We start from the raw sequence: 57,671 nt of genomic DNA, 5'->3' as shown, positions 1-57,671 counted from the left end.
GCCGCTGGTGCCCGGCGTCCACGTGCTGGCCGTCGCCGAACCGGAGACGCCCAGGTAGACGTAGCTGCCCTGGACCCAGGCCGAGAGCTTGTACGCCGTGTTCGCCGAGACGGTGAGCGTCTGGGCGCACTGGCCGTTGTCCGACGACGTCGGCGTCACGTTCAGGGCGCTGCTCCCGCTGTGCACCGGGGTGCTGACCACGGCCGGCGCGGAGGTGCACGTCCAGCCCGTGGTGCCGGCTTCGAAGCCGGGGTTGGCCAGGATGTTGGCCGCCGAAGCGTTGCCGGCGAGCACGAACGTCACGCCGAGACACAGCGTGACCACGGAAAGTAAGGAAAACAGGGCGAAGCGAACCTTGGGGACCACGGGCGACCTCCACGACGCAGGTGAGGCAGGTCACCACAAAATGGACTAGACCAATCTCGTTGTCAAGGCGTCGATGGCAGCCCCATCCGAAAGTCGGGGCGGCGGAAACGGCAGAATGCAGGGAACGGATCCAGGCGAAGCAGGAGCGTGTTGCAGTGAGCGTGTCGGTCGAGCAGAAGATCGCCGAAGAACTGGGCGTGCGCGAAGGACAGGTCAAGGCCGCCGTCGAGCTGCTCGACGGCGGGTCGACCGTGCCGTTCATCGCGCGCTACCGCAAGGAAGTCACCGGCATGCTCGACGACGCGCAGCTGCGCACGCTCGAAGAGCGCCTGCGTTACCTGCGGGAACTCGACGAGCGCCGGCTCGCCGTGCTCGAGTCGATCCGGAGCCAGGGCAAGCTCGACGACGAGCTCGAGGCCTCGATCCTGGCGGCGGACACGAAGTCGCGCCTGGAAGACATCTACCTCCCGTACAAGCCGAAGCGCCGCACCAAGGCCATGATCGCGCGCGAAGCGGGTCTCGAGCCGCTGGCCGACGGCCTCCTGAGCGACCCTTCCACGGATCCGCAGGCCGCGGCGGCGGTGTTCGTCGACGCCGACAAGGGGATCGCGGACGCGCAGGCGGCGCTCGACGGCGCCCGCGCGATCCTCGTCGAGCGCTTCGCCGAAGACGCCGACCTCATCGGCGAGCTGCGCGAGAAGATGTGGGGCCAGGGCCACCTGGTCGCCAAGGTCCGCGCGGGCAAGGAGGAGGAAGGCGCCAAGTTCGCCGACTACTTCGACTTCTCCGAGCCCTACACCAAGCTCCCCTCGCACCGGATCCTCGCGATGCTGCGCGGCGAGAAGGAGGAGGTCCTCGACCTCACCATGTCGCCGGACGAGCCGAGCGACGAGCCGCAGGTCGGGCCGACGGAGTACGAGCAGCGCATCGCGGCGAAGTTCGGCATCGCCCAGCAGGGCCGCCCGGCCGACAAGTGGCTCGGCGACACCGTGCGCTGGGCCTGGCGGACCAAGATCCTCCTGCACCTGGGCATCGACCTGCGGATGCGGCTGCGCCAGGCCGCCGAGGACGACGCCGTCCGCGTGTTCGCGTCGAACCTCCGCGACCTGCTGCTGGCCGCGCCGGCCGGCACCCGCGCCACCATGGGCCTCGACCCGGGCTTCCGGACCGGCGTCAAGGTGGCCGTCGTGGACGCGACCGGCAAGGTCGTCGACACCCACGTCATCTACCCGCACCAGCCGGCGAACAAGTGGGACCAGTCGATCGCCGAGCTCGCGGCCCTGTGCGCGCGGCACAAGGTGGAACTGATCTCGATCGGCAACGGCACGGCGTCGCGCGAGACCGACAAGCTCGCCATCGAACTGATCAAGAAGCACCCGGAACTGAAGCTGACGAAGGCGATCGTGTCCGAGGCGGGCGCGTCAGTGTACTCGGCGTCGGCGTTCGCTTCGGCCGAGCTGCCGAACATGGACGTCTCGCTGCGCGGCGCGGTCTCGATCGCGCGGCGGCTGCAGGACCCGCTGGCCGAGCTGGTGAAGATCGACCCGAAGTCGATCGGCGTCGGGCAGTACCAGCACGACCTGTCCGAAGTTTCGCTGTCGCGCTCGCTCGACGCGGTGGTCGAGGACTGCGTGAACGCGGTCGGCGTGGACGTCAACACGGCGTCGGCGCCGCTGCTGACCCGGGTCTCGGGCATCACGACGGGGCTGGCGGAGAACATCGTGGCGCACCGCGACACGAACGGCCCGTTCCGCTCCCGGACGGCGCTGAAGGAGGTGGCGCGGCTCGGCCCGAAGGCGTTCGAGCAGTGCGCGGGCTTCCTCCGCATCCCGGACGGCGACGACCCGCTCGACTCGTCGGCGGTGCACCCGGAGGCGTACCCGGTGGTCCGCCGGATCCTGACCACGACCGGCACCGACATCCGGGCACTGATCGGCAACACGCGGACGCTGTCGTCGCTGAAGCCGGCCGAGTTCGTGGACGAGCAGTTCGGCCTCCCGACGGTGACGGACATCCTGGCCGAGCTCGACAAGCCGGGCCGCGACCCCCGCCCGGCGTTCAAGACGGCGACGTTCGCCGAGGGCGTGGACAAGATCTCCGACCTCAAGCCGGGCATGCGCCTGGAGGGCGTGGTGACGAACGTGGCGGCGTTCGGCGCGTTCATCGACGTGGGCGTGCACCAGGACGGCCTGGCCCACGTTTCGGCCCTGTCGAAGAACTTCGTGAAGGACCCGCGCGAGGTCGTGAAGCCCGGGGACATCGTGAAGGTGAAGGTGCTGGACGTGGACGTACCACGCAAGCGCATCTCCCTGACCCTGCGCCTGGACGACGAGCCGGGCGCAGCGTCATCGCGCGGCGGCGAGCGCCGCGACCGCGGGCAGGGCGGCGGTGGCGGCCAGGGTGGCGGCCAGCGCCGCGGCGGCAGCGGCGGCGGCGACCGGCGTGGCGGTGGCGGCGGCGGTCGTGACCGGGGCGGCAACGCGAGCGGGTCGATGGCCGACGCGCTCCGGCGGGCCGGCTTCGGCAACAAGTAGGTTTCGACTGAAGGCGGGCCACCTCCGGGTGGCCCGCCTCACCGCAGCGCGAACAACCCCACCGCGAACAGCACCACCGGCACCACGGCGGCCGCCGTGCTGATCAGCCACATCCCGCCGCGCCACCCCAGTGGGGACGCCGCCAAGACCATCCGCCGCACCAAGGCCGCCTCCACCACCGCGGCCAGCAGGAACCCGAGCCCGACACTGAAGATCGCGGCCGCGCCGATGACGAACAGGCCCGACGTCGACGCGGCGGCCAGCGGTACCGCGACTTCCCAGCGCACCACCCCGGCGGCCGCCGCGAGCAGGCCGAGCAGCAGCACGAAGGCGACGAGGAAGCCGACCCGCGCCGTCGTCTGGTGGTGGCCGCGGGTGAACCACCAGAAGCCCGCGTCGAGCGCCGCGACGACCACCGCCAGCACGACGAACCCCGCACGGAAAGTCAGCACCCGATCACCTTAATGGAGGTCGCGTAAGTTCCTTCGGTTGTCCTGTTGCACGCGACTTGACTCCAGCGACTCAGGAAGACGTCCTGTCCCGATGCAAGGTAGGCGCTTCCCATGCCGATATCGAAACAACGGCGCCGGTTGCTGCTCCGGCTGACCATCGCCAGCGCCATCGTGATCGCCGGTGTCGTGGCGTTCGTCCTGTTCACCAGCTCGCTCGACGAAAACGACGCCTACAGCAGCATCGTCGGAGTGCTGTGCAGCATCATCACGTCGTTCACTGGCATCGTGATCTTCCTCCGCCGTCCCGAGCCGGAGCTGCAGGTCGACGCGGCGGCGAAAGACCTCGCCGACAAGCTGCTCCAGCAGTGGGACCGTGAAATCCGACACCGGCGCGAACAGTTCGGTGACGGGCGGGCCATTCCGTTGACCTGGAAAGAAGCGCCCGGACTCGCCGCCGACCCAGCCGCGGTGTTCGGGATCACGACGCCGGTCGGCACTGTCCGGCCGAAGCTGGATGGCCGGCTCGACGACAACCCGGACGAAGCCGCAAGGAAGCTCGCGGAGGCGTTCGAACAGATTCCCAGCCAGCGGCTCGTCGTCATCGGCGACCCCGGGTCCGGCAAGACGTACCTGGGGATCACTCTCACCACCGGGTTGTTGCGGCGGTGGTCCCCCGGCAAACCGGTACCTGTCTTTCTCTCGCTGTCGTCCTGGGACCCGGTCACGGAATCCCTCGATACCTGGCTGGTCCGCGAGTTGGCGATTACGCACTACGGCGGTCAGGAACAGATTCCCGGAGCGCTCCTGGTCCAGCCACGGCTCCTCCCGGTACTCGACGGGCTCGACGAGCTGCCCGAGCACCTTCGCCGCAGCGCCATCGCAGAGATCAACAAGCTGCTGGAGGGCAATTTTCCCCTGGTTCTGACTTGCCGGTCGGTGGAGTACACGGACGAAATCAGAGGAGGCGCCCCGAAGCTCCTGCGGGCACCGGTGGTCGAGATCAGGCCGATCGACATCAACGACATCGTGACACAACTCGAGCCGGACGCTGCGTGGGCAGAAACGACAAGTTACATCAAGAAGGAACCCACTAGCCCGTTCGCGGTCACTCTGGGCACACCGCTGATGCTGTCGCTGTTCAAGTCGGCTTACGCAGGCCACGACCCTGCGGAGCTGCGCGACCAAACCAAATTCGATACCCGGCACGCGGTGGAAGACCACCTGATCGACACCATGATCAGAACAGCGTATTCCGGCGATGCCTCGAACACGCCGAGATGGCGGCGCTGGTCCGGTGAGCAAGCTTGGCGATGGCTCAGCTACCTGGCGAACTACCTGCACAAGCACAACGATCGCGATCTGAAGTGGTGGCAATTGGCCCCGCGGACGCTCTCGCCGTGGGTCGCCGTGGCCGTCGCGCTCCCTGTCGGATTCGCCGCGGTCTTGGCCACCGCCATTCTCGATAGAACCGCTTTGGAGGACGGCTCCACAACCGGGCTCGTCTCCATTGTGCTGGGGTCACCGTCCATCCCGGGGGTGGTCTTCGGAACGTTAGCCGCCGCGCTCTGGCTGGTCGGCGCACGCCAGACAGCCGAACGACGCCACCATGCGCAGGTGCACGGCTGGAAACAGACCGGCCGGGCAGCCGTCACGGGGGCAGCGCTGGCCTTTTTGCCGTGTGTTCTGCTCTGGCTGACTTCGGCGGATGACGGAACCGCCGAGTCAATCGTCGAATCGACCACCCTGTTCGGCGCCATCCTCGCCATCTCCTTGATCGCCGGCGCGGCAGTCGGCACACCGGAACTTCTGCACCGGCGCAGGACCCGGACCAAGCCGCCGGATCCGTTCAGCCTGCTTCGTCAAGAGCGGTTTTCCGCCTTGCTCTCGGCGATGACAGCGATGGTGATCGTCGCAACCACGGTCGTGTTGGCGACAACGTTGACCGCGGCGCTCGCTGGACACCTCGGAGAACGGATCGCCCTGCTCTTCGACCGCCCGTCGGTCGTCGACCTCCACCTTCCGCCCGTCGAGGACCACGTCCCTTGGGAACTCGGCTGGCTCGGCCTACCCTCCCTGATCGCGATCAGCGTACTGCTGGGGGTGTTGTTCGCGATGGCGATCCTCACGACCCGCCCCTGGCCTCGTTTCGCTGTGGCACGACTGCGGCTCGCTTTCCGGCGTGAACTGCCCTGGCAACTGATGAGGTTTTTGGCCGACGCGCGACGCCGGGGCCTTCTTCGCGTAGCCGGCGGCTCCTACCAGTTTTGGCACGTACGGCTGCAGGAGCGACTGGTCGCGGCTCCGCACCCCCCGGCCAGACGGTGGTCGCGGCTGTTGACCTACTCAGCCGTCGGCCTCGTGGCGCTCGCGGCAGGGTCTTTTGTGGTCTCTGTGGTCTCTGTGGAGCCGGCCGGATGCCGCCGGGTGCATATCGGCAGTCTCGACGACCGCATGCAGCGAACTGTCAATGAGGACGTGTCGGGCTGCTTCGCCACGTTGACAGAAGAGGACTGGCCGCACCTTGCCCTCAGCCCGGCGGATCGAAAAGAACTCGCCGACATCGGGATAAACACTTCAAAACAATACAAGCCAGCCACTCTGCTACCCATACTGGGTGAACTGGATCGAATTTCAACGTCCGAATGGAGCCAGATCGTGTCCGGCTTGACGAAAGCACGGAAGGCAATCGACGCACCCATCTCAGTCACCCTCATTGAAAAAGACACCGGAGACCTGAAGGACGTTGATTCCAACATGTTGTCCGCGGAATACATCAAAAAGAAGATCGCGAACCCCAGCTACTTGAGCACCATCGACCTGGACAACACCCAATCCGACGTCAGTTCGTCGACCATCAATTACCCGATCATCGCCACGTCCAACCTGGACTTTCACGCAATCGTCGATAGCTACCGCGATGGTCTCATCGCAGCCTTCCTCACCTGGACGATCGAGTATCCATCGCCGCCGATCATAACGGACGGAATCAGCGACGAAGAATGCTCCACGCTGCACGCATCAACGGCCGGGTACCCGCTGACCTTCGACCTCCGACAGATGGAAGTAACCGCGGAGCTGGTACATCGGCTCGACGAATGCGGCGGCGCGTCGGCGATCGTCGCGAACGACCAGGTGGCGGCACTTCGCGAGATGATCGCAGACCTGCCGACCGTAGGTTTCTTTCAAATCGACGACAAATCACAGGGAATTCTTGAAGACTGCGGAGTTTCGGTGGAGCCGAAGAGCACGGCAGCTCGCGTCTGCGTGGCCGCGGTGGCCGGAGTGGCCCAATTTCGGACAACCATCAGGTCGATCAGCGAAAACTCGTCCGCGGGGCACTGAACCGCACTTCCACGCTCCCGAGCTCACCGAAGTCCGCGACCACGTGGCCGCCCGCGTGGATCGGGCACGGTGGGGTCGCCGTTCCCGTCGTCACGATGTCGCCCGGGCGCAACGCGCGGCCGTGGCGGGGCAGCTCCATCGCCAGCCAGTGCAGGGCCAGCCGCGGGTCGCCCAGGACCAGGCTTCCGCTGCCGCGGGAGAACTCCTCGCCGTCCGCGTGCAGGACCACCGCTTGGCGCGGCAGGTCGAGGTCGCGCCAGCCCGGCACCGGGCGGCCTTCGACGAACCGGCCCGCGCACGCCGCGTCGGCCAGCAGCTGCGGGCCGCCCGCGTGGCGGTGGTCCGTGTAGCGGCTGTCCGGCAGCTCGATGGCCAGGAACATCGTGTCGACCGCGTCGAGCACCGCCGACAGCGACGGCGACAGCCCCGGATCCGCCTTGAGCCGGAACGCGAACTCGGGTTCGGCGACGCCCATCGTCATCGTGTCCGCCGGTACCGGGGCCCCCTCGACGTGGTGGAACCGCTCGAACATCGCGCCGGGCAGCGGCCCGGGGACGTCGAGGTACTGCCGGGCGTACACGGTCGTCGCGGCGATCTTCCAGCCGGACACCGGCCCGGCCAGCCCGGCCAGCGCCGCCTGCACCGCCATGCCGTCGGCGAGGTCGCCCGGGCGGACGTCCTCCGGGAGGCCGTCCAGCCGCTTGCCGGTCAGCCACGCGTCCCAGATCAGCTCCGCCGCCCGCGCTCGGTTCACCCGCGTGATCTTGCCAACCGGAACACCGGGTGTCGATCGGCTTCCGCGGCGAACGCCTCGGCCGGGTCGCTCACCTTCGCGTCGAAGAACGGCGCCGTCACCGGGAGTTTGCGGACGTACGCGCGCAGCACCGGACCGGCAGTCGCGGCGTCGGCCTCCTCGACCTCCCACGTCTCCCGCGTGTCGCCGCGCCACAGCCGGGCGGTCGGGTCGGCGCGCAGGTTGTGCACCCAGCCGACCCGCCCGTACGGCGACACGAGCCAGCGCTCGCCGCCGACCTCGACGACGTTGACCGGCGTGGTCCGGTCGGCGCCGCTCTTGCGGCCCCGCGTGGTCAGCAGGAACCCGGTGCTCCCCGCGGCCGGGATCCCGCGCGCCAGCAATGCCTTCACGAGGACGTTCACAGTCCTGCGGGCCACGCCCAGCCGGTACTTCCGCGCCATCACGGGTGCATAGCGTAGACCCCGGAGAGCGCCCGCACGCGGGCCCAGACGTTCTCGAAGCGCCCGGCGTCGACCACCGGCTTGCGCAGCGCGGCCAGGGCGATCGCCTGCTGAGCGTCGGTCGAGCTCGCCTTGCCGTTGAGGTCCACCGCCGCAGCACTGAAGTCCTGCACCAGCACCGCGAAGATCTGGTCGACGACCTCGGCGTCCAGGCCGGTGATCCGCGCCTGCTCCAGGATCAGCTGGCCGTAGACGATCAGCGTGAACAGCTCGGTCAGCGCGAGGCCGAAGTCGAGGTCGGCCTGCTGTGCCTCGTCCGGTGCCGCCTCGGTGAGCAGCTTGACCAGGTAACCGGCCTGCTCGGTGAACAGCGCGACGTTCGGGATGTGCGCGGCTTCGGCGTAGGCGGTCTTCCAGTCGTGGAAGCGGACCTTCGACAGGCCGCGCGCCGGGCCCTGGCGGAAGAGGAACTCGTCGTCCGCGGCGTCGGTGCGGGTGCCGACCGGGGCGTACTCCTGCGGCGCGAACAGGTAGTTCGGCATGAACTTCGCGATCAGCGCCAGGTTGACGGCCACCGTGCCTTCGAGCTTCGGCAGGCCGTCGATGTCGTTCTTCGACATCGCCAGGTAGGTGTCGGCCTCGAAGCCCTTGGCCGCCAAGACGTCGGCGACCAGGCCGATCACCTTCTGCGCCTCCGTCGTCACCTTCATCTTGGTGATCGGGTTGAACAGCAGGTAGCGGCGGTCGTCCGGGCCGGCGCTGCGGAAGTAGTCGACGGCGCGGTCGGAGAACAGCTTCATCCCGGTCAGCCGCGCGTACGCCTCGACGAACTCGCGCCGGACGTGCGGGAAGTCCGTCACCGGCTTGCCGTACAGGACGCGGTTGTGCGCGTGCGTGATGGCTTCGTACAGCGAGTGCGTCGCCATGCCGATGCCGCCGAAGCAGAGGTTGAACTTGCCGATGTTGACCGTGTTCAGCGCGGCGCTGAAGGCCTCGGCGCCGACGTGCAGGATGTCCTCGGCGTGCACCGGGTAGTCCTCGAGCCGGAACTCCGCGACGTACATCTGCGACGGCACGACGTTCTTGACGACGTGGTAGTTCGGGTGCTCGGAGTCGGCGTAGAAGAAGACGTACTGGTCGTGGCCCTCGACGCCGTCGATGCGGCCGAAGACCGACACCGTGCGCGCGCAGTTGCCGTTGCCGATGTAGTACTTGGAGCCGGTCGCGCGGTAGCCGTCGCCGTCCTTCGTCAGCACCATGTCGGAGGAGTAGATGTCGGCGCCGTGGTCCTTTTCGGACAGTCCGAACGCCGCGACGCCGCCGGCGTCCAGCGCGTCCGCGGCGCGCTTGCGTGCCTCCGCGTTGGCGCTCTGCCACACCGGGCCGAGGCCGAGGACGGTGACCTGGAACGGGTACCAGTAATTCAGGCCGTAGAACCCGAGGATTTCCGCCAGCGCCGCGATGCGGCTGGTGTCCCAGCGCTTGTCCGGGTGGCCGTCGGCGGCCGCGGACGGCGTCAGGAAGGTCGAGAACAGGCCTTCCTTGCCCGCGAACTCGATGAAGTCCGCGTAGAAGGTGCGGTTGTGGTAGTCCTCGGTCAGCTTCGCCTTGCCACGCTGTTCGAACCAGTCGATGGTGGCGCGCAGCAGGCGCCGCGTCTCGGCGTCGAAGTGCGCCGGGTCGTACTCGCGCGGGTTCAGCAGCATGGGTGGTCCTCCTCGATTACCGACCAGTAACTTAGCAAGGCCGCGCGAGTGCGGGCAATCTCACTGGGAGTACGTCACTCGCGTTGGGTACACTGATCATGCGGGCCGCTCAGTTCTGCCTCGGCCCGCTGCTGTTGTCGACTACCACGCGCCGCGGCCGTTGACCGGTCTGCGCCGGGCAGGACAACCCTTCTCAGATTATGGAGACCAGGGCGCTTGTACGCCCGCATGCACTTATGAGCACTTTTGCCGAACTCGGCCTGCCGACCCCGCTCGTGGCCGCACTGGCCACCCAGGGCGTCACCGAGCCCTTCCCGATCCAGGCGGCGACCCTGCCGCACACCCTCGCCGGGCGCGACGTGCTGGGGCGCGGCCGCACCGGCTCCGGCAAGACGTACGGCTTCGTGCTGCCCGTGCTGGCGCGCCTCGCGGCGGGCCCGACGCGGCGCAAGCCGGGCCGTCCCCGCGCGCTGATCCTCGCGCCGACGCGCGAGCTCGCGACGCAGATCGAGGCGTCGATCCTGCCGCTGGCCAAGCCGCTGGGCCTTCGCGTGACGACGATCTTCGGCGGCGTCAGCGCGAACCCGCAGATCACGCGGCTGCGTGACGGCGTCGACATCGTCGTCGCCTGCCCCGGCCGGCTCGCCGACCACATGCGCTCCGGGCACGTGAAGCTCGACGCCATCGAGATCACCGTGCTGGACGAGGCCGACCACATGGCCGACCTCGGCTTCCTGCCCGAGGTCCGGCGGATCATGGACGCGACGCCGTCCCGCGGGCAGCGGATGCTGTTCTCCGCGACCCTGGACAACGGCGTCGACGTGCTGGTCAAGCGCTTCATGAACGACCCGATCACGCACAGCGTCGACTCGGCGCAGTCGCCGGTGTCGACGATGGAGCACCACGTCCTGCACCTGGAGGAGACCCACCGGCTGCCGGTGCTGGTCGACCTGACGGCGGCGCCGGGCCGCACGCTGGTCTTCACGCGGACCAAGAGCCGCGCGAAGGCGTTGACGCGCAAGCTCGTCGCCTCGGGCGTGCCGGCGGTGGAACTGCACGGCAACCTGGGCCAGAACGCGCGGACGCGCAACCTCGAGGCGTTCTCTTCCGGCGCCGCGAAGACGCTGGTGGCGACGGACATCGCGGCGCGGGGCATCCACGTCGACGACGTCCGCCTGGTCATCCACGCGGACCCGCCGGTGGAGCACAAGGCGTACCTGCACCGCTCGGGCCGCACGGCGCGCGCGGGCGCGTCGGGCACGGTGGTGACGCTGATGACGGACGCGCAGGTCCGCGACGTCCGCGACCTGACCCGCAAGGCGGGCATCAAGCCGACGACGACCCAGCTCGGCCCGGGCCACCCGCTGCTGGCGGAACTGGCCCCGGGCGAGCGCACGTTCTCGAAGGCCCCGGCGGTGGACAACCGCCCGAAGAAGGTGTCGGCCACGGGAGCAGCCCCGGGCAGCGGCAGCCGCGGACGTCGCGGTGGACCGGCCACCCCGAAGGAGAACCGGGGCGGCCAGCGTTCGCGGGCGAACGGCCAGGCTCGGCGCGAGGAGCAGCCGCCGCGTTCGGCGGCCTCGGGCCGGGGCGGTTCGGGCGGCAACCGCAGGTCGGGCGGCACGGCCGGCGCGGCCAAGACGGGCGGCACGGGCCGTTCGGGAGCCCCGGCAACGGGCAGCCGCCGCAGCGGCGGCGCAGCAGCGTTCTCTTCCGGCACCCGCGCGGGCGCCCGCCGCCCGCGCTGATCGCCGGCCGATCCGGCCCGGTCCCCGGCGTTCCCTGCCGGGCCCGGGCCGGCGGCCGCCGGCCCGCCAGGCGGGTGATTCGGCGGGCATCGCGTGTGATTGGAAGGACACCACGCGTGATTGAGCAGCCATCACGCGTGATTGGAAAGTCATCACGCGTGATTGAGCAGCCATCATTGCGATGCCTCTCCGGACACTTGTGATGCCTTTTCTACAGCGACGACGTGAGGCCGCGCGCACGCAGGACTGCGCGTTCCAGGGGGCGGAAGACCAGCAGCTCGATGCCCACTCCCACCAGCAAGATCAGGAAGATCGCCGCGATCACCTTTTCGATGCTGTTGAGCGATGAACCCTGGTTCAGGTACGCACCCAGGCCGACGCCCAGCTGCGGGGACAGCGCGATCAGCTCCGCCGCCATCAGGGAACGCCACGAAAAGGCCCAGCCCTGTTTCAGCCCGGCCAGGAAGCCCGGCAGGGCGGCGGGCAGGAGGATGTGCCGGGCCGCGGCGAACCGGTTCGCACCCATCACCTGGCCGACGCGCGGCAGTATCGGCGGGATCTGGTCGATGCCGGACACCAGCCCGTTCGCGATCGACGGCACCGAGCCGAGCAGCACCACGAAGTAGATGGCGCCGTCGTTGATCCCGAACCACAGGATCGCGGCCGGCACCCACGCCACCGACGGGAGGCTCTGCAGCCCCGACAGCAACGGCCCGATCGCGGCGCGCACGATCCGGACCTTCGCCACGACGAGGCCGAGCGGGGTGCCGATGAGCACCCCGGCGACGAAGCCGAGCGCGGCGCGGTGCACCGACGTCCAGACGAACTCGAACACGTCACCGCTGACGACGCGCTCCCAGAACTCGTCCCACACCGCCAGGGGCGCCGGCAGTTGCGTCTCCGGCCAGAGGGCCGCCGCCCAGAGGACCTGCCAGACGACGACCAGCAGGACCAGTGCGCCCACCGGAGGCAGGAACCCCCAGGCGAACCGCTTCCAGAAACCGGGGCGGCGGTCGCCCACCGGTGCGTCGAGCGAATCCAGTCCGGCGCCGACCCGGTCCAGGTCGGCCCCGGGCTCGGAGCCCCCCGGCACCGGGGTCCCGGGGTCGGCCGCCCAGGCAGCCGGGTCAAGCTGCGGCATGGGTGCTGATCACCTCGCGCAGGTGTCCGGTGATCTCCTCGGTCAGCTCCTCCGCGTCGGCCAGCGGCACGTCCGTCCACTCGCGCACGACCCGGCCCGGCCGCGACGACAGCAGCACCACGCGCTGACCCAGCCGGACCGCTTCGCGCACGTCGTGCGTCACGAACAGCACCGACGTGCCGGTGCTGCGGTAGACGCGCAGCAGCTCGCCCTGCAGGACGTCGCGGGTGATCGCGTCGAGCGCGGCGAACGGCTCGTCCATCAGCAGCAGCGACTGCTCCGGGTCACCGCCGACGCGCAGGGTCGCCGCCAGCGCGCGGGCCAGCGCGACCCGCTGCCGCATCCCGCCGGACAGCTCGTGCGGGCGCTTGGCGCCCGCGCCGTTCAGGCGGACCAGGTCCAGCAGCTCGGCGGCCTTTTCGCGGCGCTCGGCGCGGCCGAACCCGGCCAGCCGCAGCGGCAGCTCGACGTTGCGGGCCGCGGTCAGCCACGGCATCAGCGCGGCCTCCTGGAACATCACCGCCGGCCGGGAGGTGTTCAGCGTGATCTCGCCCGCCGACGGCGCGTCCAGGCCGGCGACCAGGTTCAGCAGCGTGCTCTTGCCGCAGCCGGACGCGCCGAGCAGGCAGACGAACTCGCCGGGCGCGACCGTCAGGTCGACGCCGTCGAGCGCGACGACCGCGCGGCCGGCCGTGCCGAACGTCTTGCGCACGCCGTCGAGACGCACCGCGGTCGCGCCGGTGAAACTGCTCCGGCCGGTCGGGAGGGTCGTGGTCATCGCTGGCTGCCTCTCCTGATTACTTGGTCAGTTCGGGAGCGTCGACGGCCGGCAGGTTCTTGGCCTTCAGGACCTCGTTCAGCGGGCCGAAGTCCGCGAAGCCCTTCAGCGCGACCGCCGACTTCACCACGCCGGCCGTCACCGAGTCCTGCGCGAGCTGGGGGAACGCCGAGGAGACCGGGTCGGTGGTCAGCTCGATGCCGGAGAAGGCACGGTCCAGGACCGCTGCGCTCAGGGTACTGCCGGCCAGCTCCTTGAGCGCCCCGTTGACCACGGTCTTCGCGTCCGCCGGGTTCGCCTTGGCCCAGTCGATGGCGGCCAGCTCGCCCTTGAGGATCGCGCGGACGGTGTCCGGGTGCTGCTGCAGGAACTCGCTGCGCACGACCACGACCGTGGTCGGGAAGCGGCCGTCCGGCCACAGCGTCTTTTCGTCGACCAGGACCTTCGCGCCGGCGTCGAGGACCAGCCGGGACGCCCACGGCTCGGGCAGCCAGCCGCCGTCGACCTCGCCCTTCTTGAAAGCGTCGAGCGTCTTGGGGTTGTCCATCGTGGTGATCTTGACCTGGCCGGTCAGCTGCTTGCCGGCAAGGAACTTCTTGAGCGCGACGTCCTGGGTGTTGGCCAGCTGGGGCGTCGTGAGGTTCTTGCCCTTGAGCTGGTCGACACCGGTGATGTCCGGCTTGACGACCAGCTGCGCACCGCCCGAGACGGCGCCGGAGACCAGCTGGATGGCGCCCTTGGACTTGGTGAAGGCGTTGATCGCCGGGCCGGAGCCGAGGAAGGCGACGTCAAGGGAGTTGCCGAGCAGGGCGTTGACCTCTTCGGGGCCGGCGTTGAACGTCTGGGTGGTGAGCTTGGTCGAGCCGAGCTCGGTCTTGAAGAAGTCCTTCTTGACGCCGATCAGCGCGGGCGCGTGCGTGACGTTCGGGAAGAACCCGACGCGGACCTCGCCGGCGGCCCCCTGGTTCGCGGCCGGCGCGGTGGTGCTGTCCGCGCGTGAACAGCCGGCGAGCACGCCCACGACCGTCAGGGCGGCCAGCGCCGAGGCCAGGATGCGGGATCTGTGGTGGGTGCGCACGTCAGCGTCGCCTTTCGGGTCGATGTGGGGCGAGGTTCGCACGGTCACCCACTCAGGCGCATAGCCATCCGCATCCCGGGACACCTCGTGAGATTTCTTGACATCACCGCCGGCCGTCGCTATCAACCGGCCTGAAATAAACCAACAATTATTTATGCATGTGAGTCACATCATCACACAACGGCGGCCTGCTCCATTACGTTCGGTGCCGAAGATCATCATCGAACAGGGGAGGACCCATGAACCGACCGGTATCGATCCTGACGGCGACCGCGGCGGCGCTGGTGCTGATGGCGCCGGGAGCGCTGGCCGCCGACAACCCGGACTGGCACGCCAGGTGCAGCACGCGGGTCTCGCCGACCGAGACCAACAACGCCGAAGGCTGGGTGAACGCCCAGGCCGACGGCGGCAACTGGAAGATCGTCAACATCTACGCCAGCCTGCGCAACGTCGGCGGGAAGATCACCGGGGACCACCAGGTGACGGTGACCGTGTTCAACGGCCCGGGCGGTCCGGCCGTCGCGTCGCACAAGTTCGACAACATCGCCAACGGCGACGTGACGCTGACGGCCGACGTGTACCCGGCGGTCTCCGTGCCCAAGAACAAGGTCGCCGTCCAGGTGGCCGCGACCACCAACATCGGCTCGTGGCCGAAGCTCTGCAACGGGACCGGCATCGTCTTCTGAACCGTTACCGGCGTGACGCCCGGTGAAGAAATCATCCGGCCCGGGCAACCGCCGACATCACCCGGACGTGGTATTCGATGACCACGGATTTCGGGAGGAAGACATGGTGCGCAGGGGCCAGGGAGCCGTCGGCGTCCGCGTGGCGCTGGTCGTGCTGTTCATCGGGCTGGGCCAAGCGTCGTTCGAGTGGCTCCGGTCCCTCGGCATGGACGCGGTGACGAGCGCCGTCGTCTGGGCGATCCCGGTCGCCACCGGCGCGGCGGTGACCCTGGTGCTGTGGGTGGCGTCGGACCGGGCGTTCCTGCTGCGCAACTGGCTGCCGGTGGCGATTTCGATCCCGGTGTACCTGGGCGGCGCGTTCGGCTTGGCCACCGGAACCGCGAGCCTGGTGGCGTCGGTCGTCAGCGGGGCCGGGCTGGGGATCGCGGCGGTGGTGAGCGCCGGCCTGGTCCGGTCGCGGCGGCGGGTCGAGGCCGGTCAACAGCGGTGAGGCGGTACCCACAGGCTTGTCACGCTGTGGGTACCGCCTCCTCCGGTCAGTGGCGGAGCAGGAGTGAGACGTCGCCGAACTCGTGCCACAGGTACCGCTGCGCCACGGCCGCGTCGTACGCCCGCTGGACCACCGTCGCGCCCGCGACCGCTTCCAGCAGCAGCAGGTGCGACGCGTCCGGGGCGTGCAGGCCGGTGACGATGCCGTCCACCACCGCGGCCGGGCGGTCCGGGCCCAGGACCAGGTCCGTCCAGCCTTCGGCCGCGTGGACGGCACCGTCCGACACCGCCGACTCCAGCGCGCGGGCGGCCGTCGTGCCCACCGCAATCACCCGGCCCCCGCGGTCGCGGGCCCACGACACGAGCGCCGCCGTCGTCGCCGGGACGCGGAAGCGCTCGGCCTGGGGCGGCTCGCCCGCTTCCGGGGACGACACGCCCGTGTGCAGCAGCAGCGGGGCGAACAGCACGCCTTCCGTCACCAAGCCGGTCACCAGCGCCGGCGTGAACGGGCGCGCCGCCGAGGGCATCTCGGCGCTGCCCGGTTCGCGGGCGAACACCGTCTGGTAGTCCGACAGCGGCCACGCCCGCGGGACGTACCCGTAGCGGATCGGCCGGCCGGCCGCCGCGAGGACGCCGGTGACCTCGGCCGACACCGCCGCCCGCCACAGCCGCGCCGAGCCCTGGGCCGCCGGGGCCAGCAGCGTCAGCGATGCGTCCCCGGGCAGGTCCAGCCGCTCCCCCGGGCGGCCGTCGAGCAGCGGCCCGCCGGGAGCACGCAGCTCGACGACCCACGAACCGTCGTCGAGCGAGGTCGAGAAGTGGACCACGATCGGGCGCCCTCCTCGGAGGGCGTCGACGGCGGCCGGGAGGGTGCCGGACGTGTTCACGACCAGCAAGTCCCCCGGCCGCAGGTGCTCCCCCAGCGCCGAAAACACCGTGTGGTGGACGCTCTCGGGCGAGGCGACCAGCAGGCGGACGCCGTCTCGCGCCAGTCCGCGGGCCTCTGGCGGTGCCGACGCCGACAGATCGGGCGGTAGGTCGAACCGGACGTTCATGCCGTCCCCAGGAGATCGGCGGCGCGGTAGCGGCCGCTCGGCGGGCGCTCGTCGAGCAGCCGCAGGAACGCCGGGACGGCCGTCTCCGGCAGCGGCCGGTCCGAGATGTCCTCTCCCGGGAACGCCCGCTGGTGCATGGCCGTGCGCAGGTCGCCCGGGTCGACCGCGTACACGGACAGGTCCGGGTGTTCCACGCCCAGGACGGCGGTCACCTGGTCGAGCGCGGCCTTCGCGGAGCCGTAGCCGCCCCAGCCTTCGTACGCTTCGACAGCGGCGTCGGAACTGACGTCGATCACGACGCCCCGAGCCGCCGTCAACGCGGGCAGCAGCACCTGCGTCAGCGCCAGTGGTGCGAAGACGTTGACGCGGTAGACGTCTTCCAGTTCCGCCAAGGGGTACTCCGCGAGCGGCGGCAGCGGGCTGATGCCGAGCGAACTGGCGTTGTTGACGAGCAGGTCGAGTGGCCGATCAGTGCCGGCGAGCGCGGCGCGGTGGGCCGGGTCGGTGACGTCGCCGGGGACGGCGGTGAAGCCGGCCTCGCGTGCGGCCGTTTCCAGGGCCGCCGCGTCGCGGCCGGTGCCGATGACCGTCCACTGGCGACCGGCCAGGGCGGCCGCGAGCGCGCGGCCCAGCCCGGCGGAAGCGCCGGTGACGAGTGCGGTGGGCATGGTTCCTCCTTCGCGGGGGTACCACACCATCGTGAAACCTCTACATTACTTGAGGTCAACCGAGCGGCCGCGCAGCAGGAGATACGCTGCCAGCGAAACGACGAGGCCGACGTAGTACGCCAAGTCCGCGCCGTGCAGCGCCGCCGCGACCGGTCCGGTGTAGAGGGTCGTGTTCATGAACGGCACCGCCGCGCCGAACCCCACGAGGAAGGCCGCCACTGCCGCCCACGGGCGGACGGACACCGCAGCCAGCACGTCCACCGAACGTCCTCTGCGGGTGCGCGCGAGCCAGTCCGGGATGACCACGCCGAGGAACGGCGGGATCCAGTAGCTGACGAACAGCAGCACGTTCTGGAACTTCGCCGACAGGTCGCCGCTGTGCATCCACAGGATCAGCGCGAACGCGAGCACCGTGACGACCACCGCCGACACCGGGCGCCGCAGCCGGACGCCGACCGTCTGCAGGGCCAGCGAACCGCTGTAGTCGTTCATCGCGTTCGACGACACCGCCGCCAGCGCGATCACCGCCAGCGCGAGGCCGCCGAGGAACCCGCCGCCGAGCAGGGCAGCGACACCCTTCGCCGTCTGGTCGCCCAGCGACGACCCCAGCGCGAGCCCCAGCCCCTCGCCGATCGCGTACGACACCACGAGGCCGAGCAACGTCGCCCAGAAGACACTGCGGGACGACGTCGAAGCGGGCAGGTAACGGCTGAAGTCGGCGGCGTAGGGCGCCCAGGAGATCGCCAGCGACAACGTGACGGTCGTGAACAGGACGACGCCGCCCGCCAGGTCGGCGCCCGAAGCCGTGTCGGCGGTGGCGATCGGGTGCCCGGCGAGGACCTTCGCGGTGAGCGCGGCGAACGCGAGCACCAGCAGCACGCTCATCACCGCCTGCACGCGGTGGATCAGCGCGTAGCCGAACACGCCGAGCGTGCACTGCAGCACCAGCACGATCAGCACCGCCGCCCAGAACGGCAGCCCGGTCAGCTCCGCGAGGGCGTCGCCGCCGAACAGCCCGACCAGCGCGTCCCAGGCGATCGAGCCGAGCCACTGGACCAGGCCGGGCAGCACGACACCGCCGCCGAAGGGCAGCCGGGCGAGCGGCAGCTGGCCGGTGCCGGTGCGCGGGCCCCAGGTGGACAGGTACGCCACCGGCAGCGACCCGAGCACGGTGCCGGCGAGCATCGCGGCCAGTCCCGTCCAGAACCCGAGGCCGAACGACGCCGCGAGGGTGCCGGTGAACACCGCCGTCATCGTGAGGTTCGGCGCGAACCACACGCTGAACAGCCGCCACGGGCGGCCGAACCGGTTGCCCGGCGGCACCGGTGCGATGCCGTGGGTTTCGATCGCGAGGTCCCCGCCACCGGCGGGCATCCGCCCGCCGAAGACCTCGGCGTCCAGGCTGTGTCCGCTCATTTCCCGCCTCCTGTCGCCGATCACCCTAAGACCTGGTCGCAAAACTCAAGGGTGTGTCCCTGTCACCAGGAGGGAGATCGATCTCCTGGAGGAGGCTGCCGCCGCGTTGCCGACGGCACCATCGACGGGGATGAACGAGCACTCTCGCCGGGAAGTGATCAGCCAGGTGGGGCCGCCTCTTCAGAGGCGTTCGACGCGGTCGGCCTGCGGGCCCCGGTCGCTCTGACGCACCGCGTACCGGACCCGGTCACCCTTCTGCAGCGGCTCCGACCCCATGATCACGGACGCGTGGGCGAAGAGATCGTCGCCGCCGGCGTCCGGGGTGATGAAGCCGAAGCCGCGGTCGGCGTCGTAGCGCGCGACGACGCCCTCGCCGCCTCGTACGGGGACGTCCCGCGCCGCCGGCCCTGCGGCCGCGGCAGGTGCCGGCCGCTGCGGCGCCGTCTGGGGCTCGGCGCCCCGGACCAGGTGCACGTCGCGGGCCTGCGGGCCCTTGTCTCCACTGGCCACCTCGTAGGCGACGCGGTCGCCCTCCGCGAGCCACGTCAGCCCCTCGGCCAGGGCCCGGGCGTGAACGAAGACGTCTCCGGCGCCGGAGTCGGGGTTGATGAAGCCGAAGCCCTTGTCCTCGTCGTACCAGGCCACGGTGCCGTCGGCACCGTCCGCGATACCGGCCGCAGCGGGTGAGCCGGCCCCTGCTCCCAGCGGGATCACGTGCCCGGCCTGCGGGCCGCGCTCGCCTTCGACGATCAGGAAGGCCACCCGCTGCCCCTCGGTGACCACGCCGCCGGTCACGATGGCGGAGCTGTGCACGAAGATGTCGGCGCCGCCGCCGTCCGGCGACGCGAAGCCGTACCCCTTGCCCGGCTCGTACCAGTTGATGGTGCCGAGCATGCCTACGGCGCTACCGGTGGCCGCATCGGCGGTGACGCGAACGCGCAGCGCCTGGGGCCCGCGGTCGTTCTCGCCGGCCTCGAACACGACGGCCTGACCCTCGCGGAGCACTTTCGCGCCGCCGTCCCCGACGATCTCGGAGGCGTGCACGAACACGTCCGGCGAGCCGTCCTCGGGCGCGAGGAAGCCGAAACCCCGTTCGACGTCGAACCAACGGACGGTCCCTTGCGGCATCGAAGACTCCAGGTCGAGAGGGCGGGCAATGGCCCCCAGTCTCTCTGACAGACCTCCGGTCCGTCGGGCCGGGTCCACGGGCGGCCGGTGCGGAGCCACGGGCGGGCCGTGGGTTCACCCGGCGACACGCCGAGTTTGAGACCAGACCTGAAGCGCGGCCGCGTGGTGTAACGCGACGGCCCGAACGGACGAATCACGGTTAGCCGTTACCGGACTGCGTCACCCACGGGCCAAGACCCATCGGGAGGGTCGCCGAGTGCAGCACCCACGGACCGCGGCGATGACCGCCCTGCTGACCGCCGGGTGCGCGCTCGGCGTGGTCGCGCTGACCCTCAAAGCCGGCGAAGGCAGCCACTCCGCGCTCGACACCGGGCTCAGCACCACGACCGGCTTCCTCTTCCTGCTCGCGGGCGCGGTCGCGCACGTGCGGCGCCCGGCCAACCCGATCGGGGTGCTCATCACCCTGGCCGGGGTCGCCCTCTTCCTCGAGGACCTTCAGTTCACGCAGAGCCCGGTGCTGTACACGATCGCCGTGCCGCTGCGGGCCGCGTCCAGCCCGGTGATCGCGCACCTGGTGCTCGCCTTCCCGCACGGCAGGCTCCGCTCGCGGTGGGAACGGCTGCTGGTGGCTGCGGCCTACCTGGTCGTGCTCGGCTCCGGCGTGGTCGGGCTGCTCTTCGGCGACGACCCCCGCGACCTGCTGGCGATCTCTCCGGGCGCGGGCAGCGGCGCCGTCGCCGACCGCGTCCTGGACGTGGGCGCGACGGCGATCAGCGCGGGCGTCATCGTCGTGCTGCTCTACCGGTGGCTGACCGGGCGGCTGCCGCAGCGGCGGCTCCTGTCGCCGGTGGTGGTGATCGCCCTGGCCGGCGCGCTGACGTCGGGGGCAGGCACGGCGCTCGGCGACGCCCACCCGCTGTCCGAGCCGCTGCTGCAGGCGTACCGGATCCTGTTCTGCCTGTGGCCGCTGGCGTTCCTGGCCGGGGTGCTGCGCGCCCGCGTCGGCAACGCCGAGATGGTCCGGCTGCTGCTGGAACGCGACGGCACCGGGCTGGCCGCGCTCGTGCAGGACGACGAGGTGTGGAAGGACAGCCGGTCGATCGACGCGCTCAACGCGGCCGCCGGGCTGGTGCTGGACAACCAGCGGCTCACCGCCGAGCTGGAGCAGCGGCTGGCCGAGGTGCGCGCGTCGCGGGCCCGGCTGGTCGCGGCGGCCGACGACGAACGCCGCCGCCTGGAGCGCGACCTGCACGACGGCGCCCAGCAGCGCCTGGTCAGCGTCGTGCTGCTGCTGCGGATGGCCGGCCGCCGGTCCGGCTCCGAGCAGCTGCCGCCGGAGATCCGGGCGCTGCTCGCCGGCGCGGTCGACGAGCTGCAGACGGCGATCACCGAGCTGCGCGAGCTGGCCCGCGGCATCCGCCCGGCGATCCTCACCGAAGCGGGCCTGGTCGCGGCGGTCCGGTCGCTGGCCGACCGGAGCCCGATGGAGGTGGCGCTGGCGGTCGGGGCGGTCCCGCGCCTCGACGCGGCGGTGGAGGCGACGGCGTACTTCGTGACGTCGGAGGCGCTGACCAACGCCCTGAAGCACGCGCGGACCGAGCGCGCCGACGTCCGGATCGCGGTGACGGGCGCCGGGCTGCGGATCGAGGTGACGGACGCGGGCGTCGGCGGCGCCGACGTCGGCGGTTCGGGCCTGGCCGGGCTGCGCGACCGGGTGCAGGCGCTCGGCGGGGAGCTCTGCGTCACCAGCGGCCCCGGCGGCACCACGGTCGCCGCCGTGATCCCCCTGGACGCCGAAAAGCCGTGAAGGCCCCCTCGCCGACCGGCGAAGGGGCCTCCACGGACTTCCGAACCGGACGAGCTAGACGAGCAGCAGGAACAGCAGCCCGTTCGGGGTGCCGAGGCCGGTCACGTCGTCGTAGCCAGGGGTGGTGTGGATGGTCAGGCCCTGGTAGTCGAGCGTCCGCACCGAGTGGAGCAGGCCGTCCGACGCGTCGACCGAGTTCGCGTAGTCCACGCGAGCCACCGCGGCGCCCACGTGCTTCACGTCGCTGATCGCCGGGGTGCGCGAGGTCAGCTTGTAGATCACGGGGTTGATGAAGCCGTGGTGGAAGTGGTCGAAGCTGTCGGCCACCGCCATGATGCCGGCGAACACCGGCGACGCGAGGCTCGTGCCGCCGATCCGGTACTGGTCGTAGTAGGCGCCGTCCGGGAAGGTCTGCGTCTGGCCGACCAGGAAACCGGTGTTCGGGTCACCGACCGCGGAGATGTCCGGGACGACCCGGCCCTTGGTGTTGCCGGTCTGGTTCTTCTTCGCCAGCGCGTCCGGCACGACACCCTTCTGGTAGAAGGGCTGCGTGAACAGCCGGCTCGTGCCGCCACCGGAACCGCTGGTGTAGTTGGCCGGGCCGTAGACACCGTTGGTCAGGACCGACTTGCTGGTCTCCCAGCCGGTCTCGAAGATCTTCTTGCCGTCCTTGCCGATGGCGATGGACGTGCCGCCGACCGCGGTGATCCACGGCGCCGAGGCGGAGAAGTCCGGCGACGGCGTGCCGAGGCGCGCGACCTCGTCGCCGTTGTCACCCGAGGAGAAGTACACGCCGATGCCCTCGAGCACCGCCTGCAGCGAGATCTGGTTGAACACCTTGACCTCGTCGGCCGGGATGTCCTCGCCGGTGTCGCCGTAGGAGTTCGACACGATGTCGGCCTTGTGGCCGGCGATCACGTAGTTCAGCGCCACGTCGAGGGCGTTGTCCTCGCAGGATTCGCCGCCGACGTAGAGGATGTCGGCGCCCGGCGCGAGACCGTGGGCGGCCTCGACGTCGAGGGTCTCCTCGCCGTACCAGCCCGCCGCGTCGCACTGGTCCGGCGGCTCGAGAACCGGGTTCGCCGGGAAGACGTGCTGCTTGAACTGGCTCTGCTTCAGCGGGTGCTGCGGGTCGTTCTTCTTCGCGTACGTGCTCGCGTCGGAGTAGATGGTCGGCGAGGCGAACGCGTCGACGATGGCGATCGTGGTGCCCTTGCCGTCCGCGCCGACCTTGTCGATGCCGTAGGCCGAGCGCAGCTGCGCCGGGGTGTAGCCGCAGGGGGCGTAGGGCAGCTGCTTGCCGTTGTAGGCGGGATCGGTGGTGTCGATCTTCTCGCCGTAGTAGGCGCTGCACGGCCGGGCGTTGCGGAAGCCGGGGCCGGGCGGGACGTCGGCCGGCGTCCCGGAGCCGGTGGCGTGGTCCGGCTTGAACAGGTTGGTCGCCTGGTCGACGCCGACGACGCCGAGGACGTCGCCGGCCAGGTTCGCCGGCACCGACAGGTTCTTGTCGGCGGCGCGCAGCGTCTGGCCCTTGACCCGGTACTTGCCGAGGTCGACCGCGAACGCGTTCTCGGTCTGGGCGGCGGTGCCGGTGGCCTCGACGTAGGCGCGGTTCGACGGCACCTCGCCGATGCTGAACCCGTTGCCGGCCAGCCACGACTTGACGGCGTTGACGGTCGCGTCACTGGCGGCGAAGCGGTCGCGCACCTGGTCGGGGCTGAGGTACTGCCGGTAGGTGGCGCTGTCCGGGTCGGACACGGCCTGGGCGAGCGCCTCGGCGCCGGCGTTGTCGCGCTGGTTCAGGTAGACCCGGAAGCTCAGCTTCGCGGCGGGCGCCGTGTCGGCGACCTTCGCCTGCGCGTTCGCCCACAACGGGTGCGACTGCGGAATGTCCTGACGGCCCTGCGCGGACGCCGTCGCCGGCAGGGTGCCGGTCAGGCCACCCACCACCGCGAGCGAAAGGAGCAGGGTGGAGCTTCTTCGCACAGAAATCTCCCTCTTCGAAAACGGCCCCCGGAAACGGGCCTGGGAACACCGGCTGAGACTAGATCGGTGTTCCGCTCACGGGAAGTGCCTGCGGAACCGTTATCTGGGCGGGAATTCCCATCCCGTTAACCGTGGTACGGAAATCCGATTTGTCGCGGGAAAAACGCGAGGATTATTAGTCGGTGTACCTTAAGTCCGGTTCGTGGCGGTATCGCGGACCACGCGCAAGAGGGGTCCGCCACCTACTAAAGTCGGTTGCTCCGTCCACTCCGGACAGTCCGGCGCGTGACGGCACTTCGGCCGTCACGCCCGGGCGGCCAGCCGCCGGTCCACCTCGGCCGGGGCGAACACCGCGTCGACCACCATCGCCACCGCGCCGGCGAGAGCTTCGCCGCGGCCGCCGATCTCCACCCGCAGGTTCTGCGTCGCCCGCGGCAGCGCGCGCTGGTAGAGCACTTCGCGGACACTGGCGGCGAAGTGCGGCTCGGCGAGGTCGCCGGCGAGCACCACCACTCCGGGGTTGACCACGCAGACCAGCGTCGCGAGCACCTCCCCCACCTGGCGGCCGGCGACCTCGGCGAGCCGGATCGCGGCCGGCTCGCCCGCCACGATCCGGTCGCGCACGCCGGAGCCCGACACCGTGGGCAGGCCCAGTTCCGTCAGCCGCGCGGCCAGTGCGCCACCGCCCGCGACGGCCGCGAGGCAGCCCCGCGAACCGCAGAGGCACCGCGCCTCGGGGTGCTCCGGCAGGCGGATGTGCCCGATGTCGCCGGCACCGCCGTCGACGCCGCGGTACACCTCGCCGCCGAGCACCAGCCCGGCGCCGATGCCGGTGGACACCTTGACCACGACCAGCGCGGCCGAGTCCGGGTACCGGGCACGGTGCTCGCCCAGCGCCATCAGGTTCGCGTCGTTGTCGACCAGCACCGGGGCGCCGAACCGCGCGCCCAGGAAGGCATCGATCGGGTAGCCGTCCCAGCCGGGCATGATCGGCGGCCGGGTGACCCGGCCGCGGCCGGGTTCCACCGGGCCGGGCACGGAAACGCCGACGCCGCACACCGGCCGGCCCGTCCCGGCCAGCAGCGCGTCGAACCACTCCGCGATCCGGCCGAGCACGGGCTCCGGGCCGTCGGCGACCCGCAGCGCGCCGGCCCGGTGGGCCAGCACCCGGCCCGACAGGTCGGTGACGGCCGCCTCGGCGTGCGTCGTGTCGATGCTCGCGGCGAGGACGACGGCGTGGTGGTCGTCGAACCGCAGGTACCGCGCCGGGCGGCCGCCGGTGGAGTCCTCCTGGCCGCCTTCGGTGAGCAGACCCGCCGACTGGAGATGCTCCAGGCGCACGGTCAGCGTCGAGCGGGACAGCCCGCTGCGTTCCTGAAGCGCCTTGCGCGTGCTCGCTTGACCCGTCCGGACCAGGTGCAACAGCTCTCCGGCGCTGGTCGGCGCGGTCATCCCGGGCCCCCTTCGGACTTTTGTCCATTGACAAGACACAAGTCGGAGATAGATTGGACATATGAACGTAACATGGGACCGGGCGGCGGCTGTCCTGGCGGGCAACTGGCTCGGCGCGTCCACCGTGCCCTCGCGTTCGCTCTACCCGCACCAGTGGAGCTGGGACTCCGCCTTCATCGCTTTCGGCCTGCGCCACCTGGCGCCCGCACGCGCCCGCCGCGAGCTGCTGACGCTGTTCTCCGCGCAGTGGCGCGACGGCCGCGTCCCGCACATCCTCTTCAACCCCGACACCCCACCCGAGGCGTACTTCCCCGGCCCGGCCTTCTGGCAGGCCGGGCGGACGTCGGGGCTGGTCCAGCCGCCGATCCACGCCCGGGCGGTGCTGGCGGTGCACGAAACCGAGCCCGACCCGGTGTTCCTCGCGACCCTGTACCCGAAGCTGCGGGCCTGGCACGAGTACCTGCGGACCGGGCGCGACGCGGGCGGGCGCGGCCTCGCGGCCATCGTGCACCCGTGGGAGTCGGGCATGGACAACAGCCCGGCGTGGGACGGCCCGCTTTCGCACGTCACGCCGTCGACCGGGTTCGTCCGCCGCGACCTGGAGCACGGCGCCGCCGCCGACCGGCCGAGCGACGACGACTACGGCCGGTACGTCCGGCTCGCCACCGACTACCGCGACAGCGGCTACCGGGACTTCGGGGACTTCGTCGTGGAAGACCCCGGCTTCAACGCCCTGCTGGCCGACGCCGAACTGGCCTTGGCCGAGATCGCCGAGATCCTCCGGCTGCCCACGGCCGCCGCCGCCCACCGCGAAGCCGCGGCGCGCATCGAGAAGGCGTTGCAGGAAACGCTGTGGCACGACGGCTTCTTCTTCGCCCGCGACGTCCGCACCGGCTCGCTGTGCCCCGAGTACACCTGCGCGGGCCTGCTGCCGCTGGTGCTGCCGGAGCTGGCGGTCGCGCCGGCCCTGCTGGCGGCCGCGACCGGCCCGCGCTTCCGGCTCGGCCGGGTGCACGGCGTCCCGAGCCACGACTTGACCGCGCCGGGCTTCGACCCGGGCCGCTACTGGCGCGGGCCGTCGTGGTTCAACGTCGGCTGGCTGGTCTGCCGGGGATTGCTCCGCCACGGCGAGCACGCGCTCGCCGCGCGGTTGCGCGACGACCTCGTCGAGAGCGCGGCCCGGACCGGCTTCGCCGAGTACGTCGACCCGCACACCGGCAACGGGCACGGCACCCGATCGTTCGGCTGGACCGCGGCTCTCACCGTGGACCTGCTGACCTGACGGGCGGGCCACCCAGCCGCGTCGGGGGCGGCTGGGCGGTCCGTCCGTTCAGCTCGCCGCGGTCGCGTAGTCCGAGCCGACCCAGGTTTCGTCGATGCGCAGCCGCTTGTAGCGCGTGCTGTCGCTCGATGCCGCGTACGTGCTCGTCACCTGGAGCCGGACGTACCGGGCCGTCACCGCGGAGAGGTCGGCGAACTGGACGCCGCGGTGGCTCGGCAGCGTCCCGGACTTCACCGCGCTCCCCCAGTCCTTGCCGTCACTGGACACGAACACCTTGTACGCCTTGATCCGCGCCGACTGCTCGCTGTCCGAGCGGGCGTAGCTGACCGAGTCCTCCCGCTGGTTGATCCCGAGGTACTGCACCTTCTTCGCCGCGCCGAGGTCGTAGTCGAGGTTGACCGGGAGCGTCTTGTCGTTGTCGAAGTAGGTGAGGTAGTCGCCGTCGCTCGCGGACTGTCCACTGTGCCCACTTGCGGACGCGCTCGCCTTGAGCGTCACGGTCTTCGGGTCGTAGGTGCCGGTGCGGCCCGCCGTCTCGACCTTGAACACCGTGTCGTAGGTGTCCCAGCCGGACAGCCCGGTCAGCGTCAGGCTCCCGCCTCCTTGGCTGAAGGCGATGGCGGCGCCGGTGCGGAGGTTCGTCACGCGGCGGACGCGGTAGCCGTTGTCCCGGATCTTCAGCGTCGACGTCGACGGCTTGGTCAGGACGTGGACGTACTGCGTGTCACCCTTGATGGTGATGACGCCGTGGGCGCCGTCGTTCCAGAAGCCCGGTTGCATGCCGCCGTACATGTACCCGGCACCCTCGGTACCGCCGAGGGATTCCCAGATCGCGCCCAGGTAAGTGTCCGCGAAGTTGTTGAACGCCTCCTGGTTCGACGGGAACCTGCCGTTCACCATCGCCGTCTCGGCCATCAGCGACTTGATCGACGATCCGGAGTTCGTCACGAACCGGCCGATGTTCAGCATCTTGTTGACGGCCGAGTTGGACCCGCCGTACCACCAGGAACCGGTGTCGGGCAGCTTGAAGCACGCCTCGGTGAGCCGCGGCATCGCCGTGTACGTCGCCTGCGGGTAGTCGTAGGACGGCGTCATGCCGGTCTTCTGCTCGTTGCTGATCGTGTCCATGATCGGCGTGTCTTCGTTGTTGTTGCTGAGCAGGTAGTCCGGGCGCTGCTGGTAGATCTGCTTGTAGAGGTCGTGGGACTCCCAGTAGGCGTTGTCGTTGTCGATCCAGAAGCCGCCGAGGTCCGGGTAGTTCTTCATGACCTCGAAGAAGTTGTCGTAGCTGAACTGGCCGAAGCCGTCCTGGCTGTCGAGGTTCACGGTCTTGCCCTTGTACTTCGAGTAGCCGGCCGAGTCGAGCCACTCGTGGCCGCCCTCGTCGTGCCACTGGGCGTCGTTGGTCATGTAGAGGATGACCTTGAGACCCTGGGGCTTCGCCGCGGCGACGAGCTCGCCGAGGAAGTCCCGCTTGGTGCTGCAGCTGCCCGGGATCTTCGACGGCCAGGCCCGTGAGTAGCCGAGGCGACTGTGGAAGGAGGCGAGCACGAGGTAGGACGCGTGCAGCTTCTTGGCTTCGGTGACCCAGTAGGCGGGACTCCACCCGCCGTCGGTGATCGCTTTTTCCCAGGCGCTGCAGCTGGTGTAGCCGGGTGAGGTGCGCATGCCCCAGTGCAGGAACAGCCCCGCCTGACTGTCGCGCAGCCACTGCTGGGAGGGTTTCTGCAGGTCGGCCGAAGCCGGCGCGGCGATGAGCCCGGACATCGCCAGCATCGACGCACAGGCGACGAGCGCCCGGCGGAGGAACCTGTCTGCCATGAACGACCTCCAGTGGTCTGGTCCACTCGGTGGTGTACTCCTCGCCGAGACGGCTGGTCAAGGTTTAGATCCGACCTTTCCGCGGAGTTTCGCTGGCCGGTACATCAGAGTTGCCGCCGTTCGGGTTAAATATCTGATATATGAGGTGAGAGATCCGATCTCTCTTGACTGGGCCTGCCGGAGGCGAGTAGATGTTTTCCCCGGAAGCGCTTTCGCTTCGGACCATCGCTCCGGCGACACGGGCAGCACGCCGCGCCCCCAGAGCTGGTCGGGATGCCGACGGACGGCGGATCGGCATCCCGGCCACCCTTCCACCGCGTCGCGGGGCCAGTGCACGAAAGGGACGACGAATGTCCGAACACCCCCTTCGCCCGACCCGGCGCGCGGTCCTGGCCGGCACCCTCGGCGCCCTGGGCACCCTCGCCGCGGCGGGCCCCCTCGCGCGGGCGGCGGACCGGCTCCCCCCGATCGGCGGCGCGGCGCCCACCGACTGGTCCCGCGCGGTGATCGACTCGACGATGAAGCGCTACACGCCCGACAAGATCGGCGGCTGGGGCTACACCCTGGGCCTGTACCTCTACGGGCAGTACCTGTTCTACAAGCGCACCGGCGAGAAGAAGTACCTCGACTACATCATCGCGTGGTACGACCGGTTCATCACCGACAGCGGCATCTCCAACAGCTTCAACAACCTCGACTCGATGCGCTCGTGCCAGATGCTGCCGCTGCTGTACGCGGAGACGGGCCGCAAGAAGTACCGGACGGCCGCCGACCAGCTGCGCAAACGGTTCCCGTCCTACCCCCGGACGTCCGACGGCGGCATGTTCCACGCCACCAGCAAGGTCGGCCAACTGTGGGGCGACGGCGTCTACATGGCCCAGCCGTTCCTCGCGCTGTACGGCGCGGCGTTCGGCGACGGCGACTACTGCTTCGAAGAGGCGGCCAAGAACATCGTCGTGTACTTCAGCCACCTGCGCGAACCGGCGAAAGGCCTGCTGTACCACGCCTACGACGAGGACGGCTCCGAGTCGTGGGCGTCCGGGGCCGGGCACCACTCGAAGTACCACTGGGCGCGGGCGATCGGCTGGTTCGGCATGGCCACCACCGACATCCTCGAGGTGCTCCCGGCGAACCACCCGCGGCGGCCGGCCCTGATCGACGTCATCCGGTTCCTGGCCGCGGGCTACCAGCGCTACCAGGACGCCTCGACCGGCCGCTGGTACCAGGTCGTCGACCGCGGCGGCGACGCGAAGAACTGGCTGGAGACGTCGGCGTCGTCGATGTACACGTTCACGATGGCCCGCGGCGTCCAGCGCGGCTACCTGCCGGCGTCCTACCAGGCGGTGGCGGACAAGGGCTACGCCGGCGTGCTGAAGAAGGTCTCCGTCGGCTCGGACGGCCTGACGAACATCACCGACATCTGCGAAGGCACCAACGTCGGCGACCTGTCCTACTACTACGGCCGCGCCCGCAAGACCAACGACTTCCACGGCCTCGGCGCGTTCCTGATCATGAACGAGCAGTACTCCCACTGACCCCCGTCACGCCGCAGAAGGGGCCCCGGCCAACCGGCCGGGGCCCCTTCGTCATGCGCGAATAGGTCGACACACGTGATTGAGCAGTCGACACGCGTGATTGGGAGGTCGACTCACGTGATTGAGGGGTCGACACGGCTGCGCTCGCCGGCTCCGCCGTGTCGACCCTCCAATCACGCGAGTTGACCCTCTAATCACGCGTGTCGACGCTTCGATCACAGCCAGAGGCCCCTTCCCGCGTTGGCAGGAAGGGGCCACGGGACGTCAGCAGGTTGCGGTGGAACTCGAGGTGTTGATGCGGAGGGCGGAGCCCGACGTCGTGGCCGAGTCCTTGACGCAGTAGCCCGTCACCGACTGGAAGCCGACGTCGAACGGGCTCTTCGAGCCCTTCTCCGCCGTGAAGTGGTCGAACGTGATGTCCGAGCTGTTGTTGACGATGCTCGCCGGGCGGCCGTCGTCCTTGGCGAACTCCACCGAGCTGTTCACGAACCGGATGCCGTCGGCGTAGTGCACGTACCAGCCGTACGACGGGCGGGTGCCGATGCTCTTCGGGTTGTAGTCGGTCGCGTTGTTGCTCGGCACGCCCGTGCCCATGGTGCCGTTGCCGCCGGGCACGTTCAGCTTGACGCCGGTGAACGTGACGCCGGAGACGCGGTGACCGCTGTCCGCGCCCCAGATCGTCGGGCTGAAGTTCGTGCCGGTGTGCGTGCCGGTGACGTTGTCCAGCGTGATGTTGCTGATCGAGCCGACGCCCGGGTTGTTGCCGCACCGTTTGCGCGTGCCGATCTTCATCATGATCGGCGAGTACGTGCCGGACATCGTGATGTTGCGGTAGTGCACGTCGGAAATCTTCGCGCCGTCCATCGAAACTATCCCGATGCCCGATTTGTGCGCACTGGTGATCGTGATGTCCGAGAACTGGTAGCCGGTGAAGTCACCGCACGTCTCGGACCCGAACATCAGCGCGTTGCAGCACTGCGCCGACAGTTTCGCGTTGTTCACCGTGACGTTCCCGTTCGGCAGTTTCGCGCCGAGCGCGTAGTCGCTCTTGAACACGAGCGCGTCGTCGTTCGCCGCGATGTTCGCGTTCGTGATGGTGACGTTGGTCGTGCTGATGATGTTCCAGCCGTCGCGGTCGCTCGCCGTGTCGATCGTCAGGTGGTCGGAAACCACGTTCGTGCAGCCGTTGATCAGGGCCGCGAAGTGGCCGCCGCGACGCAGTTTGACGCCGGACAGCGTCAGCCCGTCACACCGGGTGAGGGACAGGATCTTGTCGGCCTCGCCGGACTTCGGGTTGCCGGTGATGAGGTTGCCGCCGCCGTCGATCGTGCCGGCGCCGGTGAAACCGATGTTCGTCAGCTTGTCGCCGGAGAACATCGCGTTGTGGAAGTGGCTGTGGCCGTAGTCCTGGTATTCGTCCCACTGGTTCGACTCGGGCTTGTCGTAGGTGTCCGCACCGGACCCGGTGATCGTCGCGCCCGCGTCGAGCTGGATCGTGACGTTGCTCTTGAGGTGGACGGTGTTCGCCGACTTGTAGTTCCCCGAAGTGAACCGGACGGTGCCGCCGCCGGCCGCGTTCGCCGCCGTGATCGCCTTGTCGATGGCGCCGGAATCGTTGGCGGACCCGTTTCCCTTGGCGCCGTAGTCCTTCACGTCGTAAACGCCGCCGGGCGCGGCGGCCGAAATTCCGGCCCCCGCCACCACCAGTCCCGCCACCGCGCAGGAGATCAGCAAGAATCTTTTCACGTGAAACCGCCTTGTCATGGAACGAAAATTCGGCATGACGGCGGAACACCCAGATTACGAGTGGCACCAACGGAATGTCAAGATCGCGGGGCGGGGACCCGCGCCACCCCCAGTCGGGCGCGGGTCCCCGTGCTCGGTGGTTCGGTCCATTCAGGATTCTCGGAGTCTACCTTCGCGGGGCCCGGGTGCCCCGTGCGTTTTTCATGGTCGACGACGTGAATCCGGCACGATCGGCGGCTCAGGGCAGCCCTACTCCGGACGTCAGCAGGGTGAACGCCCGTTCGGCCGCCGCGACGGCCTCCGGAAGACGCCGGTCCGCCGGCGTTCCGGCCGCGACCGCCGCCATGTTGGCGGTGGCCAGCGTCCGGCGGACCGCGGTGATCTGCGCTGCGGCGAGACTCGCGTCGAGTTCACCGGCACCGGCCTCGGTCAGCGCGGCCGCCAGCGCGACCTCCCCCGCACCGGCGAACTCCGCCAGCCGCGCCGCCAGCGCCGGCGTCCCGGTGACCAGCCGGAACACCGCCAGGACGGCCGGGTCGTCGCAGAGGCCCGTCACCGGCTCGCGCGCCTCGAGGCCGCGCAGGAACGCCTCCCGCAACGCGGCGAGGGGCCCTTGGCCGGGCCGCCGGGCGCGGACGACGTCCGCCGCGTCGGTCTCGTGGTCGGCGAACCGGTGCAGCACCAGGTCCTCCTTGGTCGGGAAGTAGGCGAACAGCGTCCGCTTGGACACCTCGGCCACCCGGGCCACCTCGGCGACCCCGACGGCCTCGAACCCGCGCTCCAGGAAGAGCTCGATCGCCGCCGTCGAGATCGCCGCCCGCGTGCGCAGCTTCTTGCGCTCCCGCAGGCCCAGTTCATCGGTCATGTCACGGAGCGTAGCGCCCGGCGCTCAGACCTTCTGCAGGCCAGGTTTGCCCGCTTGCACTACGTAGCTGGCGTCGTTCCTGATGACGACCGACGCCGGGTCGTACACGCTCGTGTCGGACGTCGTCATGAAGTCCGCCCGCATCTGCGACGGCGTGGTCGTGACGCGGACGTAGCCGCGCTCGCCCTTGCAGTACTTCACGTGGGGGTTGTTCGCGTACCAGGCCGCACTGGGGTCGGACGCGGTGTCGCTGTTGCTCGTGACCGACGTGGTGACCAGCTCCGAGCCGATGACCGGGTCGCTGTGGTCGAAGTAGTCGAGCCGCAGGTCGGCGGCCCAGTGCCGGTGGACGTCACCGGTGAGCACGACCGGGTTGGCGACCTTGCGGTCGACCCAGCCCTGCTGGATCCGGTTGCGGGAGGCCTCGTAGCCCTGCCAGGAGTCGTTGCTCTCGCAGGTGGCCTTGTTGCCGTCGCCGTCCCGGGTGGCGAAGAAGACCTGCTGCCCGAGGAAGTCCCAGGTGGCGGGGTGCGACTCGAACTGCTTGAGCAGCCACGCCTCCTCCGTGCTGCCCAGGATGCTGCGCGAGGTGCTGCGCATGTCGGTGCAGGCGGGACCGGCGTCGCCGGCGGGGTCGGCCACCTGGGCGCTGCGGTACTGGCGCGTGTCGAGCATGTGGAACCGGGCCAGGTTGCCCCACGTCAGCTGCCGGTACAGCTGGATCGCCGCGCCGTTGGGCTTGGCCGTCGACCGGATCGGGGTGTGCTCGTAGAACGCCTGGAACCCGGCGGCCTTGCGCGCGGCCGGGGCGGGCGAGGTGGTGCCGTTCCAGTTGTTCATCACTTCGTGGTCGCACCAAGCGTGTCAACTGACTACACTCGATCAAGGCGTCTACCAGCAAGGATACCGACCATGAGCGCACCTGCTCCCCGGAAGAAGCGCCGGTACAAGCTCCAGGCCAGCAAGCGGCCGGAGGTGGTGCCGTTCACCCCTGAGGGCGACGCTGCCCTGTGCTACGTCCGGCAATCGTTCTTCACCGACGAGAGCACGTCCAAAGAGGTGCAGACGGACACGACGCATCGCTGGACGAATGCCTACGGAATCCCGATCGTGGATACCGTCGAGGACTTGCACGTGTCCGGCGATTTGGAACCCTACAAGCGGAGCGGCCTTAAAGCCTGGTTGTCCGATGCGCCGCCGAAGCCGTGGAAGACGCTTGTCGTCTCCAAACTGGATCGCCTGGTCCGCAATGTCATGGACGCTCTGACGTTGCTAGAATGGCTGAGGGCACGCGGAAAGCGACTCATCTGCATTGCCGAGGGAATCGATTCCAGCAACTCCATGTCCGAGTTCCTGATCACACTGATTGCCGCCTTCGCCCGCATGGAACGCGAACGAATGAAAGAGCGTTTCCGTTCTGCCAAGGCGAAGCTTAAGGAAGAAGGTCGCTGGGGCGGCGAGGGACACCATTACGGCACCATGCCGGTAGAGCTTCCCGGCGGTGCCGGCTGGATTCTCGGACTCGACCCGTACGCGGTGAGAATCCTTCATTCACTGTCGAAGCTCGCACGCGAAGGCAAGGGCCTCTCCGAGATGTGCACCTGGCTGAAAGAAAACAAGGTCCTAGCCCCGCGCGATCGACAATTGCAACTCGGAGCAGAGCGACGCGGCGAAGATCTCGCCACTATCGAGTACAAGGGTCACGAGTGGAATCCGTCCGTCTTGCGTCGCCTGCTGACACACCCCGTCCTTGTGGAGTACGGGATCTTCGAACCCGCCGAGCAAGCACAAATAATCGCCCGACTGGACGAGAAGTCCGTCCGTAAGGTACGCGGCAGCAATCAGCCCTATGAGTTCTCCGGCGTCCTGGTGTGTGCGCAATGCTTCGAACCTCTCTGGCACCGGATCGCACACCACGACCGAAAACGTAAAGATGGAACATCGGTCGTCTACGAATACAACTACTGGCGATGCCCGTCACGCAAACATGGACCAGCGATGCGAGCCGAGGAAATCGAGCCGCTCGCCACACAAGCGTTCTACAAAATCTTCGCATTGGTCCCCGTGCGCGAGCGCGTCGTATTGCCGCCAACCAACCACGCGAACGAGATAGCCAAGCTGGAACGCGAGTACGGAAAACTCATGTCGAGCGTGGCCCGAGCCACGTCAGCACAAGAACGGCGCCGGATACAAGACGACGGGGAGAAGATTCTCGCCGACCTGGACGCCCTGAGGGAACAACCTATCGATCCGGGCGGCGTGCAATGGGTCCCGACCGACCGGACGTGGCAGCAAGAGCTAGCAGGAATGACACCGGAAGACCGTCGCCTCAAGTGGCTTGAACTAGGCTTCTCTTTCGCAATCCAGAAACGGCCCGATGGCACATGGAAAGCCGGATGGCAACTGCCGGAAGGGTGGCGGGAGGCTATGCCGGAACTAGCCGAGCAAGTCACCGGCACCGGGGAAACGCTGGAAATCACCGATCTACTAGACCGGAAAGCGGCGGGAATAACCAGGCCGGAACACGACTAAAGACGCAGATGCGGCGGGGTGATATCGGGCCTGTATTGGCCTGATTCCCCGCCGCTCCGCTGTCTAGGGGTGGCGTCGCCGCTGGTCAGGGGGCATCCTGTGATCATGGGTGGAGGATCGTTTTTGGACCGGGTAGCCGCCGCAGGGGAACGGAAAGCAGCCCGAGATCAGGAGCGGAATCGTCGCCGTGCGGCGATTGAGCGTGCTGTACGCGTTCCCGCGCTGATCGGTTCAACAATCCTGGCGCTGGTGGCGTGGTGGCTGTCGGGCTGGGAGATGTGGCCGTGGTTGTTCGGCGGCATCGGTGGCCTTGTGGCGGTGATGATGTTGGCGCGCCGCGTGTCGGCGGTGTGGCGGGTGACGGTGCCGCTGCTGGCGGTCGGGGTATGGCTGCTGACCTACGTGGACCCCTGGTGGTGGGTGCTGCTGGCGGGCGTCGCCGTCACGGGTGCCGGAGCGGTCGCGCTGGTGGTTTTGCGCCTGCGCACGCGGCGTTGGCAGACGGTGGGAGCCGTGGTGCTCGGGGTGGTGATGGTCGCGGCGGGGTCGGTGATGCTGGCGGTGGACGCGGCCCAGCAACAACGCCAGACGCAACAGGAACTCGATCAAGCCCACGATGAGGCGATTGCCCGCACCTTGCCTCACAGCCCGGCCAGCATGGTCAACTTCCTGGCCGAGCACATTGCCCGGCTCAAGCCGGATGACAGGCTGGCCTGTTCGGTGTTCGCCCCCGACGCCCAACGGCAATTCGCCGACGCATGGCACGTACCGGACTGTCCGGCGGCAATCCAAGCGATGGCCGATGAGGTCACGGCACGGGGCGACTACGTGAACAACCTGTCCGTGCCCGGGCAGGCCACGACGTCCAACCCGGACGGCACGTTATCGGTCGACGCGTGCCACTTGGATTTCGGCGGCCTGGCCGACGACGCACCGCACACCAACCCCGGTCCGCAAATCGGTGTGCTGACCTTGAGCCAGCAACAAGGACAGGGGCACTTGATCGTCAGCTATCGGCGGTGCGCCACCCCGTGAGCACACCGGCCCTTCGACGACAGAGAACCCCTCCGCCCATGAGGCGAAGGGGTTCTCTGCTCTGCGGGCCGTCAGCGGGATGAGCGCGTCCGGGATAGCGCGTCGCACGCTGCGGTGATCCTGTCTTCCAACTCCTGGATATTCGCGCCGTCGACCGCAACCCACAGCACGCCGTCCGGGGCCGCTGTCAGCGCCACCGTGGGTTGGTTGTCCGCCGGGGCAGCCGGTCTACCCGGATCGGACGCCTCCGGGGCGTCTCCAGGGCGTTCAGGCCGTCCTACGGCGGCGCCCTGCCGGGTACGTCGGGACCGGTCGCTGTCGGACCGGTCTCCGCCGTCTCCGCCGTCGGCATGGTCACCGTCGGCCGTACTCGTGCCGGCCGATCCGCAGTGGGTGGGAGGGCCGTCCTTCGCGTTGCGGTGGTCGTCATGGTCGCTGCCTTTCGGATGCTGCTGAGTGGTGGTCTGTGGTACGTGGGTGGCGAGGTCGGGCAAAGGGCGTGTTCACCTCCCCTCATCCGGTCGGCGGGGCGGCAGGGAGGGACCTTTGCCGCTGCCCGCGGTACCCGGTTTTCGGCCCGGTTCGCGGTCCCTCCGGCGGGTGCTCCCTGACGTCCCTGAGCCGGGTCCGCGCTGGTCAGAGGAGGGACTTTCGGCCAGGGACGCGTCAGGGAGAAGTCCCTGAGTCCCCGCCGGGTCCCTGCCCGCGTCCCTGCCGTCTCTGTTCCCGGTTCCCTCGTCGTTGTGGTCCCGGCGGGCGAGTGCGGCGGCCACGTCGTCGGCGCGGATGACCTTGTTCCCGTCCGACTTGGCGGGCGCGACCCCGTACGGTGCGAGCGCGGCCGTGAGGTCCCGGAACGTCCACTCCCCGTACTCGCCGGGATCGTGTCGAGCCAACCGGGTCAGGACCACCTGAGTCCGGACCCGCTTCTGTCCGTCCAGCACCGCCGCGACGTCGGCCAGGTGATCCGCGACGACTGGCGCCGCGTCGAGCTGCGGCTGTGCGCTGGACTCGACCGCCCGCCCCGCCTCTTCGATCAGCGCCACGGCCCGCGCGATGACCGGGGTGACGTCGTCGGCCCCGTCCTCGAACGGCACGTAGAAGGTGCGCACCAGCTCGAACGTCTCGTCGGTGATGCCGACCGCGACACAGGTTCCCCGGTCGGTGTTGATCCGCAGTTCGGTCGCGCGGATCCCGGCGGCGTACTTGCCCGACCCGAGTAGCCCGTCGTTGGCCACCTGATCGGCCACGCTGAACGCGACCCCGCAGGAGACGTTGCGGGTGACCTCCCGAGGGATGCTGTCCTTCGTCGGTGACTGGGTGGCCAGCAGCAGCACAATGCCGTACTTGCGTCCTCGCTTGATCAACCGCACGGCCAGTTCGGCGGCTTTCTTGCCGAACTTCGGGTGCTGGAACAACTCGTGGCACTCGTCGATCCCGCACACCAACGGGTGCAGGCCAAGCCCCGGCTTGTCGGCGAGCTTGCGCGAGACCTTCGGCGGGCGGCCCGGCTGCTCTCCGAGGATCTTGCCGCGTCGCTCCATCTCCGCCAGCAGATCGGCCAACGCTTGCGTGGCGGCTTCGGCCACGCTGTCGTCCATCCCCATCCCGTAGCGGGACAGCCGGGGCCGGAACGGTTCGAAGTCCGGGGACTCACCCATCACGAACGCCCACAACTCGGCGGTGGGGTCGAGTGCCGCGCCGAGCAGCAGCGTCCGCAACGCGGCCGACTTGCCCTGTCCGGGACGTCCACCGATCAGCCAGTTCACCCCGATCAACGGCGCGTTGATCACGGTTCCGCGTTGGGACAGTCCGAACGGGACACCCTCGAACACGTCGACCTGTCCATCGGTCACCAGCGGCCAGGCGCCGGCCCCGCCCCGCAGGACGCCCTTGTCAGCGACCCACAGGTCGAGCACTCCGTCTTCGTCTCCCTTGATAGGCCAGGTTTCCAGCGATGCCCGACCGAGGTTGGCGGCCAGCTTCGACCGGCGGGCGGCGACCATGTCGGCGGTGACCCCGAGCGGCAACCGGACTTGCGCGAAGGTGCCGTCACCGTCCTTGCGGGCGGCCACGGTGTAGACCAGCTCTCCACCGTCGCGATAGAACCGGTCCAACGGCGCGATGCCCAGATGCGCCAGCGCCTTGCTGATCATCCGTTCATCGATCCAGGAGTCGACGTCGTCGCGATCCGGGCGGACCAGCCATCCGGCACCCGGGGTGCGGTCGCGTCCCTCGAATGCTGCGGCTACCGCCCACACCACCGGTGCGAGCATCAACGCCACCGGAACCGACACGGCCAGGGCCGACCACACGGTTTCCACTCCCATGTAGACGTCGGCCAGCCACGGCCACATGTCGGCCCGGTCCATCACCGAATCGATCAGCCACAGCACCCCGGCGACCGGTGCCGCGAACCGCACACCGATCACCACCCGGCGCACCACGATGCCCAGCCGTGCCCACCGCGCGGTCGCATCGGAACGGATCAGCTCCTGCGCGGCACGCCGCGCGTCGGCGTCGCCGGCCAGCCGCGCCCGGCGAGCGTCCGCGCGCAGATCGGCGTAGGTGGCCCAGTTCCAGAACTTGACCAACCACCGCCAGTTCCCCCGCAGCACGAACCACACCAGCCGCAGCAGATCCAGCGGAGCCTTCCGCGCCCGGTAGGCAGCCAACGACCGCGCCCGGACTAGCGGTCCGGACCGCCACACCCGCCCGGCCGCGTCGGCGACCCGCTGCCATGCGGACGCCGGGCGCGGGGCCGTCCGGCCGCTGGGTTGGGGCAACGTGTCGTCGATCAACTCGCCGTCGAGCACCGGGCCGACGTGTTCGACGTCCTGCCCGGCGGCGGGAGTCAGCGCGGCGTGGTCGTGGTTCTCCCGGTTCAGTTCAGCCATCGCTACGCACCCCCTTGCCGGTCTCCGCCGACAGCGCAGCGGCGAGCCGGGAAGACAGTCCTCGGGAACATCCCGTGGCCTCCCGCACCCACGCCGGGGTGATCTCCACGCCGGGCGTCCACGCTGTCCGGGCGTCGGTGAGGTAGTCGGCGAACAGCTTCCGCCGCGCCGGTCGCGGAGCCGCCGGTTCCTGCTCCAACAAGCTCGGCCCACGGACCGGTTCGGTCGGTTCGGGAGCCACCGTGTTCGGTTCGTGGACCGGGGCAGCCGGTTCCTGAACCGGGGCCGGTTCCGGCGTGCCCGCCCGGTCGGTGGCGTTCATGAACGCCACCGCCACGGCGTCGGTGAGCTTGTCCCGCAAGTCGGTGACCGCTTCGGCGGCGACGAACACCACCAGCGGCGGAACCGAGTGCAGCACCACTCCGGCCGGCGATCCGGACACCCACGATGACCAGGTGTTCATCACGTAGGTGGCGGCCAGCGTGAGCCACTTCGCTGCCCGCACCCACGCTCCCGTGTGGACCTGGTAGCGGGCGGTGATCTGCTCCGCCCGCAGAATGGCCAGCAGGACCAGGCACACGGTCGGGTCCAGCAGCCATGCCGTCAGCCACGGCAGCGACCCGAACGCGGCCCCGGCGGCGGCGAACCACTGCACGTTCGCCGTGGTGAACGCCAGCCCGAGCACGATCCCGGACCAGCACAACCGGTCCACCTGTGTCCGGACCCGTTCCACCCGCAGTGCCACCACGTCGGGGTGGGTCTGCCAGCGGCGGACGTCCGCCGCTTCGGCGGCATCCTTCGCGAGTCGTCGTGCCCGGTCCGCCACGGTCGCCGGGTTCTCTTCGTGGTTGGTGGTGGTCATCGGCGACCACCCCGGCGACGCGTGTTGGTGGTGTCCATGGACGTGACCGTCAGAAGCCGCGTGAGTACATGGGCCGCAATCAGGTCCGGCACTCCGAGGACCACCAGCACCAACGTGGGGTTGTGCACGTAGGTGATCACCAGCCACTGAAAGCCCATGAACGTTGCGCCCGTGAACAGCACCCGGCCGGCCAGCGACACCACCCGGGAGCTTGCCCGTGCCGCGTCGGCGGCCCGGCGAGCCTTGCGCGCGCTCCACCGCCAGACCACGAACAGCGCCACCAGCACCCCGACCCCGGCGAGGATTTGTGTCGGCGTGAGGTTGAGCGTCATCGCGCCTCACCGCCCCGGCGACACGCCCACACCCGGTACAGGGCACGCCGGTCGGTGTCCGGCAGCGCGCCCCACACCCCGATCGTGGCCGGCCCGGCCGTCCGCAACTCCAGTTCCCGGCACTGGTCGATCACGGGGCACCCGGCGCACAGGTGGGCGGCCAGCTCACGGTCCGGCGAGTCCCCGCCGGACAGTTCCGGCATGCCGGTCCGGTCGAACGCCCAGAAGCACAGACCCTCGCTGGTCACCAATTCGTTCAGCACGTCGTCCGGCACGTCGGCGTACCGGTCAAGCTGGGCAGCCATCTCCTCATAGTCGTAATCAGTCATCGCGCACCGCCGTCCAGCACGCGCCGCAGTTCAGCCGTCGGAACGACCATTCGGGAGCCACGGCGCACCGCGCGAAGCACACCGGTTCGGATCGCCGAGCACACACAGGACTCGGAGACACCGAGTCCCCACGCAGCCTGACGGATCGAAAGGAACGCCGAGGAATCGGCGTTACTAGTAGCGGATTTCATGAGTGTTGAACCCTTACTCTTGGCTTAAGCTCGCGGTTTGCGAGCTCCTGCCATCAAGTAAGCCGCCGACGCCGAGATTCGACTATGCCACACAGCGGATAAGACATTTCCCTTCAGAATATCCGCAGGTTGAGGGCATGTTCGACGCGCAAGACATTCCGAAATAGAATATCTGGCTACCTATATATTCTTGGTCAGAATATAGCGTTACTGACCACGCTTGATCTCGGCGAACAGCTCACGGAAGTCTCCGCCTGCACTCGCGCCGTAGGTCTGAAGCTCCTGCTCCAGCTCAGACGAGACCATCAGCAAGGACGGGCGGCTCTGACGGCCGTTCTGAAGGGCTTGGATGCCCAGGCTGGCCGCCTCGTCCACGTCACCGCGCCTCGCGGCGATCACGCCAAGGGTGAGCTGCGCCTCAGCTATGCGCATCGGCGCCAACGGAACACCCTCCGGACTTACGCTGCGCCGGATGACTTCTTCGGCGTTGCGCTGCGCGAGCCGATCCTCTCCGACGATGCGGTAGGTGTCCATCGCGTAGAAGTCCCACTTGTCGGGATCGACCACAAAATGATTTTCCGGTCGATCCGGGTACGGCAACCGGTCCAAAAGAGCACTGCCGCTGTCAAGCGCCTTGTGCACTTCCTCAACTTTGCCCATCCGCGCGAATGCCTTGGCTTGCTGCCCATAGAGCTGCACGGCAACAGAGTGAGACGGTGCAGCAAGGGCACCGGATTCAGCCACTGGAATAACGGCTCGATAATTCCCCGCCGTGAGATGGAACCAGGCCAGCATCTCATGCGCCCACCCGACGATTCCCGATTCTTCGGCTTCCTTACCGAGTTCCAATGCCATGTGTCGAGTTGCCTCAGCCGATCGGGCGTCACCTAGATCGTACTCAAGGCATCCCACCAGCAAGGCCAACATTCCGGCTTTCGTGAGAATTTCGCGATGCTGGGAAAGCGTCAGCCGATTGTTCAGCAACTCGGTCATTTTGCCGAGCCATTCCTTGCCGGTTGCCATCAACTCGCGGGCGTCCGCGTGCGCGTAGTCGCAGCACAACTGCTCGACAGTGATGTTCAGGGCATCAATCGTCGACGTATCGATCGCCGAGGCTCGAACCCGTCGCAGCAGTTCAAGTGTATCCATGCCGGTGTTGACCACGAGAAGTTCATCCCGGGCCCGAGGCGTAATCAGCCCATTGGAATCTGTGGCTGAGGCAGTTCGCCCCTTCTCCGAGTGCGGCAGCCGTAGACGGCTTTGACCCGGGAAGTCGAACCACAAAAGATGTCGAGGCAGATGCAGGGTTCGAGCGTAATTCCGAAGCGTCTCTAGGTTCTGCTCAGGCTTACCATTTTCCAACTTGCTTACTTGAGCTTGAGTAAGGCCAAGCCAGCGCCCAAGCAACTCTTGATTCAAAGCTTTGCCGAACAACTGGAGGTGACGCGGGTGATTTCGGTATGCCTTGAACACTTTTCCGATGTGCTGACTTTCAAAGGCCGCCCGAAACTCGTCCGTCTCGAAAAACTCGTTCCTCAACTGAGCGGGGGGTGTCCGAAGCTGATCGCGTTGCTCACGGTGACACTTGCTGCACAGACGCGCCGTGTTGTCGGCGGCAAGCGTCGACCCGCACCCTTGGCAGCGGCGGCCGCCAGAAGTGCCGGCCACGCGCTGCTGCGGTCCGCCGGGTGAGCTCATCGGTTCCCCTCGCCTGTTGTTGCCAACCTCCCTCTGACCAGCGTACATAGGGTTTCGGGCTCTCACCAGTGAGTGAACGGCGCCCGGGCGGAACCGTGCCGCGACCTGCTGTTATGCCGACTTCGGCATGCCGCATGCCGACAACGATATAGACCACGACCGCTGCGCACCGTGACGGTTTTGACAGGCAACGCTCCCGCCTCCGGGCGGGGACGGCCACGCCTGCCCTGACCAGCTCTCTCGACGGATCGGCGACGTGAACACATGTTCCTCACGGCATCGCTAACGACTGGCGTGGCCCGCGTCACAGCCGGAAGGCTGGAATCAATTCGGATGATCCAAGAAATTCTTACCTTGGATCATGTCGACTGGGAAACCACGATGGCCGTCGGCGATGCCGAATTTCATCGCACTAAAGACGGGCCGTACCCGAACCATCAGTTCCGAATCAGTGTACGCCCCTCGGCGGGCTTAGCAGCGCTGAACTATATGGATCACGACGACAAGACTATGCCTATCGCGAACTCATACAACCCAAAACGCCCCCTCCCAGAACTAGACCTGATCTTCAATGGATCAACGGGCGCCGTGTTTCCGCGCACCGCGATAATCCCAGTCGACGACGCGAACGAAGCCCTGATTGAATGGCTTGACTCGCGGAAAAGGCCGACTTGTATTGAGTGGCGTCCCTTTGATGCCTACTAGCGAACTCGACCGACGGAAGCGCCATCCATCATGCTGACCCTCAATGAGCCAGGAAGAAATGTCGAGACGGCGGAGCCTTCAACCAATCCGACAGGCGTGCCGCATGCTTACGGATATATGCGAGTTCCTTGCGATGTGGCGGACGAGAAAGTGTTACGACTCGAAAACCAACTTGTCGCATATACTGAGTCCCAGGGCCTTCATTTCGCAGGCTTCTTCTTTGAGTTCAATTGCGGATCACGGGAAGCCTTCGACGAGCTGGTTGACGAACTGGTTCGCACCGATTCGCATCACGTCGTTGTGCCCAGCCTCCGACATCTCGCGCAGAATAGTTTGCTACAAGACATGCTGCTCTCTCATCTCAACGTCCGGGCTGACGCTCAAGTTCACGCAATGCGCTTAAGAACCGAAATCGAGTAGTAGCTATTCCCAACCGATAGATTCAGGAAGCAATAGGGCGCCCACATGGACCAGGAAACAAAAGCGGCGGTTGATTCACTCCGCGCAGTGAGTGCTCACGCTGAAGGAATTGCGAACGCAATCATGGTCAATATGATTCCATCGGATAAAGTGCGCGATTACGCGAGTATGCTGAGGGAACTATCTGATCTTCTCGATGAATACGCTAACATGCAAGAAAAGAAGACTGCGAATGGGTAGTTCACAAGTAACGCTCGCCAATCTAATCGATAGGGTCGGTTCCCTGCTTGGGCAAGTCGCAGGCAGAATCCGGAATGGTGAACCTCACCCCGAGGAACTCCGGGAGTGCCAGGCCCTCCTCCTGGCACTGGCAGAGGTCATCGACCTCTACGCCGAGAAATTGGATCGCCCTAATTCCGGCGGCCATAGCTCGTTTCAACGACCGACCCATCCGAAATGATTAGCGCCTGGGAGTTGTTCTTCATAGCAACAGGGGCCGTCCCCCTAGTCACCATATTGACATGGGTGGCCAGTGAGTACAAATCCGGTCGCCAGCGGCGGAACTTTCTCCGGCGCCACGCCCAGTACTCCGTATCCGGCATCAAGAAACGAGTGAAGAGGGAGCTCAGAGGCAATTACGTCGATGTCACCCTTAGAACCAGAGGCCACCCAACAGCCCATGACACATCCCGATCCGGTCGATTCTCTGGACGTCTTCCACTATAAGACCGCAATCCTCACGACGACAAGAAAAAGAACGGAGTACCCCGAAGGTGATCGACAGGAACAGGCCAGCTGTTATCGTCCTTGCAGGCTGGCTGCGCGAAACTCGCGAAGCACGTGGAATCAGCCTGCGCACACTCGCGAAGCGCGTCGGAATACATCCGTCGACATTGTCTAGTATAGAGCGGGGATACCAGCTGGCAGAAATCGCTGACGTCGCACATATCGTAGGATCATTGGGCGTTCACCGCAAAAATCGACGGCGCCTGGAAGAACTTGTTTCACAGGCGAGCAGCCTTGACCTAGTGGGATACAGTCGACGCGAGGAACAATTCTTGCGTGCCGCGTACGGAGAACGAGCCACGCACATAGTGGAGTGGGCTCCCTCCATAATTCCCGAAGCGTTGCAAACTCCCGACTATGCTCGCAGCCTTGAACGGGTTGGCTTGACCAACGAAGCCGCTAACGTTGAACGTCAGATGATTCGGTCCTCACGCCAGCTTGCGCTGACAAGCGACACGAGAAGGCGGTTCACATTTTACATTGGCGAGACAGCTACCCGACCTGACGTCTGCGACGCGCACACTTTCGACTCTCAGGAAAGCCACATCGATTCCCTTGCACAGCAGGGAAATGTGACCGTGCGCCGCGTTTCGGCCGCCGCCTGCCCTCCCGGCCTGATCGAGCCGTTTACCCTGTACCTTTGTAGATCCAGCGCCATCGCTGTCGCTGTGCCACATCACCAGAACACAGTGTTCGTCACGACCGAGGCAGGACTTGACAACTATCTCAGAACCTTTCGATCACTAGTTCTTCGCGCGTCGGCGACTCCGCCCCTGACTTAGATCTCTGTAGGGGCATCTTGGCTGGTAGAGGGGCTGCTAGACTGTTGTTCGCTGACGCGTTTGGTAGTCGTCGAAGACGACGATCCAGGGCGCGATGGCGTGCGCGGCCTGCAGGTCGGCGTCCGTCTTGTGCTGGCCGTGGCGGGCCCGGTACAGCGCGAGCGTGGTCGCGTCGTCGGGGACGGCCAGGCTGCGCGGGTTGCGCTCCTGCGCCGTGCGGCCCGACTTCTTCTCGTAGATGTAGTCGCCGAGGAACAGCACCAGGTCGGGGTCGTCGGCCACGACGCCCTTGTACGCGTGGTAGTAGCCCTCCTCCCAGTGCTGGCAGGAAGTGAAGCAGTACTTGAGCTGGTTGACCGCGGCACCGGCGGCGGGCGCCGTGCGCGTCCGGCCGACCGGCGAGATGTAGCCGGAAGTCTTGAACCGGTAGAAGTACTCGCGGGCGGGCTGCAGCCCGGCGGGTTCGATGTGGACGCTGTGCGCCGACGCGCGGACCGCGCTCACCGACCCGCTCTGCACGACGGAACTGAACGCGGCGTCGTTCGCGATCTCCCAGTCGACCGCGTACGTGGCGTCCGGCATGCCGCCGAAGCCGTCGGGGTCGAGCGGTGCCGGCGCAAGCCGCGTCCACAGCACGACGCTGTCGGGCAGCGGGTCGCCGGAGGCGACGCCGAGCTGGAAGGGATCGTGGATGGCGGGCGCGGCGGCCGTGGTGCGGGCGTTCGCCCACGACGGCAGCGCCGCCGAAGCCGCGGTGGCGGTGACCGCGGCGAGCCCGCCGAGGAGCACCTTGCGCCGGTTGACCTGACCCATGGGAAAGCCCTTTCTCGTGGTGGACGCGCCTCAGGCCGCGAAGTCGGTGATGCCGTCGCTGCAGGACTGGAGGTCGGGTTTGGCCGTCGTGTAGTTCGCGACGCACACCTTGTAGAAGACCCAGCCGCCGTGCGGGACGGAGACGGCCTTGTCGGCCTTCGTGCCTTCGCCGCCGGAGTTCCAGACGTAGAACGGCCCGGCGCCGCCCTTGAGCCAGTACGCGACCACGGCCGAGTAGCCGTCGGCATTCGTGTCGTAGACCAGGAAGTGGGAGTCGGACGAGCGGTACTGCGCCTCGCCCGCGCAGGTGTCGGAACACTGGCCGCTGCCCGAGCCGACGCCGCAGTCGGGCGCGACCCGACCGTCGGAGTTCGTGAAGACGTAGGTGTCCGAGATGTACCCGCCGAGCGCGGGCACGTAGTCCCACAACGTGCCCGTGCCGTAGGTGCCGGTCACCGACGAACCGGTGGTCTGGCAGTCGATGGTGACGGCGGCGCCGTTCGCGACGGTCTTGACGGCCGTGGCGCTCGCGGTGGGCGCCCGGCGGACGTTGAGCGGGTCACCCGCGGTCTTCACGGTGCCGCTCGCCGCCGCCGACGCTTCGGCGGCACCGCCCGCCACCAGGGCGCCGACCGCGGCCAATATCGTCCCCGCACCGGCGATACGCCGGAGATTCGAACGCTTCATGGCGGCAGCTTGACGCCGGGCCGTACACGTCCCGTACAAAGCGCGCACGTGTGCGCACAGACACTCCGAACGGATCTATCCCCTGCGCCGGACGGGCCTTAGAGTCCGGGACATGGGGGAACTCATCGGGCAGGTTGAGACCACCTCGCTTACCATCCGCGTCCTCGGTCCGCTGGAGGTCACCGCCGCCGGGCGGGTGATCGCCCTCGGCGGCCCGAAGCCCCGGCTGCTGCTGGCCGCGCTGGCCCTGCAGCCCAACGTCGTCGTCTCGACCGACGTGCTGGTGGAAGTGCTGTGGCCACAGGCGGCGCCGCGGTCGGCCGCGGCGAACATCCGCACGTACGTGCATTCCCTGCGGAGACGGTTCGCCGAGATCCACCCCGATCTCGGCGAGCGGATCAGCAGCCGGGCGTCCGGCTACCTGCTGACCGCGGAACCGGCGGAACTGGACCACCTGACCTTCGCCGCGCTGGCCGGTGAAGCGCAGGAAACACTCGACGGCGGTGACGCCGAAGGTGCACTGAAACTGATGGACCGCGCCGACGCGTTGTGGCGCGGCGAAGTCCTCGAAGGACTGCCGCACGACCACAGCTGGGGCGCGACCGTCGCCCGGCTCGCCGAGCTGCGGCTGTCGGTGCAGGAACAGCGCCTCCGGGCGCGGATCGGCCTCGGCCGCTCCGGCGAGGCCATCGCCGAGCTGCGCGGGCTGGTCACCGAGCACCCACTGCGCGAGGAACTGTGGGCGCACCTGATCGTCGCGCTGCGCGCCGCGGGCCGGACCGGGGACGCGATCGAGGCGTACGAGTCGGCCGAGCGGGTCCTGCGCGAGGAACTCGACGCCGAACCGGGCGCCCGGCTGCGCGAGCTGCGCGCGACGCTGGTGCCGGAAGCCGCCGCCGTGCCGCGCCCGGCCGACGTGGCCCCGGTCTGCCAGCTGCCCCTGGACCTGCCGGACTTCACCGGCCGCGACACGCTGATCCACGACGTCGTCACCCTGCTGCAGAAGCGCGCGGACTCCGGCACGCCCGCGGTCGTCGTGCTGTCGGGCGCGCCCGGCGTCGGCAAGTCCGCGGTCGCCGTGCGGGTCGCGCACGCGGTCCGCGACGAGTTCCCCGACGGGCAACTGCACGTCGACCTGGCCGGCACGTCGTCGTCGCCGCGGGCGCCGATGAGCGTGCTCGCCGAACTGCTCCGCACGCTGGGCATCCCCGACGCGGGCTTGCCGCGGGAGCTGGCCGAGCGATCGGCGCTGCTGCGGTCGCGGCTGGCCGGGCGCCGGATGTGCGTGGTGCTCGACGACGCCGGCAGCGCGGCCCAGGTGCGGCCGCTGCTGCCCGGGGCCGGTGCCTGCGCGGTGCTGGTGACCAGCCGGCTCCGGCTGCCCGGGCTCGCCGGGGCCAAGCCGGTGGACGTCGACCTGCTGCCGGAGGCCGAGGCCGCCCGGCTGTTGGAGGGCATCGTCGGCGCCGAGCGGGTGGCGGCCGAGCCGGAGAGCGCCGCGGCGATCCTGCGCCAGTGCGGGCACCTGCCGCTGGCGATCCGGGTGGCCGGCGCGAAGCTGACCCACCGGCCGGGCTGGACGCTGCGGCTGCTGGCCGACCGGCTGGGCGACGAGCGCCGCCGGCTCGACGAGCTGCGCGTCGGCGACCTCGCCGTCCGGGCGAGCGTGACGCTGTCCTACGACCTGCTGCCGATGTCGGCGGCCACCGCCTTCCGCGGGCTGGGCCTGCTCGGGCCGGTCCAGTTCCCGGCGTGGGCGGTGGCGGCAGTGCTGGGCCGCCGGGACGCCGACGACGTGCTCGACGTGCTGGTCGACGGCCACCTCGTCGAGCTCGTCGGGTCCGATTCGGCCGGGCAGCCGCGCTACCGGCTGCACGACCTCCTGCGCGTGTACGCGGTGGAGCTGGCGGAGCGCAGTGATCCGGCGAAGACCCGGGCCGGCCTGCGGCGGGTGCTGGAGGGCTACCTCGGCCTCGCCCTCGAGGCGGCGCGCCGGATGCCACTGCACTTCTTCGGCATGTACTGCGACGACGAGCTGCCGCGCCCCGCGGTGCCCGCGGGCGTGCTGCCCGAGGACCCGGCCGAGTGGTTCGCGGCCGAGCGGCGCACCACGGTCGCCGCGGTTTCGCTGGCCGCCCAGCAGGGCTTCGACGACCTGGCGTGGCAGCTCGCGTCGGCGCTGACGCCGTACTTCGACCTGCGCGGCCCCCAGGACGATTGGCACAGCACCCACCTGATCGCCCTGGCGGCGGCCCGGCGGGCCGGCTCGGTGCGGGCGGAGGCGATCGTCCAGCGCAACCTCGGGCAGTACCTGCTCTACCAGGACGAGTACGCCGAGTCGCGGGTGGCGTTCGAGGAGTCGAAGAAACTGTTCGAGTCAATCGGCGACGCCCAGGGCGTCGGCGTCGCGCTGACCGGGCTGTCGACGATCCTGCGCATCGAAGGCGAAGACGCCCTGGCGCTCGACCACTGCCACGAGGCACTGGAACTGTTCGCGGAGGCCGACGACCCGAACAGCGAAGCGGTGGCCCGCCTCAGCGCGGGCGCGGTCTGGATGGCGCGCGGCTGCTACGCGGCGGCGAAGCGCTGGATCACCGACGCGCTGGAGCTGTCGGCCTCGATCGGCGACCGCCACCGCGAGGCCCACGCGCTCAAGAGATTGGGCCTGCTGTTCCAGCACCAGGGCAACCTGGCGGCGGCCCGCGAGCACGTCGACCGCGCGATCGCGATCTTCACCGACCTCGGCGACGACCACTGCGTGGGGTACGCGAACCAGAACCTGGGCGAGCTGTGCCTCCACAGCGGGGATTTCGCGCACGCGCAGCTGTTGCTGGTGAACTCCCTGGCGGTGCACCGCCGCAACGGCGACCGCCGGTCGGAGGCGGAGGTGTCGCAACTGCTCGGGGAACTGCACCGGGCACTGGCGCAGCCGGAGCGGTCACGGGATTATTCGGAGCGGGCGCTGGCGATCTGGCGGGAGCTTTCGACGCGGCCGAAGGAAGAGGTGCCCGTGGCCGAGGTGCGGCCGCACATCGTTTCCGCCTGACGCACACCCGGCGAAACCACCGTTCCGGAAGCCGCCGGTGGCCTAAGATCCCGCCGTGACTTCGACGTCCCGGCGCGGGCAGACCACCGGACTCCGGTCGATCAGGGGACACATCGTCGCGGTAGTCCTGATCGGTCTCGGCGTCTTCGCGGCCGCGACCGTGCTGCTGTGGCTGGCGCTGGGCCTGCCGTCCGCACCCGGCCCCGACACCCGGCTGAACGTCATCAAGATCGCCTTGTCGGTCGTGGCGGGCGTCGGCGGGGTGGTGGCGCTGGTCGTCGCCTACCGCAAGCAGCGGATCGGCGAGGTGGCCGAAGCACGCGAGCGCGTCAAAGTCCTGAACGACCGCTTCGCGAGCGCGTGCGCCCAGATCGGCCACGACAAGCCGGCCGTCCGGCTCGCCGGGTTGTACGCCATGGCCAGCCTCGCCGACGAGTGGGCCGAGCAGCGCCAGGTGTGCATCGACGTGCTGTGCGCGTACCTGCGCATCCCGTACGAACCCGCGCTGGATTCGCCGTGGTACCACGACGAAGAGTCCGAAGTGCGCTTCTCGGTCACGAGCGTGATCAGCGACCACCTCCGCCCGGGCGCGCCGGTCAGCTGGCAGGGCCACGAGTTCAACCTGTTGCGGGTCATCCTCCGGTCGGCGGACTTCGCGGACATCCAGGTGCCCGCGGGCCGGCTCCTGTTCAGCCTGGCCCGGTTCCCCGCCGGCTGGACGTCGTTCGACGGGATGCACGTCTGCGGCGGCGAGGTCTGGTTCGGCGGCGCGGATTTCCGCGGCGGACGGGTCACCTTCGACAACGCCGAGTTCAGCGGCGGCCGCGTCCAGTTCGACGGCGCCGCCTTCACGGGTGGCGAAGTGACCTTCCGCGGCGCCAGGTTCACCGGCGGCGAAGTCGACCTTTCCCGGGCCAGTCCCGATGACTACACCACTCCCCCCGTGTTCGATCCGTGGGAGACCCCGCCACCAGGACTTCTGTTGCCCGCCACCTGACGCACAATTCTCCTTGTACGGATCATGTACGCCGTCCGGTCAGTCTTCTCACACCTTCGAGTGAACAGGTGTGAGAGGAGAACCGGGGATGATCCGGATCAAGATGACCGGCCGCGTGACCGCGGCGGTTCTGGCCGCCGGGGCGCTGACGGCGCTGGCCGGAGGCCCCGCCCAGGCCGCGACGGCGCCGACGGGAAACACCGGCTGGACCGCCGATTTGTCCAGTGTGGACAACGATGACGTCAACGTCACCGGCGCGGGCGGAACGCTGACGCTGGCCGACGCCGCGTGGCACAGAACCGAGCGGGTGTTCGCCGGCAGCGAGGGCAGCCTGACCACCGCCGTGCACAAGCTCGGCTCGGCGGCGAACCGCGTCAGCGCCGCACTTTCCGCCGACACCCCCCGGGGCAGCTCGGTCGACGTCGACGTCCGCGGCCGGACCGGCGCGAACGACTGGACCGAGTGGACGCCCGCCGGGACCGCGCTGAAGAGCGCCGTCAGCGAGGTGCAGGTGCGGATCAGCCTGCACAGCACCACCGACGGCGTGCGGCCGTCGGTCAAGAGTGTCGCGCTGAGCGCCGACAGCGTCCCGCAGGCGAACGCGCTGGCCGCGACGACCGCGCTCACGTACAAGATCTACGCCACCCGTGAGGGCCTGACCGGCCAGACGACCGCCAACGGCCACGTCATCACCAGCCGCGACCACTTCGTCGCGCTGCCGTCGGGGCGCGCCCTGGCCGGCAAGGGCAGCGGCACCTACACCGTGCGCGTCTGCAAGACCGACGGCAGCCGGTGCGAGTACGCGCCGGTGTGGGACGTGGGCCCGTGGAACACCAAGGACGACTACTGGAGCCCGGCGTCGGTGCGCGCCGAGTACAAGGACCTCCCGCAGGGCCAGCCCGAGGCGTACGCGGCCTACCACAACGGCTACAACGGCGGTAAGGACGACCTCGGCTACAAGGTCGGCAACCCGGCCGGCATCGACCTCGGCGACGGCGTCTTCTACGACGGGCTCGGCATGTCCGACAACGGCAACGTCAACGTCACCTACCTGTGGACCGGCTCCAGCCCGACCGGTGTCGTCAGCACCGCCGGCGACCCGATGAACGTCCGGGCGAGCGCCAGCACCTCGGCCGCCGTCAAGGGCCTCGCGGCGAACTACGCCAAGGTGAACATCGAGTGCTACGTCGAGGGTGACACGGTCGCCGGCAAGTTCGGCACCACGAACATCTGGGACCGGATCGGTCCGGACAACTACGTCTCGGACACCTACCTCCAGACCGGTTCGGACGGCCCCGTCGCCCCGCACTGCTGAGTTCCCGCCCGATCGTCGCGTGGTTGACTGCCCTCACCCCCGCGACCCGCGAAGGCCCGGTGTCCCCCGCCGGGCCTTCGCCCTTTTCCGGAACCATTCCGCTCACCGGCACACAATTCACAACCGTGAACGAGAGTCCGCCGGGTGTACAAGCGCCCGCCGGTCGTGCAAAAATTCCGAGCACTTCCCTTCCCCACGGAAATCACGGAATGGCGGGCACCTGTGAGCGTTTCCCGGAGAACCCTGCTGACCACCGCGGCCGGCGCCGCGGTGGCGGTGGGCGCCAGCACCCCGACGGCCGCTTCCGCGGCCACCCCCGATGCTTCCGACCAGGCATCGGCCACCCGGACGCTCCGCCAAGCGGCCGATTACGCGGTGGCCAAGCTCCGCGCGGTGGCCCCCGGTGTCACCGGGTTTCCGGTCGGCACGAAGTTCGAGAAATGGACCTATTCGCAGAACGGCGACTGGGTCGGCGGATTCTGGCCCGGCCAGTTGTGGCTGGCCTGGCTGTACAGCGGCGAGGAACAATTCAAGACCCTCGCGCTGGCTTCCGCGGAGAAACTCGCGCCGCGCCAGAACGACACGAGCACGCACGACCTCGGCTTCCTCTTCTACCCCTCGTGGGTGACCGCCTGGCGGCTCACCGGCGACGAGAAGTGGCGGGCGGGCGCGGTGCAGGCCGCGTCGTCGCTGAGCAAGCGCTTCAACCCCGCGGGCGGCTTCATCCGCGCCTGGGGTGCGCTCGGCGATCCGAACAACGCGGGCCGCGTCATCATGGACACGATGATGAACCTGGACCTGCTGGCGTTCGCGAGCCGGCAGACCCAGGACCCGAAGTACCTGGAGATCGCGGTCGCGCACGCGAAGACGGCGCAGCGCACCTTCGTCCGCCCCGACGGGTCGACGCCGCACGTGTTCGACTTCGACCCGGTCACCGGCGCGCCGATCGGGCCGAACACGGTGCAGGGCTACAGCCCCGCGTCGTGCTGGGCGCGCGGGCAGGCGTGGGGCGTCTACGGGTTCACGACGATCCACCGGCGCACCGGCGACGCGGAGTTCCTGACCACGGCCCGCCGGCTCGCGGACTTCGCGCTGTCCCGGCTGACCCCTGACAACGTGCCGGTGTGGGACTACCTGGCCCCGCAGGCGCCGAACGACGTCAAGGACGCCTCCGCGGGCGTGATCATGGCGTGCGGCCTGCTGGACCTCGCCGAGCTGACGCACTGCGCCCGCTACCGGGAGAGTGCACTGCGGATCCTCACGGCGGTGTCGCGGACGTGCCTGACCACGAAGTCCACCCGGGCCGAAGCGAGCGTCGCGCGCTGCACCCGCAACCGGCCGGCCGAGGACGGCATCGAGGTATCACTCCCCTATGCGGACTACTACCTGCTGGAAGGCATCCTGCGGGTGCTCGACCGGCGCGGGATGGACCGCGCGATCGACCTTTCGAGCGTCTAGCGGTGCCCGGGGAGGCCGCCACCTCCCCGGACGCTGCTTCAGTGGTGGTGCGCGTGCACCTTGGCGTGGCCGAGGCCGCGCCCGATCATCCACTTGTTGACCGGCACCGTGACGACGAACGCGATCGCCAGCGAGAGCGCCAGCGACAGCCAGAACAGGAAGCTGGCCAGCCCGGCGTCCATCGCCCCGGGAATCGCCACCACCACCGTGTTGTCGATCAGTTCCATGACGGCGATCGACACGGTGTCCGCGGCCAGCGCGACCTTGAACGCCGCCGCCGCGCCGAGCCCCGACTTCAGCACGCCCCGCATGGTCAGGCCGTAGCCGAAGACGAAGGCCAGCACGATCGACAGGACCACGGTCGCCGCGTTGTGCAGGCCGAACGCCGTGCCCAGCACCATGCCGAGCACCTCACCGATGGCACAGCCGGTCAGGCAGTGCAGGGTCGCCTGGATCGCTGTCGCCCACGAAGCTCCGTGCTGTTCGTTCATGCCGGCCACTATACCCCTGGGGGGTACTAAGCGCGAGTTTCGCGCGTCACAAGTGGACGCCCGGCACCAGCGGCCGATGCTCGGACACGGAAGGGCGGTCCGCAGTAGCTCTGCGTGACAAACGCGGCCGACCAGGCGATCTTCCACGGGAAACGCCCGCAGCAGAACTCACTTCCGTAACCCTTTGCGCACATCCCGTTGACCACAGTTACGCGGGGCCCTACGTTCGCCCTTGGTCTTCACCGTGCGCAGACCGATCGAACGCAGTGAGGAATGGGTGGGGATGCGAGGGCCGACGAAGACCTTCCGGCTGGTCGCGATGGTGCCGCTGGTCGCGGCGCTCGCGCTCGGGGGCTGCTCGGACCAGCTGGGCAACGCGCCCGCGGCGTCGCCGACCCGGATCGAGTTCGTGCCCAAGGTGCGCGGGATCCCGTACTTCGAGGCGATGGACACCGGCGGCCTCGAGGCGGCGAAGCAGCTGGGCGTGGTCTGGCACACGACCGGGCCGTCGACCGTCGACCCGGCCGCGCAGGTGACGATCCTGCGTGACCTGATCGCCAAGAAGGTCGACGTCATCGTGGTGGCGCCCAACGACCCGGCCGCGCTCGCGCCGGTGATCGCCGAGGCCCGGGCGAAGGGCATCCACGTGCTCACTTCGGACACCGACGCGCCGGGCACGCAGCGCGAGGTGTTCGTCAACCAGGCCAGCGCGCAGGGCATCGGCACCGCGCTCGTCGACGCGCTGATGGCGAAGACCGGCGGCACCGGCCAGTACGCGATCGTCTCCTGCGGACCGGCCGCGGCGAACCTCAACAGCTGGATCGCCGTCCAGAAGGGATACGCGGCCGAGCGCTACCCGAAGGCGCAGCTCGTCGAGACCGTGTACGCGGGCGAAGACGAAGACACCGCGACAGCGCTGGCCAAGCAGCTCATGGCCGGCCACCCCGCGCTGACCGGGCTGGTCGGCGAGTGCACGACGTCCGCGCCCGGCGTCGCGAAGGCCGTGGGCGACCAGCAGAAGATCGGCCAGGTGTTCACCGTCGGCGTCGGCACGCCGCAGGCCATCAAGCCGTTCCTGCTCGACGGCTCCTGCTCGCAGTCGGTGCTGTGGAACGTCGAGTCGCTGGGCTACCTGACCGCGTGGACGGCGAAGCAGGTCGCCGACGGCAAGCCGCTGAACCCGGTCAACAAGGTGAGCCTCGAGCTGCCGGCGGTGAAGTACGACGCCCCGTCGAAGACCGTCCTGCTGGGCGATCCGCTGCTCATCACCGCCGACAACGTCGACCAGTTCAAGTACTGACCACCGCCGGTCAGCGGTGCCGTCGCCCGTGGGCGGCCGCCGCACCCCCGCCGAGCACGAGGATCAGCGCCGTCAGGCCCCAGCGGCGTTGCTGCTGCGTCCGGTGCCCGGTGTCCGAGGTGACTATCTCGGCCTTCTTCGTCGGAGGCGCGTGAGGTGACGGCGACGGCGGTGGTGGCGGAGGCGGCGGCTCCGGAGTGGACGGCGTCGGCTTGACCACCGGCGTCGGCGTGGGTACCGGCGACGGCGGCAGGACGACCGGCTGCTCCACCGGCGGCGGCTGCGGCGGTGGCGGCGGCTCGGGGGGCGGCGTCGGCGTCGGCGGGGGCGGATTGGGGGACGGCGAAGGCACCGGGGACGTCGAGGGCGGCGTCGACGTCGGCGGGGGCGGCGGCGGTGGAGGGGGAGCCTCGGCGTAGCACCCGGCCGCGTCGCCGCTCACCAGCGGCGGCCCCGACGCGACCTCGGCGGCCTGGTCAGAGCCGTCGCGCGGGAGGCGGAAGGTGACGCTGCGCTGCCCGTACCGGTTGGCCGTGGCGTAGATCGCCCCGGGAGCGAGCACCACCGATCCGTACGCGGTGCCGCCGGGGAACCCGAGCCCGGGCACCACCGCGACCTTCCCGGTCGCCGGGTCGAGCGTGACCACCGGGCTGTCGCCGTGCGAGCTCCCCGAGACGCCGTAGAGCAGGCCGTCCGCCGGGTCGAAGGCGAAGTCGTCGACGCCGACGGCGAGCGACACCGGGCGCAGCGGCGTCCGGTGCACGACCCGCAGGTAGTCCACGCCGGCCGGGTCGATGTCCACTGTGTACAGATCGCTGCCCTGCCGCACGTACCAGCGGTCGCCGTCGATCGCGCCCGCGGTGGCCCCGGTGACCAGGCTCCACACCGGACGCCGGGCGCCCGCGCGGCCGATCACGCCGAGGTCGGTGACCGCGCCGGCGGCGTCGATCCGCACCGCGTGCGCGCCGTGGCCGTACCGGCCGGCGCGGGTGCCGTCGGCGACGCCGTAGACCACGCCCTGCGCGGCGGAGTAGCCCATCGCGTTGATCCAGTACCCCGCCTGGGTCACCCGCCGGGTGGTCCCGCCGGGCAGGGACAGCAGCCGCAGCGTCGTCGGCGCGCCCTCGCGTTCGTTCTCCGCCTGCAGGATCGTGCAGCCGTCCGGTGCCCGGGCCGGGCGCCGGGCCGACGGCGGCGCGAGCCAGCCCGTCGCCGCCAGCAGCGCCGAAACCGCCGCGGCCACCCCGAGCATCGCCGCCCAGCGGACCGGGGCGCCGGTCAAGCCAGCCTGGCCAGCGCCGAGGTGAACGCCTCGGGAGGCACGCTCACGCCGCCGCTGAACGGGTTCTGCAGCTGGTAGATGGCGAACAGCAGCAACGTGATCGTGCCGGCCAGGGTGGACACGATGATGATGTGCGCGGCGAGCCGGGTGCCGCCGAAGAGGTTGGGCAGCAGGATCGCGGTGACCAAGCTGCCGAGGATCAGGGCGAACCAGACGACCGCGCCGACGCCGCCCGCTCCCGAATGGGCGAGCCGCTGCTGGCGGGCCTGGTAGACCGACCAGAGCTGGTTGCTCGCCTCGGTCTTGCGGTCCAGCAGCCAGTCGTCGTCGGCCGGGGCGGCCGCCACCGCCTCGCGCATCCGGTCGAGCTGCGTCGCGCCGGTGGCGGGCACCTCGCCGCCGTCGGCCAGGCGCGGCCACTCCTGCTCCTCGACCGTCCGGGCGTAGGCGGCGGCGAGCTGGTGCATCCGGTCCTTCGTCTCGGCCGGCAGCGCGTCGGCCGCCCAGGTGGCCGCGACGAGGCTGTCGGCCTCGGTCTGCGCGTTCTGGCTCGCTTCGCTGACCGAGTCGTACAGCGAGATGAGGACGAAGGCGACGAGGACCGCGTGCAGGCCGCCGACGATCGTGAACACCTGGCCCGCCGCGTCGTTGTTGTCGGCCCGGCCTTCGTCCCAGCCGAACCGGCGCACCAGGTAGGCGATCACGCCCGCAACCAGGGCCGCGCCGGCCACCCAGAGACTGCCGGCCACGAAGATGTTCATCCGGGTCCTTTCACCCGCGGTGCGCGCGGGAAGTGCCACCCGGCCATTCCGCCGCCGGGGAACGCCCAAGTTAGCACCCATTTCCAGCGAGGCAACCGGCAATTGCCGAATTCATCCTGGTGGCCGCGGAACGACCGCGGAGATCGCCGGTTCGGCCCAGTTCCGGCACTGCGGGCCCGCTTCCGCCACACCCCCCGCTACCACGGATTACGCGCCCGGGGCGCGATCTTCACGACCGGGTGACGACCGGGGACAGCGGGTGACCACGAGGTCCCGGAATGATCAAGCCACGCGTCGGCGGATATCCCGGTGACCCGATCGTGTCATTGTGCGGCCCCGCCCGGTTGCTATGTTGATTTCGCGGCGCCGCGAAACCGCGCGCATATCGAGAAATAGCACGTCATGACCGGCGCGTCCGCGGGGCGGGCGCGTGCCGACGCGATTGAATGGGTGGTTTTCGCTGTGACTGTCACCGACCCGGTGGATGCCGTGGACACCGACGAACGAGCCCCCTCGAGCCTGAGCCGGGCCGCGGCCCGCACCCTGACCACCACCACCAAATCCGTCCCCCAGATGCAAGGCATCTCCAGCCGCTGGCTGCTCAAACTCCTCCCCTGGGTCGAAGTCTCCGGCGGGGCCTACCGCGTCAACCGCCGCCTCTCCTACTCCGTCGG

The 57,671-nt window shown here is 69.1% G+C and carries 45 protein-coding genes and 3 pseudogenes (1 of these 48 running past the window's edge); 20 read left to right on the top strand and 28 right to left on the bottom strand.

The genetic code is table 11. From position 1 onward, the window contains the following. On the bottom strand, positions 1–366 hold the 5' end (the start) of the coding sequence (locus AB0M93_RS14640; RefSeq protein WP_364273063.1) for a glycosyl hydrolase family 18 protein. Its footprint begins 1,119 nt before the window's first position; only the first 366 of its 1,485 coding nucleotides appear in the window; its start codon is at positions 364–366; the stop codon falls past the left edge of the window. A 155-nt stretch (positions 367–521) separates the two neighbouring features. On the opposite strand from AB0M93_RS14640, the gene AB0M93_RS14635 reads away from it, so the two are divergent. Continuing rightward, positions 522–2,900, top strand: coding sequence for a Tex family protein (locus tag AB0M93_RS14635; RefSeq protein WP_364273060.1), 2,379 nt, complete (start codon positions 522–524; stop codon positions 2,898–2,900). Positions 2,901–2,938: 38 nt separating this feature from the next. On the opposite strand, the gene AB0M93_RS14630 is transcribed toward AB0M93_RS14635, so the two are convergent. Continuing rightward, positions 2,939–3,352 carry a hypothetical protein gene (locus tag AB0M93_RS14630; RefSeq protein ID WP_364273057.1) on the bottom strand — a complete coding sequence of 138 codons (414 nt, stop codon included), beginning with the start codon at positions 3,350–3,352 and terminating at the stop codon, positions 2,939–2,941. A 111-nt stretch (positions 3,353–3,463) separates the two neighbouring features. Between AB0M93_RS14630 and AB0M93_RS14625 the strand changes: the two genes are divergently transcribed. Next, complete coding sequence (locus AB0M93_RS14625; protein WP_364273054.1) at positions 3,464–6,694, top strand: NACHT domain-containing protein; 3,231 nt, start codon at positions 3,464–3,466, stop codon at positions 6,692–6,694. Here the strand turns inward: AB0M93_RS14625 and AB0M93_RS14620 are convergent. Genes AB0M93_RS14620 through AB0M93_RS14610 form a run of 3 tightly spaced genes read right to left on the bottom strand, consistent with a single transcriptional unit; the run spans position 6,666 to position 9,597 of the window. Then, positions 6,666–7,448: a fumarylacetoacetate hydrolase family protein gene (locus AB0M93_RS14620; protein ID WP_364273051.1), complete on the bottom strand. Its 783-nt coding sequence runs from the start codon at positions 7,446–7,448 to the stop codon at positions 6,666–6,668. The genes AB0M93_RS14625 and AB0M93_RS14620 overlap by 29 nt on opposite strands. Beyond that, a complete protein-coding gene (locus AB0M93_RS14615; protein ID WP_364273048.1) occupies positions 7,445–7,891 on the bottom strand; it encodes a nitroreductase family deazaflavin-dependent oxidoreductase in 447 nt (148 codons plus the stop codon). The genes AB0M93_RS14620 and AB0M93_RS14615 overlap by 4 nt, the downstream gene beginning before the upstream one ends. Then, positions 7,891–9,597 carry an acyl-CoA dehydrogenase gene (locus AB0M93_RS14610; RefSeq protein WP_364273045.1) on the bottom strand — a complete coding sequence of 569 codons (1,707 nt, stop codon included), beginning with the start codon at positions 9,595–9,597 and terminating at the stop codon, positions 7,891–7,893. The genes AB0M93_RS14615 and AB0M93_RS14610 overlap by 1 nt, the downstream gene beginning before the upstream one ends. A gap of 236 nt (positions 9,598–9,833) precedes the next feature. Between AB0M93_RS14610 and AB0M93_RS14605 the strand changes: the two genes are divergently transcribed. Further along, a complete protein-coding gene (locus AB0M93_RS14605; RefSeq protein ID WP_364273042.1) occupies positions 9,834–11,345 on the top strand; it encodes a DEAD/DEAH box helicase in 1,512 nt (503 codons plus the stop codon). 211 nt (positions 11,346–11,556) lie between these two features. On the opposite strand, the gene AB0M93_RS14600 is transcribed toward AB0M93_RS14605, so the two are convergent. From AB0M93_RS14600 to AB0M93_RS14590, 3 genes are read right to left on the bottom strand one after another with little or no spacing between them, the layout of a single operon-like run. Further along, positions 11,557–12,486, bottom strand: a complete 930-nt coding sequence (locus AB0M93_RS14600; protein ID WP_364273039.1) for an ABC transporter permease — start codon at positions 12,484–12,486, stop codon at positions 11,557–11,559. Beyond that, positions 12,473–13,264: an ABC transporter ATP-binding protein gene (locus AB0M93_RS14595; protein ID WP_364273036.1), complete on the bottom strand. Its 792-nt coding sequence runs from the start codon at positions 13,262–13,264 to the stop codon at positions 12,473–12,475. Before AB0M93_RS14595 ends, AB0M93_RS14600 begins: the two co-directional genes overlap by 14 nt. A 19-nt stretch (positions 13,265–13,283) precedes the next feature. Further along, positions 13,284–14,342: an ABC transporter substrate-binding protein gene (locus tag AB0M93_RS14590; RefSeq protein WP_364273033.1), complete on the bottom strand. Its 1,059-nt coding sequence runs from the start codon at positions 14,340–14,342 to the stop codon at positions 13,284–13,286. Positions 14,343–14,581: 239 nt separating this feature from the next. Here AB0M93_RS14590 and AB0M93_RS14585 point away from each other — a divergent pair, with 239 nt between their 5' ends. Beyond that, positions 14,582–15,028: a hypothetical protein gene (locus AB0M93_RS14585; RefSeq protein WP_364273030.1), complete on the top strand. Its 447-nt coding sequence runs from the start codon at positions 14,582–14,584 to the stop codon at positions 15,026–15,028. Positions 15,029–15,131: 103 nt separating this feature from the next. Continuing rightward, a complete protein-coding gene (locus tag AB0M93_RS14580) occupies positions 15,132–15,518 on the top strand; it encodes a hypothetical protein (RefSeq protein ID WP_364273027.1) in 387 nt (128 codons plus the stop codon). A 46-nt stretch (positions 15,519–15,564) separates the two neighbouring features. On the opposite strand, the gene AB0M93_RS14575 is transcribed toward AB0M93_RS14580, so the two are convergent. The 4 genes from AB0M93_RS14575 to AB0M93_RS14560 form a co-directional block, all read right to left on the bottom strand. Further along, the gene (locus AB0M93_RS14575) at positions 15,565–16,572 is read right to left on the bottom strand and encodes an S-adenosylmethionine:tRNA ribosyltransferase-isomerase (protein ID WP_364273024.1); all 1,008 of its coding nucleotides are present in this window, start codon (positions 16,570–16,572) and stop codon (positions 15,565–15,567) included. After that, entirely contained in the window at positions 16,569–17,240 is a 672-nt protein-coding gene (locus AB0M93_RS14570) for an SDR family NAD(P)-dependent oxidoreductase (protein WP_364273022.1), read from the bottom strand. Before AB0M93_RS14570 ends, AB0M93_RS14575 begins: the two co-directional genes overlap by 4 nt. 45 nt (positions 17,241–17,285) lie before the next feature. Beyond that, the gene (locus tag AB0M93_RS14565) at positions 17,286–18,656 is read right to left on the bottom strand and encodes a cytosine permease (protein ID WP_364273019.1); all 1,371 of its coding nucleotides are present in this window, start codon (positions 18,654–18,656) and stop codon (positions 17,286–17,288) included. A 180-nt stretch (positions 18,657–18,836) separates the two neighbouring features. Beyond that, positions 18,837–19,784: a cold shock domain-containing protein gene (locus AB0M93_RS14560; RefSeq protein ID WP_364273016.1), complete on the bottom strand. Its 948-nt coding sequence runs from the start codon at positions 19,782–19,784 to the stop codon at positions 18,837–18,839. A 280-nt stretch (positions 19,785–20,064) separates the two neighbouring features. Here AB0M93_RS14560 and AB0M93_RS14555 point away from each other — a divergent pair, with 280 nt between their 5' ends. Then, positions 20,065–21,591 carry a histidine kinase gene (locus AB0M93_RS14555; protein WP_364273013.1) on the top strand — a complete coding sequence of 509 codons (1,527 nt, stop codon included), beginning with the start codon at positions 20,065–20,067 and terminating at the stop codon, positions 21,589–21,591. A gap of 54 nt (positions 21,592–21,645) precedes the next feature. Here AB0M93_RS14555 and AB0M93_RS14550 read toward each other — a convergent pair whose 3' ends face one another. Further along, positions 21,646–23,577 (bottom strand): S53 family peptidase, encoded by a 1,932-nt coding sequence (locus AB0M93_RS14550; protein WP_364273011.1) that lies wholly within the window; start codon positions 23,575–23,577, stop codon positions 21,646–21,648. Between the two features lie 303 nt (positions 23,578–23,880). Next, a complete protein-coding gene (locus AB0M93_RS14545; RefSeq protein WP_364273008.1) occupies positions 23,881–25,029 on the bottom strand; it encodes an ROK family protein in 1,149 nt (382 codons plus the stop codon). Between the two features lie 61 nt (positions 25,030–25,090). Between AB0M93_RS14545 and AB0M93_RS14540 the strand changes: the two genes are divergently transcribed. Then, positions 25,091–26,311 carry a trehalase family glycosidase gene (locus AB0M93_RS14540; protein ID WP_364273005.1) on the top strand — a complete coding sequence of 407 codons (1,221 nt, stop codon included), beginning with the start codon at positions 25,091–25,093 and terminating at the stop codon, positions 26,309–26,311. 48 nt (positions 26,312–26,359) lie between these two features. Here the strand turns inward: AB0M93_RS14540 and AB0M93_RS14535 are convergent, their stop codons facing one another. Continuing rightward, positions 26,360–28,132, bottom strand: coding sequence for an alpha-L-fucosidase (locus AB0M93_RS14535; protein WP_364273002.1), 1,773 nt, complete (start codon positions 28,130–28,132; stop codon positions 26,360–26,362). Positions 28,133–28,482: 350 nt separating this feature from the next. On the opposite strand from AB0M93_RS14535, the gene AB0M93_RS14530 reads away from it, so the two are divergent. Continuing rightward, positions 28,483–29,667 (top strand): glycoside hydrolase family 88 protein, encoded by a 1,185-nt coding sequence (locus AB0M93_RS14530; RefSeq protein WP_364272999.1) that lies wholly within the window; start codon positions 28,483–28,485, stop codon positions 29,665–29,667. A 264-nt stretch (positions 29,668–29,931) separates the two neighbouring features. Here AB0M93_RS14530 and AB0M93_RS14525 read toward each other — a convergent pair whose 3' ends face one another. The 3 genes and pseudogenes from AB0M93_RS14525 to AB0M93_RS14515 form a co-directional block, all read right to left on the bottom strand. Then, positions 29,932–31,413 carry a glycosyl hydrolase family 28 protein gene (locus AB0M93_RS14525; RefSeq protein ID WP_364272996.1) on the bottom strand — a complete coding sequence of 494 codons (1,482 nt, stop codon included), beginning with the start codon at positions 31,411–31,413 and terminating at the stop codon, positions 29,932–29,934. A gap of 238 nt (positions 31,414–31,651) precedes the next feature. Beyond that, positions 31,652–32,278: a TetR family transcriptional regulator gene (locus tag AB0M93_RS14520; RefSeq protein ID WP_364272993.1), complete on the bottom strand. Its 627-nt coding sequence runs from the start codon at positions 32,276–32,278 to the stop codon at positions 31,652–31,654. Positions 32,279–32,302: 24 nt separating this feature from the next. Then, positions 32,303–33,130: pseudogene (locus AB0M93_RS14515) on the bottom strand (alkaline phosphatase D family protein); the annotation flags it as partial. Between the two features lie 60 nt (positions 33,131–33,190). Here AB0M93_RS14515 and AB0M93_RS14510 point away from each other — a divergent pair. Continuing rightward, positions 33,191–34,810: a recombinase family protein gene (locus tag AB0M93_RS14510; RefSeq protein ID WP_364272990.1), complete on the top strand. Its 1,620-nt coding sequence runs from the start codon at positions 33,191–33,193 to the stop codon at positions 34,808–34,810. A gap of 105 nt (positions 34,811–34,915) precedes the next feature. Further along, entirely contained in the window at positions 34,916–35,845 is a 930-nt protein-coding gene (locus AB0M93_RS14505; protein ID WP_364272987.1) for a hypothetical protein, read from the top strand. Between the two features lie 503 nt (positions 35,846–36,348). Here the strand turns inward: AB0M93_RS14505 and AB0M93_RS14500 are convergent. From AB0M93_RS14500 to AB0M93_RS14480, 5 genes are all read right to left on the bottom strand, one after another. Then, positions 36,349–38,472: a hypothetical protein gene (locus AB0M93_RS14500; protein ID WP_364272984.1), complete on the bottom strand. Its 2,124-nt coding sequence runs from the start codon at positions 38,470–38,472 to the stop codon at positions 36,349–36,351. A 262-nt stretch (positions 38,473–38,734) separates the two neighbouring features. Then, positions 38,735–39,604, bottom strand: a complete 870-nt coding sequence (locus tag AB0M93_RS14495) for a hypothetical protein (RefSeq protein WP_364272981.1) — start codon at positions 39,602–39,604, stop codon at positions 38,735–38,737. Beyond that, a complete protein-coding gene (locus AB0M93_RS14490; RefSeq protein WP_364272978.1) occupies positions 39,601–39,936 on the bottom strand; it encodes a hypothetical protein in 336 nt (111 codons plus the stop codon). Before AB0M93_RS14490 ends, AB0M93_RS14495 begins: the two co-directional genes overlap by 4 nt. Beyond that, the gene (locus AB0M93_RS14485) at positions 39,933–40,265 is read right to left on the bottom strand and encodes a WhiB family transcriptional regulator (protein WP_364272975.1); all 333 of its coding nucleotides are present in this window, start codon (positions 40,263–40,265) and stop codon (positions 39,933–39,935) included. Before AB0M93_RS14485 ends, AB0M93_RS14490 begins: the two co-directional genes overlap by 4 nt. Positions 40,266–40,663: 398 nt before the next feature. Beyond that, a complete protein-coding gene (locus tag AB0M93_RS14480) occupies positions 40,664–41,620 on the bottom strand; it encodes a hypothetical protein (protein WP_364274391.1) in 957 nt (318 codons plus the stop codon). 207 nt (positions 41,621–41,827) lie between these two features. Between AB0M93_RS14480 and AB0M93_RS14475 the strand changes: the two genes are divergently transcribed. The 4 genes from AB0M93_RS14475 (at position 41,828) to AB0M93_RS14460 (ending at position 44,847) form a co-directional block, all read left to right on the top strand. Next, a complete protein-coding gene (locus AB0M93_RS14475; RefSeq protein WP_364274388.1) occupies positions 41,828–42,148 on the top strand; it encodes a hypothetical protein in 321 nt (106 codons plus the stop codon). A gap of 270 nt (positions 42,149–42,418) precedes the next feature. After that, a complete protein-coding gene (locus AB0M93_RS14470) occupies positions 42,419–42,859 on the top strand; it encodes an Imm1 family immunity protein (RefSeq protein ID WP_364272972.1) in 441 nt (146 codons plus the stop codon). Positions 42,860–42,889: 30 nt separating this feature from the next. Then, the gene (locus AB0M93_RS14465) at positions 42,890–43,279 is read left to right on the top strand and encodes a hypothetical protein (protein WP_364272969.1); all 390 of its coding nucleotides are present in this window, start codon (positions 42,890–42,892) and stop codon (positions 43,277–43,279) included. A gap of 773 nt (positions 43,280–44,052) precedes the next feature. Further along, entirely contained in the window at positions 44,053–44,847 is a 795-nt protein-coding gene (locus AB0M93_RS14460; RefSeq protein ID WP_364272966.1) for a Scr1 family TA system antitoxin-like transcriptional regulator, read from the top strand. Positions 44,848–44,907: 60 nt separating this feature from the next. Here the strand turns inward: AB0M93_RS14460 and AB0M93_RS14455 are convergent. Beyond that, a pseudogene (locus AB0M93_RS14455) lies at positions 44,908–45,660 on the bottom strand (PhoD-like phosphatase N-terminal domain-containing protein); the annotation flags it as partial. A 30-nt stretch (positions 45,661–45,690) separates the two neighbouring features. Next, entirely contained in the window at positions 45,691–46,347 is a 657-nt protein-coding gene (locus AB0M93_RS14450) for a hypothetical protein (RefSeq protein WP_364272963.1), read from the bottom strand. Between the two features lie 112 nt (positions 46,348–46,459). On the opposite strand from AB0M93_RS14450, the gene AB0M93_RS14445 reads away from it, so the two are divergent. From AB0M93_RS14445 to AB0M93_RS14430, 4 genes are all read left to right on the top strand, one after another. Next, positions 46,460–49,393: a BTAD domain-containing putative transcriptional regulator gene (locus AB0M93_RS14445; protein ID WP_364272960.1), complete on the top strand. Its 2,934-nt coding sequence runs from the start codon at positions 46,460–46,462 to the stop codon at positions 49,391–49,393. Between the two features lie 55 nt (positions 49,394–49,448). Beyond that, on the top strand, positions 49,449–50,390 hold the full coding sequence (locus AB0M93_RS14440; protein ID WP_364272957.1) for a pentapeptide repeat-containing protein: 942 nt from the start codon (positions 49,449–49,451) through the stop codon (positions 50,388–50,390). A gap of 88 nt (positions 50,391–50,478) precedes the next feature. Further along, on the top strand, positions 50,479–51,705 hold the full coding sequence (locus AB0M93_RS14435) for a hypothetical protein (protein ID WP_364272954.1): 1,227 nt from the start codon (positions 50,479–50,481) through the stop codon (positions 51,703–51,705). Positions 51,706–51,927: 222 nt separating this feature from the next. Beyond that, positions 51,928–53,163 (top strand): glucuronyl hydrolase, encoded by a 1,236-nt coding sequence (locus AB0M93_RS14430; RefSeq protein WP_364272951.1) that lies wholly within the window; start codon positions 51,928–51,930, stop codon positions 53,161–53,163. Between the two features lie 38 nt (positions 53,164–53,201). On the opposite strand, the gene AB0M93_RS14425 is transcribed toward AB0M93_RS14430, so the two are convergent. Continuing rightward, a complete protein-coding gene (locus tag AB0M93_RS14425) occupies positions 53,202–53,654 on the bottom strand; it encodes a DUF4396 domain-containing protein (protein ID WP_364272948.1) in 453 nt (150 codons plus the stop codon). A gap of 283 nt (positions 53,655–53,937) precedes the next feature. Between AB0M93_RS14425 and AB0M93_RS14420 the strand changes: the two genes are divergently transcribed. After that, the gene (locus AB0M93_RS14420; protein ID WP_364272945.1) at positions 53,938–54,954 is read left to right on the top strand and encodes an autoinducer 2 ABC transporter substrate-binding protein; all 1,017 of its coding nucleotides are present in this window, start codon (positions 53,938–53,940) and stop codon (positions 54,952–54,954) included. A gap of 10 nt (positions 54,955–54,964) precedes the next feature. On the opposite strand, the gene AB0M93_RS14415 is transcribed toward AB0M93_RS14420, so the two are convergent. After that, positions 54,965–56,236 (bottom strand): hypothetical protein, encoded by a 1,272-nt coding sequence (locus tag AB0M93_RS14415; RefSeq protein ID WP_364272942.1) that lies wholly within the window; start codon positions 56,234–56,236, stop codon positions 54,965–54,967. Further along, a complete protein-coding gene (locus tag AB0M93_RS14410; protein WP_364272939.1) occupies positions 56,233–56,997 on the bottom strand; it encodes a hypothetical protein in 765 nt (254 codons plus the stop codon). Before AB0M93_RS14410 ends, AB0M93_RS14415 begins: the two co-directional genes overlap by 4 nt. Positions 56,998–57,399: 402 nt before the next feature. On the opposite strand from AB0M93_RS14410, the pseudogene AB0M93_RS14405 reads away from it, so the two are divergent. Then, positions 57,400–57,671 (top strand): annotated as a pseudogene (locus tag AB0M93_RS14405) (Crp/Fnr family transcriptional regulator); the annotation flags it as partial.

The sequence above is a fragment of the Amycolatopsis sp. NPDC051102 genome, assembly GCF_040682815.1.
GTDB lineage: Bacteria > Actinomycetota > Actinomycetes > Mycobacteriales > Pseudonocardiaceae > Amycolatopsis.
Note: the sequence above shows the minus strand (reverse complement) of the source record. Positions and strands in the feature narration are given on the sequence as shown.

What these genes read in the sequence shown, in the direction of transcription:
- AB0M93_RS14625 (WP_364273054.1), top strand. Translation starts at nt 3,464, where the DNA reads ATGCCGATATCGAAACAACGGCGCCGGTTGCTGCTCCGGCTGACCATC.
- AB0M93_RS14615 (WP_364273048.1), bottom strand. Translation starts at nt 7,891, where the DNA reads ATGGCGCGGAAGTACCGGCTGGGCGTGGCCCGCAGGACTGTGAACGTC.
- AB0M93_RS14610 (WP_364273045.1), bottom strand. Translation starts at nt 9,597, where the DNA reads ATGCTGCTGAACCCGCGCGAGTACGACCCGGCGCACTTCGACGCCGAG.
- AB0M93_RS14605 (WP_364273042.1), top strand. Translation starts at nt 9,834, where the DNA reads ATGAGCACTTTTGCCGAACTCGGCCTGCCGACCCCGCTCGTGGCCGCA.
- AB0M93_RS14600 (WP_364273039.1), bottom strand. Translation starts at nt 12,486, where the DNA reads ATGCCGCAGCTTGACCCGGCTGCCTGGGCGGCCGACCCCGGGACCCCG.
- AB0M93_RS14595 (WP_364273036.1), bottom strand. Translation starts at nt 13,264, where the DNA reads ATGACCACGACCCTCCCGACCGGCCGGAGCAGTTTCACCGGCGCGACC.
- AB0M93_RS14585 (WP_364273030.1), top strand. Translation starts at nt 14,582, where the DNA reads ATGAACCGACCGGTATCGATCCTGACGGCGACCGCGGCGGCGCTGGTG.
- AB0M93_RS14580 (WP_364273027.1), top strand. Translation starts at nt 15,132, where the DNA reads ATGGTGCGCAGGGGCCAGGGAGCCGTCGGCGTCCGCGTGGCGCTGGTC.
- AB0M93_RS14575 (WP_364273024.1), bottom strand. Translation starts at nt 16,572, where the DNA reads ATGAACGTCCGGTTCGACCTACCGCCCGATCTGTCGGCGTCGGCACCG.
- AB0M93_RS14570 (WP_364273022.1), bottom strand. Translation starts at nt 17,240, where the DNA reads ATGCCCACCGCACTCGTCACCGGCGCTTCCGCCGGGCTGGGCCGCGCG.
- AB0M93_RS14565 (WP_364273019.1), bottom strand. Translation starts at nt 18,656, where the DNA reads ATGAGCGGACACAGCCTGGACGCCGAGGTCTTCGGCGGGCGGATGCCC.
- AB0M93_RS14560 (WP_364273016.1), bottom strand. Translation starts at nt 19,784, where the DNA reads ATGCCGCAAGGGACCGTCCGTTGGTTCGACGTCGAACGGGGTTTCGGC.
- AB0M93_RS14555 (WP_364273013.1), top strand. Translation starts at nt 20,065, where the DNA reads ATGACCGCCCTGCTGACCGCCGGGTGCGCGCTCGGCGTGGTCGCGCTG.
- AB0M93_RS14545 (WP_364273008.1), bottom strand. Translation starts at nt 25,029, where the DNA reads ATGACCGCGCCGACCAGCGCCGGAGAGCTGTTGCACCTGGTCCGGACG.
- AB0M93_RS14540 (WP_364273005.1), top strand. Translation starts at nt 25,091, where the DNA reads ATGAACGTAACATGGGACCGGGCGGCGGCTGTCCTGGCGGGCAACTGG.
- AB0M93_RS14535 (WP_364273002.1), bottom strand. Translation starts at nt 28,132, where the DNA reads ATGGCAGACAGGTTCCTCCGCCGGGCGCTCGTCGCCTGTGCGTCGATG.
- AB0M93_RS14530 (WP_364272999.1), top strand. Translation starts at nt 28,483, where the DNA reads ATGTCCGAACACCCCCTTCGCCCGACCCGGCGCGCGGTCCTGGCCGGC.
- AB0M93_RS14520 (WP_364272993.1), bottom strand. Translation starts at nt 32,278, where the DNA reads ATGACCGATGAACTGGGCCTGCGGGAGCGCAAGAAGCTGCGCACGCGG.
- AB0M93_RS14510 (WP_364272990.1), top strand. Translation starts at nt 33,191, where the DNA reads ATGAGCGCACCTGCTCCCCGGAAGAAGCGCCGGTACAAGCTCCAGGCC.
- AB0M93_RS14505 (WP_364272987.1), top strand. Translation starts at nt 34,916, where the DNA reads ATGGGTGGAGGATCGTTTTTGGACCGGGTAGCCGCCGCAGGGGAACGG.
- AB0M93_RS14495 (WP_364272981.1), bottom strand. Translation starts at nt 39,604, where the DNA reads ATGACCACCACCAACCACGAAGAGAACCCGGCGACCGTGGCGGACCGG.
- AB0M93_RS14490 (WP_364272978.1), bottom strand. Translation starts at nt 39,936, where the DNA reads ATGACGCTCAACCTCACGCCGACACAAATCCTCGCCGGGGTCGGGGTG.
- AB0M93_RS14485 (WP_364272975.1), bottom strand. Translation starts at nt 40,265, where the DNA reads ATGACTGATTACGACTATGAGGAGATGGCTGCCCAGCTTGACCGGTAC.
- AB0M93_RS14470 (WP_364272972.1), top strand. Translation starts at nt 42,419, where the DNA reads ATGTTCCTCACGGCATCGCTAACGACTGGCGTGGCCCGCGTCACAGCC.
- AB0M93_RS14465 (WP_364272969.1), top strand. Translation starts at nt 42,890, where the DNA reads ATGCTGACCCTCAATGAGCCAGGAAGAAATGTCGAGACGGCGGAGCCT.
- AB0M93_RS14450 (WP_364272963.1), bottom strand. Translation starts at nt 46,347, where the DNA reads ATGAAGCGTTCGAATCTCCGGCGTATCGCCGGTGCGGGGACGATATTG.
- AB0M93_RS14445 (WP_364272960.1), top strand. Translation starts at nt 46,460, where the DNA reads ATGGGGGAACTCATCGGGCAGGTTGAGACCACCTCGCTTACCATCCGC.
- AB0M93_RS14435 (WP_364272954.1), top strand. Translation starts at nt 50,479, where the DNA reads ATGATCCGGATCAAGATGACCGGCCGCGTGACCGCGGCGGTTCTGGCC.
- AB0M93_RS14425 (WP_364272948.1), bottom strand. Translation starts at nt 53,654, where the DNA reads ATGAACGAACAGCACGGAGCTTCGTGGGCGACAGCGATCCAGGCGACC.
- AB0M93_RS14420 (WP_364272945.1), top strand. Translation starts at nt 53,938, where the DNA reads ATGCGAGGGCCGACGAAGACCTTCCGGCTGGTCGCGATGGTGCCGCTG.
- AB0M93_RS14410 (WP_364272939.1), bottom strand. Translation starts at nt 56,997, where the DNA reads ATGAACATCTTCGTGGCCGGCAGTCTCTGGGTGGCCGGCGCGGCCCTG.